Below are 55,197 nucleotides of genomic sequence, written 5' to 3'. Positions count from 1 at the left end.
TGCATGGCAGATGATAGACGAGAACGTGGCTTTTGTTCGGCCTGCAAGCGTCTACAACATCATGAAGGAGTACGACCTGGTTCATAAATGGGCTAAAACTGAAGAAGAAGCAAAGAAAAAAGGATTTGACCAGCCTCTGGCTCCGAATGAACAGTGGCACACCGACATTTCATACATCAAGGTTCTTGGTGTTTTTTATTATTTCATCAGCATAATGGACGGTTACAGTAGAAAGATTCTGGACTGGGAATTATGCGAAACTATGGAGGGAATAAACATAGAGCTTCTGGTTGCAAGAGTAAAGGAAAAATACCCGGAAGCCCACGCAAGAATCATCCACGACAATGGAAAGCAGTTTATATCGAAGGATTTCAAGGATTTGATTTCAGTGCTGGAACTTTACGAAACTTCGGCAAGAATATGTCATCCTCAGTCCAACGGAAAACTTGAAAGATTTCATTCAACGCTGAAAACCGAACATGTCCGTCAGACTGCGTATTTCAGTTATGAATATGCAAAACAAAAAATGGCACAGTGGATAGATTTCTACAACAACGAACGCCTGCACGGCGCGCTTCTTTATCTGACTCCGGAAGATTATTTTGCAGGAAGAAAAGAAGAAAGACTTGCAGACAGGAGAAATAAGCTTCATAATGCAGATATAAAAAGAAGAGCTTATTGGTTAGCTCAACAGGCTTAAACCACCTTATTAGCTTTTATAAAAAAGTCCAAGTTCACTTTGGGCAGAACATACAACTTTGATAATTGACTTATAAACCAAAATTACAGAAGAAACTGTGAAAATCAAGCCAGTTATAAAAAGTAGAATATTCCATACTGTTAAATCTTTTAAGGATAATTCATAATTAGTTGCATATGTAATGAAAATACCTACTGTGATTGTATCGATTAATAATAAGTTACCAATTTTCTGATCGGCAAATTGAATTAACGATTGAACATTATCAAAGCTCGATCTTAAATATTCGATTTTAATTGAATTATCTACAACTTCTTTTTTACTCATTGTCCAGCATACCTTTGTTAATCCAATCATTAAAAGCACTGATAATCAAATCACAATCATAATAATAGTCTAAATCATCATTATATTTTCTAGATGACATTAATCCTTTATTATGGTCATTTAGATTTTTGTAAGTCAATTCAGAAATTATAATTGGTAAGTTGTGATTCTTGTTTCCTTTCCCAGACATATTAGCTGCTTTCGTAACTGCATCACCAATCCATACCTTATTATTTACGCCGGATCCTTTTCTTCCTGCTTTTACAACCAATTCCTGTGCTGAAGAAACTCCGATTCCAACCATTATTTGAGGTATATCTTCCTTTATGAGAAGTTTATTTAACATTTTTATCATTGTATTAACATAACATGCCATATCAAAAACCTCATTTATTTGAGATTTTTTAGGTGTTGTAAAGATTCCATATACACAATCACCACGAATACCAATTTCACGGAGATTATCACCTTGATTAATAATTTCAATAATTTCAGATGTAAAACTTCTTATTAAGCGGGATACATCTTTTTTGTTTTCATTTGTAAATAATTCTGTTGATTTTCTTATATCAACAAAAATCGCAGTAACCCAAGAGTAATATGCATTAGAAAATGTTAATTTTTCATCACATGGAAGCTCATTTAAGTTTTCAACATCCAATTCAGAATTTAGAATATTTAAAATTCTTTTTTTTCCACTTTTATAATCATATTTCATAATAATATTAGAATAATCATAAAAGCAAAAATTTTCAATTATTTTATCTGCAGTTTTGAAATTTTTGCCCTGTCTGCTCTTCAACAGATCCAGTGCCTGTGTTAAACTTAGTTGTTGTCCATTGTCATTTTTCATAGCTCATTTTAGACTAGTTTTTGTTCTTACACATTTTGGAGCATTTCTATAAATTATGACAAAAGCTTTTTTATTTGGCTGAAATTGGCGATTTTCGATTTTCGAAATGGTTGATTTCACCTGGCGCTAACAATCTTTAATTCTTTTTTTATAACCTATAGATATGCTAGATTTCTCACAGAATATTGAGTTCCCAGAAAAACAGAACCGCCGATTATTGTGATTTTGATTCTTTATTAAAACTCAATTCACATGCATCAATTGTTTTATACAGTTGAATTTGTTCAAGAGGAACTTCTACAATGACTTTTGATTTACTGTCGAGTTGCACGGCTTTAATCATTTGAATTCCATTTTCTTCAAACTGAATCAACGCTTCGTAAATGTGTCCATCTTTTGAGAAGACTTGGTTTTTCAGTGATATTATTTTCATAAGATTTTCCTTAAAAAGTTTCTGTCTTTTTTGAGAAAGATATAGTTTTTTATTTAAATTGCGTGGAAAAAAGCGACTTATAAGTCTTACAAAAGGAATTATTTGTAGAACAGAAATTCCATTTAATTTATGAAGATTTTTTGAATAAATCGAAAATTCGTTCAAAGCTTTTTTTGCAGAACGACGATTGAAAGTTCCATTTGTAATTCTAAAATGTAAAACAGGTTCTTGAAGAGTTTTTATTTTTATTCCAGATGCAAGTAGACGAAACCACAAATCAATATCTTCGTTGCACTTTGTAGTTTCAGAATATTTGATTTTTTTCAATATTTCAGTTTTCATCATCAAAGTTGGGTGAGCTATTGGTGTTCCACGATAAAGTGTTTTAGATTTTGCTAAAGTCCATTTTGGATACAACCTAACTTTTCTAAATTCAGTACCATTTTCTTCTATATAAAATTCTTCAATTCCTCCGCCTAAAACTTCAAGCATTGGATTCACTTCAAACTGGGCAATCTGTTTTTCAAATCGCTCTGGAAAGCAAATATCATCACTATCCATACGCGCCACAAGTTCAGTTTCCACAAACTGCAGTCCGTAATTTAGCGCATGGGCAAGTCCCTGATTTTTCTCATAACCAACAACTTTGAGCGGAAGTTTTTTTTGCCATTCAGAAATCACACTTTCAAGCTCAGGCGTCAGGATGCCGTCTTTTACAAGAACAATTGAGGACGGAAGCAAAGTATTTTCAGCGATGCTCTGCAAAGATTCAGAGAGATATTCTGGATTATCTTTTTTGTAAACGGATTGAAGAATTGTAAAGGTCATTTTACTGCTCCTGATTTTTTAAAAATTTCAAAAAAGATTTTGCACCGGAAATATATTTTGAAAAGAAAGGAATTTTTAGCCTTATATGAAACAGAGCCTTCATAAGATCTATGTAAAATTAATGGGTCAGAAATATATAAAACCTTGAAGAATTTCAATGCTATTGTTGAAACCCAATAGTCATGTCCAATAATATTTCTTGGAAATGGAATTGAAAAATCTAAAACTGATTTTTTAAAAGCCATGCAACATCCCCAAAAATTCATCTGTATTAGATTTTTCCACCATAATTTTGGAATTGGATTTGTCTTATACAGAATGAAACTTTTATTTATATCATCAGAAAACAGAGAAAGATTGTGCATAACTAAGTCAACATTTTTTATTTTTTCAATACAAATTTTCACTTTATTAGGCATCCATACATCATCCTGGTCACTTAAGAAAATGTAGTCGCCCCTCGCCTGTTTTAAAGCATTCTCAAAATTGCTGGTTGCATAATAAAAATTTCGGCTATGCTTTATCTTCGCATACTCAGGATTTTTCTGATGATGAAAAATCTTTATCCGCTCATCTTTATACAACGCGATGATTTCAAGCGTTCTGTCCGTGCTTCCGTCATCGCTGATTATAAGCTCGTCGTCTTGTGAAAGCTGAGGAAGAATCGAGTCAATCTGTTCCTTTATGAAACGCTCGCCGTTGTAGGTCGCCATGCACACGCTGATCATATCTCTTCTCCATTGAAAGTTTTTGAAATCGGCTTTACAAGCCTGAAAAGTCTGTCGTGAAGTTTTTTTCCGAGCAGATGAATCACAATGTTATGCACGACAAGCGTCCATTTTCGTTTTTCATTCGGTCTCCAGGCGCTCGCAAAACGGTGAACGCAGACAGTCTCAGGCTTTATTCTGATTTTTCCTGTGAAGTAGTTTTTTGGTGAAAAATAAGAATACGGATAAAGCTTAAGGCCGTCCAAATGCTGGATTTTTCCGTTGTCCTCAATTTTTCTTCCATATTTCTTTTCAAGAACAAGTTTCACAAGACGAGGAACAACATCCCTTTTCATCTCCCCGGCAGAAGTTAAGAATGACTTTCCGTTGTACCAGTCAAGACAGTTTTTTATCCATTCCGTTCCCTTTTCCGCGCCGACAACAGCCGCCTCCGGGATATTCAGATACTCAAATCCTGTAAAACTCCTGCAGCCCAAAAAGTCATCAAAAGACTTCAAGACCTCTACATCTGAGTCAAGATAGATTCCGCCGTAGTTGTAAAGCGACCAGAAACGTATGTAGTCTGCGGCAAAGGCATATTTTTTCGCCTCAAATGCCTGCTTTACCCAAAGAACAGAGTCAATGTCAAAATTTTCTTTAGTCCAGATTTTTATCTCATAGTCCGGCAGCTTTGAACAAATGGACTCGACACATTTTTTTATAAGCGGCGGATATTCGTCTCCGCTCAGCCAGCACAGGTGAATTATCTTGGGAATCAAAATGAAACCTCCACATTATATCCATTTTTTTTATATAACGATTTTCTTTCTGAATCTGACATTGCTCCTGTTAGAAAATTGTCATAGTATGAAGTTGAATGGCTTAACAAACTCAAATTTCTAAGGCTGCCATACAACATCAACAAAAGCAAAAATATATACTTCCAATTTTTTTTAAGTTTTCCAAACACTTTTGTATACAGAACCCAATAAGAGCAAATAAAAAGATTTGAAATCCGTCCAAGCAGAATTGAAAAATCCGATAAAAACAAATATGAGAACTGAAACAGCAGAAACAGATACCAAAATATTTTCATCCGCTCATCTTCTTTTATAATTTGACTTGAAAATTTAAATATGAGGATGAATGAAAATACTCTTTCCAAGAATCCAATTGTAATTCCATAAGAAGCCGAGAATTGCTTGGAATCAAGATATGCAACAACCATCCAGCCATATCTGCCAGGTAAACCCCTTGCAATACTTTTTAAAATAGGCTTGACAATAGGAATTTGAAGAATGTAAATGTAGATTCCAACAAGAAACAGAAACAATTCCAGTTTTTTATTTCTCTTCATCTGAAAGAAAAAATACAAAGGGAAATAAAAAATTGCAGAAGAGTGGAACATCAGCCCTAGCAAATTCAACAACATATATTTTATGATTTTTTTATTCTGGGCATATTTTATGGAAATCAAAAATAGCATTATAGCCTTTGCATTTCTCAATATTATTATTTCAAAAACAAATCCTTGAAAAATCCAGAACAAACACCAGCCAAGAAAATAATATTTTCCGCAATATTCCTTGAAGAAAAAATGAAGCACTATAAAATCAATTAGAAAACATATAAATTGATATGCTAGATAATTATCTGTAAGCGTTTTGCATATTATGCTGAAAATTCCATAGCCAGTTTCCCATGCATTCGTTCTAAAAAAATATCTGATTTTCTCTTCACCGTCAAAAAATGACGGAGTTTTTTCAAAATACGGAAGATAAAAATACCAGTCCGCTTCTACAAAACCTCTGCATCCGATGAAAAAAATAGAAACAATCACAACTGACGCAAGAGAAAAATTCCTTACTGACTTATAAAAAGCATTATTCTTTATAAAAACATTGCCGTCGATTGCAAAGAGAACAAGAAAAAATGTAAAAAGAATATATGGAAGCGCATATTCTACATGCATTTATTTATACTCTCCCAAGTTGTAATTCTGCTTTTCAAGAAAGTCATAGAATTTTCTGCATTGCGAATATCCGTTTTCTGCAAATGATTTCAATACATCTGCACTAAACATCAATGTTTCCAGTTTTTCTGAAATTTCAACTAGATTCCTTGAACAAATAAAACTGTTGTTATATTTTAAAAGCTCATCAGAAAAACCTTCATATCTTGTGACTAAAGGGACATTTTTATAGTTCATTGCCTCGGAAATAACAGTCGGAAATCCTTCAAAAAAAGAGACAAGCATAAAGATTTTACTCTTTTGGAATTCTTTTAGAACTTCGTCATGAGAAAGAACACCTAAGAATTCCACATTGAATATCTGTTCCGTATGGACATAATTTTCTAAAAACTCTTTTTGATTCCCATCGCCGATTATTTTTAATTTCCAGTTATTAGAATTCTTAAGTAATTTCCATGAGTCCAGCATCAAACGGACATCTTTTTCTGGACTTAAACGCCCGGCATAAAGAACTGTATTTTCTTTTTCTGAAAAATCAATTTCTTTTTTATCAAATATATAGGGATTGTACATGACAATAGAATCAAGGTTGTAACAGTCCTTCATTTCCTTCTGGCAACCTTTTGAAAGTGTTACAAAGCGGAAAATATATTTTTTAGATTTTCTGAAAAAAGTTCTGACTCCATGAGCATATCTAATTTTGTGGTAAATTGTTTTCAGAGCAAATTTCAATAAACCGTCATGATCTGTGTTATATCTTTTTAAGTGATACTTCGGACTTTCATGCAAGACATAGTAAATACGGCTGTAGTCAGAAATAATTTTACAAAGTTTTAAATCAGACAATAAGCAACATTTTTTTATGGCTGTTCCGGCTTGTAAAATTACAATATCAAATTGTCTGTTAGAAAAGAAATCGCGTATTTTAATATAGTCATCAGAAGATAATCTCTGAGAATTATTATCCAAATCAAGAAAATCAATTTTTAAACTGTCTGAATTCTCGAATGTATGTCTTTCATCCTTTATGCAGCTTACTATCTCCACCTCATGGAGCTCAGAAAGTTTCTTTGCAAGCCAAATGCTTACTACTTCAACACCTCCTAGAGAAGAAATATTCTGTACCAAAATCGCGATTTTCATGTTTAACCTTTTTTAGCTTTTATAGTTCCATTACTGAGCAATATTGAATTATCAGGAATGTTTCTAAAAACAACACTACCAGCCCCTATAACACAATTGCTTCCAATTGAAACGTCTTTCAGTATTGTCACATTGCTGCCAATCCATACATTTTCACCGATAAAGATTTTTCCGCTTGAAAACCCTTGTTTTCTTATAGGACTGTTTTCGTCCATATAATTGTGATTATGGTCATAGAGGCGGACATTTTCTCCAAAAATGCAATTATCCCCAATCAGAATCCCCCCCCCGACAGAATTCACGGAACAAAAATTATTGAAGAACACATTGTCGCCAATCTCAACATTTCCGTTTTCAATTCTTATATAAAAATAATCTCTTGCAAAAAAACTATTTCCAACTGAAAACCGGCTTTTATCATCCATAACAAGGCTTGCCCCTTTATGAAAACGAACATTTCTGCCAATCAAAAAACGATTTCCATACCGAACTTTTGCGAAAAGCAGAAAAGAGAATTCTTTCAGACGGTTAATGACACGTAAAATAATTAACATTTTGAATGACCTAAAAATCACCTTGAGAAAATTTATCCAGCAAATTCTGAACAACGCTTTACCAATGCTTCTTTATATGGAAGATAGTCTTTCTTTACTGGAGGATTCAAACAATCAATTCCATTTTTATTTTCTAGTTTGTCTTTGTTCAGATTTATAACATTTAACAAATCAATCAGTTTTTCCCATCCGATACTTTGAAATTTCATCTTCATTTTTGTTCTGCACATAGATAACCGGAGTTTCCATTCCTGTACACGGAAGCACACGATGAATTCTTGAAGTAACCACGAGTTTTGCATCCGCATATTTTTTAAGCAGCCTGTCTGCCTCTGAAAAATAATAGTCATCATTTTTCCTGCCTCATACAGATGAGACACATATCCTGAGTTAAGCAAAATTTCTTCAAGGAACAATTTTTTATATTGCATGAAAAAAGCAGATAAAAGATAGAAATTTTTGAGAGAGATATTGCTATACTTCTTTTTTAATATGATGTTTATTTTTCTGAAATTCTTCAATCAAAAGAAAAGCACTTTCAAGTTATAAATCAAATTGTCTTTTCCTGCATAAAAGACTGGGTCAACAAATATTTAAATACTTATAGTTTATTACAGATTTATTTTCTTTTAATTGTTTTTTGCATTATTATAAAGTTAGTAACAATGATATTTTCAAGTTTTAATATACATCGTAGAATTTGATAACCAACAAGATGCACTATATTGGCATTTATCATAAATCCTTCTTTTTTTGCCAATCTATAAAACATATAACTATCTGAAATTGAACAATCATTAAGGTTAAATGGTTCTTTAAAAAAGGCATGCCTTGCTTCTTGAATTACATTTGTTGCTAATTGTTTTTGCTTTTCTTTTTTTTCTGGTGTTGCCATTTCTGGCAACCTATAAATAATCAATTTCTTTGAAAGATTATGAACTTTATAAGATTTCATTATTCTTATCCATAATTCATAATCTTGCGAATATCTAAAATTTGAATTGTATTTATTTAACTTTAATACTTCAGCCTTTAACATAACCGAAGAATGAAAAAAAGGATTAAAAATACAAGCAGAATATTTGATTGCGGTATCATTTATGGGAAATTTATAAAATCCTACGATTTTTCCATTTTCCTTCATATTCCATGCATTCGTACCACACATATCGATTTCAGGATGTTTTTCCAAATATTCAACTTGTTCTTTTATTCTATTTTTTAATGAAATATCATCCGCATCCATTCGAGCAATATATTTGCCAGTGCATAAATCTATCATATTATTTAGAGTCGTTGGTAGTTTTAAGTTTACATCATTTTTATATAATTTTATTCGTGAATCTTTCTCCCTAAAACTACATAGCATTTCATAAGTATTATCAGTAGAACAATCATCGGTTATTATTATTTCAAGATTTTTATATGATTGTTGTATAATAGAGTCTAAAGCTTCTATTAGATATTTTGATGCATTGTAACAGGGAATTATTACACTAACCAAGGGGATATTATCCATATTAATTCCTATCTAAAATTTCTTTTGTAAAAAAAACGTTCAATATCAGGACTTCTGAAAGAATCATCTAACACAAAACCTGCTTTTTGTAGCACTTCTTTTTCTTCTACACAATTTTTAATAACAAAGGCAAAAAGTTCCATCATTCCATAATCATCAATTGCTCTATTAACCATTGATATAACTGCAAATTTTTGGCTCTCACTATTCCACTCAGTATCTTCACTAGGATACATTCCTAATTCACAGATATGTTTTTGAGTATCGATATCTTTAAGATATATTGTTCCTATCGGATACCCCCCCCCCAACTCTTCATCCGAACGTTCTATAATAAATTGTTTCACTCTACCAGTTTCAACATATTCATGATAGAAACGCTCATTAGATTCTTCAGTAATTAATGTTTTATCAATACAATGTGTAATAACATTTCTATTGTTTCGCCAGTTAACAATATTCTTTCCATCCTCTAGTTTTACTTCTCTTAAAAAAAATCTCATCTTCTATTGTTCCTTTATGTTTTCTATCAGGCAAAACACAGATTTCTCAACCATTACCCTCTTAACCAATTCCAATTTGTTTATATATATATATTACACTACTGCAGGTGAGAGAAGACAGAAACTCCATGCATTGATAATTGGTCAAAGACAATTCCTAACATAGCAACTATTCTTAAAATCTCAAAGCTTGAATTTCTGTCTTTCCCATAAGTTCCTCAAATTTTATTTATTTACAAACTCAATAACCAAATCCGCAATGTGATATACATCTTTCTTTGTCAATCCCAAATGACATGGCAAAGAAATTACATGATCACTTGCATAGTCGGCTTTCGGACAAGTTCCCTTACCGTAAGAATACATGCAGTATTCAGTATTAGTAATATAATGAACACCAGGGAAAATTTCATGCTCATTCAAGAACTGCAAAAGTTCATCGCGGTTCTCAACAATAATCTGGAATATATGCTGAGAAGTTTCGCAATTTTCTGGAATACGGACAAAAGAAATCTTGTCTTTATGAGCTGAAAGCTTTTCCATATACCAGGCTGCAACCTGTCTGCGATATTTATTGCTTTCATCAAGATGTGGAAGCTGCGCAATTGCAATAGCAGCCATTACAGCGTTTCCGTTATACTTGTTGCCTACATACTCAACATCATACTTCCATTTATATGAACCAGCCCCAAAACGAGCATAAGTATCTTTATTGATTCCAAGCCATGCACGTTTTCTTGCAATCTCATCATAAGCTTTTTCCTTGAAACAAATCATTCCACTATCACCAGTAGGAAGATTTTTTACAGCCTGATAAGACCAGCATACACAATCCGCTTCTTTGCCAGGAATCACTCCATTTAAGCGGGTTCCTGCCATATGGGCTGCATCAAGAACAAGTGCAAGATTATGTTCTTTACAAATCTTAACGATTTCTTCATAGCGTCCAGTGTTTCCACCAAAAGCAACAAAACAAACGGCGCGAGTTTTCGGTGTAATCTTCTTTACTACATCATCAGGATCAAGACACATTGTATCATCTACATCTGCAAAAACAGCATGAAGATTTGCTTTCAATATTGCGTGATTCGTAGAAACAAATGTGAGTGGTGTAGAAATAACTTCATCTCCATCTGCCCAGCCTTTTTCTGATTTCAAGATATTGAAAGCGAGGTTCAATGCCGCTGTAGCACTATTCAGATAATATGCATTTGGAAGCCCTGTATATTTCTTCCAAAGCTCCTCAAATTCTACTGTCTTAAATCCCATGCCTGTCCAGCCTCGTTCCAAACATTCACGAATCTGGCTCAAACATGCCTCGACATCAAAAACTGGCTTGAAAACTTGTATAGCCATTTGTAATCCTCCAGAGATTTCACTGTGTATTTTTACCAGTGAAACCTTTTGAAGAATCACTGGATTTTATAAGTTTTTAATTTTTCCGAACTCTTTAATTTTGTCACAGATGAAAGATACTTCATCTAAAGACAGCGACTGATGAAGCGGCAGATTCAATGTATGTTCTGCAGCCCAATCAGCATTCGGGCAATCAGCCGTTACTCCATAACCACTTACATGGTGAAGTGGATAATAACGGTAAGTTGTATAAATATCGTTGTCACGCAAATATTTTGCAAGATCATCACGGAATTCATTATTAAGTTGTATGTGATAGAAATAATAAGAAGTCGTACAATAAGAAGGCAGTTCTGGTGGAGTCATAATCCACTCAACTTCAGAAAGTTGCTCTGTATAAGCGTCATTGCAAGCCTTTCGCTTCTCCATAAATTCCGGTAAACGGTCTAACTGAACAAGAGCCATAGAAGCGGTAATATCATTCATAATTGCACGGTGTCCAAAACAAGAAATATCAAAGTTCCACCATTTCTTATCTACCGTATTTGAATAACCGCTCTTGCTTTCCAATCCAAAATAAAGGAGTTTATCAGCCTTATTTTTGATTTCCGGATCCTTAAAATGCAAAATGGAACCATCACCGCAAACAAGAATCTTCATAGCATCAAATGACCACATTCCCATGTCACCGATTGTTCCCAAGTGCTGACCTTTATAGCTTGAACATACACCTGGTGCACAATCCTCAATTACCTTAAGATTGTAGGCTTTTGCCAAGGCCATGATTTCGTCCATTTCGCAAGGAATTCCGCCGTAGTGAAGCAGAAGTAATGCCTTAGTATTTTTTGTTATCTTCTTCTCAATTAACTCCGCTGTAGTATTTAATGTTCTTTTATCAACATCACACAGAACAAGTTTTGCTCCGGCATCACAAACTGCATTACCGGCACCAACAAAACTTACGGTTGGTACAATTACCTCGTCAGATGTACCCCCCCCCCACACATCATTTTATACTTGTCACCGATGCCAAATAAGCTCATTGAAGAAAACAATCCTTCGCTGCAACAGTTTGTTGAGACAACATGAGTCTTATCAGATTTAATGTGAGAAGCAAATTTTTCCTCAAATTCTGCGGTTAATTTACCTTTACCGAGCCAGTTTGAGTCAAATACTTCTTTGATTTTTGCCAATTCTCTTTCGCCAAGAGAAGGCTGATAAACATTTATCATTGTGGATTCCTCCTAATAATGCATATTTATTTTTTTATGTATGAATTAAGTTTGCGTAATACTATGCAAACACTTTTTCGATCAACAACTGTTATAGCAATTCCAGCAAACAATACAGAAGAAATAAATAAAACTATTGCATGTATAAACCAGAACAACAAATTCGAAATATCAGGTGCAATTCTTGTGTAAGTAAAATAAATAAAACCAATCGCAATTACAGAAACAATAATTGTCAGATAATTTCTAAAAAACAAAGATATATCAAGTTCTTTCTTAACAATTAGCAAGAAAATAACATAAAGTAGCAAATAGAACAAAGCGGAACAAAGCGGAATATATTTGTAATCAACGAATTTCGCAGTTAAAACCATCGCAATTGCAGAAATTGCTCCTGAAATAAAAATAGGGATATAAATCTTTTTATACAAACCATGAATATCAATCAACAAATCCGCAATTAACTTATGGCTAGAAAAGAAAAACTCCGTAAGCAAAGTAAACGCCATAATAGGAATGACATAATTCACTTCAGAAATATTATTTGTATATATAGAAATAAAACTCGTACTAAGACAAACAAAACAAGATGAAAAGATAATTACAACAAAGCTGATTCCTGATTGAATTACACGATACATCTTTACAACATCTTCTTTTGAATGTGTAACACGATAATTTCCAAACGGTTCTGTTACAGAACGCATAAAAGAGGAAATTACCATTTTCAAAATGTTTACAAGCGTAAAATTAATAGAATAAACACTTGCAACCTTCAGATCATAAAAGTTTGCAATCAAAAGTAATGGCAAAGAATTGATAATCTGGTATACAACTTGATTACAAAGCAAATAATTTCTATTTTGAATCTTATATGTGTTTTTCCCTTTAATAGGTTTCAACCATTCCTTTGTAAGCTGCTTGTAATAATACCTCAGAATCAGAATTGTGCAGACATTTGCAACCAAAGAACTAGCGTACATCAGAACAAAATGTTTTTTTAAAATGATAATACAGAAAATCAATCCATAATAAACGAATTTATTTACAATTGCCGCAATCGAAAACAAAAATCTTTTTTGATAAGAAGAAATAATAATATCATACCTAGAACTAAACAGAAATGTTAGTGTTGCATTTAGTCCCATTATTATTGTAGTAACAATTATTTCCCACCTAGCAAAACTTGTACTAGATTCTTGGTAAACAATGTATGGAATTGCCAACAATACTAATGAAAAGAAAATTCCAGCGATTTTTCTAAAAAATCTGGAAGAAGAATCAACTATGATATTCATCTGGTCATAGTCTTTTTTTGCAAGCGGCTCATACAGTGCAAAAATTGATGCACCTATCATTCCAGCCTGTAAAAGTGCAAAAACATTAAGAATTTGCGTGATAAAAGCTGTAAGACCGTTTACCTCAGAACCAAAAGTTTTAATAACAAGTCGAGGAACAATCAAACCAAATATCATAGCAATTACTTGCTCAATAATATTCAAACTTGTACTAAGTAATGTATTTTTTATGCGTGAATCAGACATTTTCTTAAAGCGTACTATCGATTGTTTCAATCATTCTATCGGTTGAAAATCTTTCTATAAATTTCTGATTGTCATATTCACAATCTTTCTTAATCCATTTAAAATCTATAGTTTCCATATCCTTATAAACTTGAATATTACCCGTTGCCATAGCATCTGACCATTCCGAATCTAACAGTTCTGTACAATTTGTTAGCAGCTTTCTTTTATAAAGCATACACATAGAAAAACGTGTTGTTGGTGATGAACCATTCTTTTGCAATGCTTCAAATGTACATCTTGCATTTAGTGTATGTTTTATAAAATCTTCAAAAGAAAGATATTCATTATAGTGGATTTCATCCTTATATTTTTGATTTTCTTCTTTGACACCAAAAATCCAAAAATCAAGTTTTAAATTATGAACTTTTAGTTTTTCATAAACAGACAGAATGTCGTCTAATCGATCTTTGGCAGCACCAATAAAAGTCACATCATACTGTGGCACAACATCAAAATCAGAGCCAAAAAGTTTTTCAGTTATTTGATATGAATATGGCTCCAAACAATAAGTGAAACCATATTTTCTACATTCCGATTTATCAAAAGAATAAACTTTATCAAAAGCTCTGTTAAAATCATCTTCTGTCACCAAGAAAGATGATAATACATCCGCCAAATAAGTTACAATTTTACAATCGGGATATTTTTCTCTAACATAGTCAACTATACTAATTCCAAAATATTCAAAAACTCTAGCACAAATTATAATACAATTTAGATTGTTTAATTCTTCCGAATTTTCGAACAACTTATCGAAAGCTTTTATTGATTTTCTATCTGCATATTTTTTTACTTTTGGAACAATTACGTTTTTTAACTTTTTAGGAATCCAAAATGATGTTTTTCTTGACGTAATAAGACGATAACAGAAATTATCTCTATATGAAAATTTAAAATCTATTAAGAAAAGCTTATCTACCCCTCCATAGAGAACATAATTTTCAACTTTGTTATGATTTATCATTAAAAAGTTATTTTTCATATACATACCAAAAACTATCAATAATAATTTTTATACCATTTAGCAAATTCTGACAGCCCACTTTTTATTGTTGTAGTGGGCTTAAATCCAAAATCTTTTTCAAAATCTACCGTATCAGCAAAAGTCTGATATACATCCCCAGGCTGCATTGGTAAGAACTCTTTTTCAACAGGCTTATCTATTACCCCTGCTTCTTTCAAACATTCTTCAAGCGTATTTACAAAATTAAGTAAATCCTCTGGGGTACTATTACCAATGTTGTAGACTTTATAAGGGACACCATCTTCTGTTTTTTCTGGAATTTTCTGCATTACAGCTGTAACACCACGAACTATATCATCTACATAAGTGAAATCGCGTTTCATATCTCCATTGTTGTAAATCTGAATTGGTTCACCTTTTACAATCTTGTTTGTAAACTTGAAATAAGCCATATCAGGACGACCAGCAGGCCCGTAAACAGTGAAGAATCTTAATCCAGTAGAAGGAATACCATAAAGTTTTGAATAGGCATGTGCAAAAAGCTCGTTTGATTTTTTTGTTGCTGCATATAAAGAAACAGGATTGTCAACTTTATCGTCTGTTGAATATGGGACTTTTTTATTTGAACCATAAACGGAAGAACTTGAAGCATAAACAAGATGCCTAACACCAGATTTTCCATCATCATACGAATGACGACATGCTTCAAGGATATTGAAAAAACCGATTACATTGCTCTGAATGTAGGCATCTGGATTAGTAATTGAATATCGGACTCCAGCCTGTGCTGCAAGGTTTACAACAAGAGCTGGTGAATATTTTTCAAAAACATCATCAACAAGTTTTTTATCTGAAATATCACCTTTTATAAAGGTATAATTTGAATAATTCTTTAACTGATTTAAGCGATATTCTTTTAGAGCAACATCGTAATAATCGTTCATATTGTCTATGCCGATTATTTTAATGTCATTATATTGCTCCAGTAGAACACGACAAAGATTTGAACCTATAAATCCACTTGCTCCAGTTATAAGGATTGTTTTCCCATTCAATTCTATCTTACTCATTTTTTCCTTAATCTCTACCCATTAAATCTCGTGTATAAATCTTATCTGAAACATCAGCAAGCTCTTCTGCATTGCGGTTTGCTATAATCACATCACATTCAGTTTTGAACTTCTGAAAATCAGTTTCAACCTTTGAATTAAAAAAAGATTCTTCATGCAAAGTAGGCTCGTAAACCACAACCTCAATTCCTTTCGCCTTAATTCGCTTCATAACACCTTGAATAGCACTGGCACGGAAGTTATCACTGTTTGACTTCATGGTAAGACGGTAGATTCCAACTTTCTTTGGATTTCTATCAATAATCATCTGTGCAATGTGGTCTTTTCTTGTTGTATTTGACTGAACAATCGCACTGATAAGGTTCTGCGGCACATCATTATAGTTTGCCAAAAGCTGTTTTGTATCTTTTGGAAGACAATAACCACCATAACCGAAACTAGGATTGTTATAAAAATCACCAATTCGAGGATCTAAAGAAACTCCCTGAATAATTGACTTTGTATCAAGCCCCTTTACTTCGGCATAAGTATCAAGTTCATTGAAGTAACTAACACGAAGAGCAAGGTATGTGTTTGCAAAAAGTTTTACTGCTTCAGCCTCAGTGAAACCCATAAAAAGAGTTGGCACATTCTGTTTAATTGCTCCTTCCTGCAGAAGTTTTGCAAAAGTTTTTGCAGCATCTACAAGTCGATCATCTTCCAAATCTGTTCCAACTACAATGCGACTTGGATAAAGATTGTCATAAAGAGCTTTTGATTCTCGCAAGAATTCCGGTGCAAAAATTATATTTTTTGTATTGTATTTTTCTCGAACAGATTTTGTGTATCCAACAGGAATTGTCGATTTTATAATCATTATTGCATTTGGATTCACTTCTAGAACTAATTCAACTACCTGTTCAACAAATTTTGTATCAAAAAAGTTGAGTTTCGGATCGTAATTGGTTGGTGTTGCAATGATTATAAGGTCAGCATCTTTGTATGCTGATTTTCCGTCAGTGGTAGCCACCAAATCCAGTTTTTTGTTTGCAAGAAAATCTTCTATTTCGTTATCTTGAATTGGTGATTTATGATTATTGATTAAATCCACCTTTTCCTGCACAACATCAACGGCAACAACTTTGTTATGTTGAGCCAACAATGTCGCTAATGACAAACCAACATACCCTGTACCAGCTACGGCGATTTTATTTACTGTCAAATATTTTTGTCCTTAAATAAATAAAAAATTACTAAGTTTTTCTATTATCTTTTTTTTACAATTTAATAAAACATGGTCTGTATATATCTTTTTAAAGACACCTTCTCCATTGGCAAGCGGTCGTTATTTCAGACCTTGCCCTGCAATGGAACTGTTCACCACCTGACTTACGTGCTTCAACCAAACTCCGCGTCAAACAATGGTTGCCTTTAATTATATTATAATACGATTTATTACTTTAGGTTGTCAATATTCAAATTATGAACAATCGAATTTTACTTTTTCTGGATTTCCTGATACGACAGGCTTAAAATCCGTTTTCCGTCCATAAGCGTAACTGCAAAATTTATGCGCTTATTAGACCTGTTCACATCCGAAATAAAGCCTTCCATTCCTTTGAACAATCCGTCTACAATTACAACCCTGTCGTTTACATCAAACTGGACATTTACAACAGGAATAACGCTTCCATATTTTAAAAATGAAGTCACAAGGTCGGTATCTTTTGCAGAAAGCGGTTTCATTCCATTATCATGAGGAAGAAAATCAATAAAACCTTCTTCATCTTTTATATCCTGGATTCTTGAAATATTATCCGTTTCCCAAAAAACATAACCTGGAAACAACGGATCAATATATTCCTTGCCGCTTTTTAACCTTATCTGCTTTCCAACACAATGTAGTTTGCCATTCTCCTCCTCTGGAAAAGAATCAAAGACAGCTTGTACTTTTTCTATAAATTGTTTTTCAAAACCGGTTCTAACCCAAATGCAGTAAAAATTGCTCATTATCCAACTCTTCGCCTTTTCAATTCAATAAGAATAATAGCATATTTTTTTGATTAAGTCAGTAAAGCGTTCAAGTTTTGAATAAATCACCATCGCCTGTCAGTAAAATCTTTTATGTCGCTCAATACTTTCTTTATCGTCCAAAAACATTTTCAGGAGCGTACATCCGTAAAATACTGAGCGCCCAAAAAGATTATGCGGAACGCCGCAGAACATTTTCTTGTACAGCGCTCAATATTTTGCAAAGCAGTGCATAATACTCTTCAAAAAACAAAAAATATTTTTATTTTCTTATACTTTTATATAATTTCTATTGACATATAATACAATATAACTTATACTTATAATTGTAAGGCGATTAACTGCTCCCGTCTTACACGAAAGGAAACCACAAAAGGTTTCAATTTTAGCCTAATATAGGAGAAGGCTGTTATGGCAGAAGTAAAAGAAAATCTTTTTGCAGGGAGGGTAAAGAAACTTATGAAAGAAAACCGCTATTCACAGAAAGAACTCTGTGAAATCTGCGGTATTACAGAAGCAGCATTCAGCCGCTACATGACACAGGGCAGTTTGCCGCGAACAAAGGTGCTTGCAAATCTTGCGAACGCACTTCACACAACAAGTGACTATTTAATGGGACTTGAAAACCATTATGGTTACGATCAGCTTGAAATTCTTTTGGCTTCAAGTAAGGACAACCTTAGTCTGAACCAGAAAAAAAAGCTTGTGGATATTCTTATGGACGAGTACAAGACGGCTCAGAGTCTGTAAGGATTATAAAGGGTATGTATACATGGAGGTATACTTTTGAAAGACAACAGTGAGACAACAGAAGAAGAATCGTATGTACTTCCCAGCTGGAGAGTGAACCAGATTATTTTGATTGCCGTTCGCTTTTTGACTGATGAAGGTTACTACGAAGACGGGTTTGATTATCAGAAGGCAATTCAGAACAAAGGCATCCTGCTAAAAGCTTATTCTGCCTTTAAGCCTGAAAACCTTCTGGAGCTGCAAAAGATTTCGTTGAGCCTGTGGAAAGAGGGGTTGTGCCTTGTTGCCACAGACAGCGAAACGCAGCAAGTTTGCCGCATGATTGCCTACAATGACAGTAAGACTGCGGCAGAGATTATGCAGATAATCTTTCATGAATATGGTCACATACTTTTTGGACACACGGAACAATGCCCGAACGCAGAAGCAGAAGCAATTCTGTTTTCTGCAATAGCAACGTTCCTTATGATAGCGGAACAGCAGTTCCACATAGGTCAGCTGGTTGCAAAAGATGGCGGCGGAGAACGCTTCTTTGAAGGAATCAAGGCAGGTCTTATGGAAAACTTTGGTACACAGGGGGTGATGTTATGATATGCGCATAAAAAAAGCCTGTTTTAATAAGTGCGCCAACACAAATTAAACAAGGCTTTCCGGTCGGGAGCCAGTACTGATTCCCAATTCTTAAACTGTTAGAATTGATTATATCATTACCGGCTCTCCTTGTCAAAGAAAATCGTTCGGCGGCGATTATTCCGCTGCTCCCCAGGAGGGGTGTAATCATTTTCAAGGAGGGCATTGTATATGCTCAACATCAAAACAATCAAAAATGTCCTTGTAACGGACGAATCAAAAGACGGCTTCTGCTTCAGAAGTTCGTGCTCACAGTCTCTCAGCCAGAAAGAGCTCGCAAGCGAAATGGCTGACTGGAACTCTTCTTTCACAGAGGCAGACTATCTGGGTATGCTTTCCGTAATGGAAAACATTGTCGTAAAATACCTTGCCAAAGGTTACAGCGTTGAACTTCCTTTCGGAACTCTCAGAGCAAATGCCACAGGCACCTGTGCTAACATTCAGGACGGCTTTACGCTGGGAAGTGGGAACCACACACTTGGATTTCTGTTCAACGCAAACGAGGCGACCACCGCAAATGTAAAGGCAAAGCTCGAATACAAGCAGCTTCCGCCAGACATCACCGGTGAAGCAAAGCTCTACCGTGTAACCGCATTGAACGACGACGCAAGCGAAAGCACGAACCTTTCCGTAAGCAAAGGCAAGACACTCCGCCTGCACGGTCGTAACCTCACCTTCGACATCACGGACGAAAACCAGGGCGTATTTCTGGAAAACGAAAGCGGACTCACCCGCCTTTCAGTCTACAACCGCCGTGGTACGAATGTGGTCGATTCGCCAGTTCCGAGCGAACTTGCAGCAGGAAGCTACAACGTGAGCATCGTCACCAAGCCGGGCAACACCTACTTTACCGCAAACATTGATTCTGTTGTAACGGTAGCGTAAAAGCAAAGCCCAATGCGTAATTTTTGATTTTCAATCAGGTACGCATTGGGTTTTCAAATTATGATTAATATGAGGTTAATAATATGTCAGACAACTAATAACTTTTCTTCCATAAAAACCTCAAAAAATATATCTTATATTAAGAAACCGAACATATCTTCATACAGTTCTTTTTAGTTCAGCGGAAAATACAAAAATTTACAATTGTCGTCATAATCAGGAACTGCATATTCAAAAAAGAGTTTATCATCTATATTTTCAATTTCTTGAAAGCCGAGTCTGTTTTTATAATAACTGATTAACTTTGGTGTATTTATTGAAAATACAAATAAATCTTTACAAGCAACTTTTTCTGAAACGTATTTTACGACTGGTAAAATTAAATTCCAGAAAATAAACTCACCAGTTTTTACAGATAAACTATCTTGTAAATCAATTGTTTTATACCGTTCATCAACAGCAAAATGTGTCAATTCAATCGCCGGAATCAAAAAAGAACTTTCTTTGTCATTGTACGGCAAGGTTGCATTTTTTAGAGAAAACCATGCAACTAAATTTCTATTATTTTTATCGCGCACAAGATATGTTTTGTTTAACATCATTCTTTCATGCTTTTTTGCCATGTTTACAAGATATCTTGTTAATTGAGTTTCTTCATATTGAACCCTGAACATCTTTAATTCGTAACTATTTATTTTATCAGAAAGATGCTCAAGATAATAATCTCCAGCTTCTAAATTCATTTTGCCTTGTAATCAAATGCAGGTACGACTGGTGAAATAAAGGACTTGGATCTTTCTGCTATAGTTGTCGTATATTCATTTTTTACAGGCTTGGCATTCAAAATCTGCTTAATTGCTTTCTTTCCTTCTTTGCCTTTAAATATGATAGCCCGGACATTCATAGCATGCATAATTCACCTCCCATAAAAAGTCAAGAAGATTGTTTCAACAATCGATTGACTTTTTACGCTGTTCCGTAATGTAATGAGGAACAGCAGTTCAATACGACCGGTCAAGGCACGCTTCGCTCAAGGCCTTGACTCGCTCGTTTTCAGGGGTTGTATTAACCCCTGAATAATAAGTTTGCAACGCAAACTTTTGGTAAGATAAAGCCGCGCTATTTTAGCGGTTTTATCTTACGCTCCTGTTAGATACAAATATATAGTCAAAACTGCATAAAGTCAATTTATTAATTAAAACACCTGATTTATCTATTTTGCGACTTTTTTATTATCTACAAAACAAGCCTATTTTTCTCTGTCACCTTTGTCAAAAGTAACGGGAACAATCCCGACTGTGCTTCCAAACTGTAGGAGCGTCTTCACAATATCAGAATCGTTCTTTGCAAGCGGATTTACATCGCCTTGCCATATCACCGGCGGAATTTTTCACCGTTCCGGAAAAACAAGACTCAGCAGAAGATAAAATTCTTCCGGCGGTAAAAACAGAACTGTATCAGGTGATGTCAAAACTTACGGAAAAACAAACTGACTCCATTCTTAAAATGATTTTATCCTTGCAAAACCATGCGTAACAGGCAATTAAACGTCAAACTTTTTTATGAATAAGCGAAAACCATATTGGTCCGCAGCCGTTCTGAACATCAGGAAGAATATGAAAGCCGTATTCTGTTTTTTCAGGGTGAAGGTCAAGAGAATCTGTGCAATATGCAGAAATATCTTCGTGCAAAAAAACTTTCTCCTCAAAGGAAACGATTTCTGCATCATCAAATTTTTTTACGAGCCGAGCAATAACGCCGTCATTTTCGGCATAATTAAGGGCGCATGTAGAATAGACAATATATCCTCCGCGCTTTAAAAGGCGGTAGGCACTAGAAAGAAGCGCCCATTGTTCCATCGAAAGCGTCTTTATTCTTGCAGGTGACCATTCTCCTAAATATTTTTCATCCTGAATTACATGCCGTTCCGATGAACAGGGAACATCAAGAAGAATTCTGTCATAACATTCCGTCTGCGTAAGGCACCATTTTGCGCCGTCACTGCACGAAATTTTTACGCGCGTCTGAATATCTTCCGGCAGACAGGAAGCGCATACCGCAGAAAGACGCTGTTTTCGTGCAGAAGAACGTTCGTTGCTTACAAGAACTGCATTTTCCGGCATTCTGCTTGCAAGCACAAGCGTTTTTCCGCCGGGAGCTGCGCACAAGTCAAGGATTGATTCCGCGCCGCAAAGCGGAAGCTGTAATGCGGCAAATACGCTTGCCGGGTCAAGAAAATAGGAGTCCGTACCTCCTGCTTTCCATTCTGCATAGACAGGTTCAGAAAAAAGCGACTTTTTAAGATGTTCCCATCGCGCACCGAACAATGATGAATAATATGTTTCAAAACCGTCTTTTCCACGCAGTTTTACAGAAGTTTCTTTCGGCGAAGATTTCAAACGCTTTCCCATAGCAAGTTTCCTGTTTTCCAGACGAATTAAAAATTTTCGATATAAAGCTCACGGTTTTCGTTCCGTGCATCGTAAAAATGAACAAGCCTATCTTCTGCACTTTCTGACTGTACGCAAGGATTAATTAAATACGCTTTTCCACTCTGTTCACGCTGCCATTCCAGAATACCGTATTTTAATTTAAACAAAATCATTTTTTTTGCAGCATCAGTAATTCGTGCAGAAAAAGCTTCGTCTGCGAGAGCGTGCTCAACAAGTACTTTTGCCGGGTCTGCAATGCGTTTTTCCGAAATCATAATGCAGTCTACACCGGCTTCAATTGCCTGAACACAGGCTTTTTCCGGTGGATAACCGTTTCCGCTCAGCGCACCCATAAAAATATCATCCGAGAAAACAATCCCCTCAAAACCGTACGTATCTTTCAGAGTTTTCGTTACCCATTCGTAAGAAAGGCAGGCAGGCGTTTTTGAATCAATGCAGGAAGTACGCGCGTGTGACATAAGCATTCCAGAAGGGCGTGCAGAAACGATTTTTCTAAACGGTACAAGAAGCGAATAAAGATTTTCTTTGGAAAGGCGGATTTCTGGAAGTCCTGTATGCGGATCAGTATTTGTATTTCCCGGAAAATGCTTTGGAACTGTACCGATTCCGTTATTTTCATACGCATTTACGCACGCACGCGAATACTGCTTAACAGCAGCAGCATCACCAAAACTTCTTCCGTCAAGAAATTTCCTGTTCATATCAGTACAAATTTCAACAACTGGTGCCATATTCACAGAAAATCCAAGGCTTTTCATTTGAACTGCCTGTAGCGAATACAATCTGTATGCCTTTTCCACCGGCAGCCGCGAAGAAACGCGTTCTGCAGAAGGAAGAGGTCCGTTCAAGGTTCTAAGCCGGTTTACATATCCGCCTTCCTGGTCAACTGCAAGAAACGGCGGAATACAATCGTTTTCAATGCAAAATTCGCGGATTGAGTCAGTAAAACCAATGACTTCTTCCGGCGTTTCGGCAAGGTTATATGAAAAAAACAAATATCCGCCCGGAATGACAGGCACACCGTCTTTATAGCCGGAAGAAACGGCTGTCATCTTCTCTACAGGAACAAAAGTCCGGTCTCCCTCAAGATTTACAATAAAAAGCTGGCAGATTTTTTCCTCAAGACTCAGGGAATTCATATACTGTTCAATGGCAGCTTGTTTTTTCTGATGAACAGACGCAATTTCTTCTTTTAGCGGCAGAAGTTTTTTTCGTGCATAAATTTCTTTTTTTGTCTGCACGCGGTCTATTTTTTTTTCTGAGGACAAAGAACATGAAAGAAGGCACAGACAGCACGCGATAAAAAGCATTATTTTTTTCATAGAAGATACTATATACATTTTTACATTTTTTTTACAGTGCAGAGGACACTTCGCACGTCTTTTCTCCCTGCACAATATGATTTTCCCTTAAATATGATGTCATTTTATTATAAACGGATTTTTTGCTGGCAGTCCAAATAGGTGAAATCAAAAGTTTTTTTGCACCGTCGCCGGTAAGTCTGTGAATAACAATTCCGGGAGGAATTATTTGAAGGGCTTTTCCAAGAACATCAAAATATTCCTGCATTTCCATCGTTTTAAATTTTCCTTCGGCATAATCGGCTTCGAGTGCCGTGCCGGAAAGTACGTGCAGAAGCGAAATTTTTATTCCGTCTGTTCCGGCCATTATGCAATAACGCACCGTATCAAGCATATCGCGCTCTGTTTCGCCCGGAAGTCCAAATATTACGTGAGTAACAATGTGTATTTTGGGAGAAGCAGACTTTATTCTCCGAACAGCATCATTATATACGCAGTCAGGATATGCACGATGAATGTATGCGGCGGACAATTCGTTTGCCGTCTGAAAACCTAATTCTATAGAAACAAACGTTTTTTCCGAAAGAGAAGCAAAAAATGAAAGAATACTGTCGCTAAGGCAGTCCGGGCGCGTCGCAACGGAAAGACCTGCTATATCCGGCTGATAAAGCGCTTCCGTATATTTTTTCATTAAAAGATTTTCGTCGCCGTAAGTGCTTGTAAAATTCTGAAAATAAGCGATGAATCGCCCGACGGAGTTTTTTGCACGTACGCGCGATTTTGCCTGCTCCACCTGTAAAGGAATTGAAAGTGTCCTGTCAGCCGCAAATTCACCGGAGCCTGTACCGCTGCAGAAAATACAGCCGCCCGTTCCTTTTGTGCCGTCACGGTTCGGGCAGGTACAGCCAGCATCAAGCGAAATTTTATATACTTTGCATCCGAACTTTTCTTTATAAAAATCAGAGGCTGAATAGAAAAGTCCGTTAGAAAATACGGAAGATTTCATACGCATATAAAAAAAAAGACTTCTGAATATTTCAGAAGTCTTTTTGCCACCGGTTGGAATCGAACCAACGACACGCAGATTTTCAGTCTGCTGCTCTACCAACTGAGCTACAGCGGCGTGTTGATGTTCTATATAATATATAAAAAATAATAACGTGTCAACAGCAGAAGTATATTTTTTTGATTTTTTTTATATTAACAAATTTCATATTTTGAAAAAAAAACACCGTAAAAATCAGAAATTATCCTCTGTTTTTACGGTATTTGATTTAAGGGTTTGTTTTAACCCCTTAATGTATTGTTTTTTTTAGCGGGTAGTTAAAGCTGCAAAGTGATTTACTGCTCCGCACGAATCAGAACTACTGCACTATGTACAGAAAGTTCTGATTACATCAACTGTACTAGCGTTTCAATGAAAGGACAGTTTCAAGCAGGGTATCTGCCGTCTGAATTGTCTTTGCATTTGACTGAAAACCGCGCTGTGTTACAATCATATCAGTCATCTGCTCAGAAAGGTCAACGTTTGACATTTCAAGCGCGCCGGCAAGAAGCGTTCCCTTTCCTGCAACACCAGATTCGCCGATATTTGCCTGTCCTGAGTTGTTTGTTTCTACATACGTATTGTCGCCGGCCTTTTCAAGACCGCGGTCATTCGCAAATGTTGCCATTGCAATCTGCCCGATTACGCGGTTCGTACCGTTACTGTACACGCCTGTAATAGTACCGGTTGAATCAATCTTAAAGTTATCAAGATAACCTAATGTATAGCCATCCTGACTGTAAGCCTTTGTTGTACTTTTTGAAGCAGACTGCGTAATCGTATTCTTCATACTGCCGATTGTTCCAAGATTAATATTGAAAGTATGGCGTGTAGGATTTCCGTTCTCATCTGCTTCCGCCTCCGGTACAGTATATGAAGCCTGAAGAACAATCTCACCTTCAGTATTTGATACATTTCCGCTTGAATCAGTTACGGAGCGCAATGTTCCCATATTGTCAAATTCAACGATAAATGTATTCTGAACGCCGTCTGTTGTACCAAGACCAATACGAGTCTGAGTAAAATCAGCGTTTCCTTCATCAACGTTTACTGTTGCCTGCCAGGCATTAGGATTACCCGGTACGCGGCGGAATGAAACAGAAAGCAGATGTTCATTACCGAAACTGTCGTAAATTTTCTGCTCCGTTCCCCAAGTTCCTTTTGCAATGTCTGCTTCACTTGCACCTTCTATAATTTCAGGAGTATTTTTATTCAGGTTACAGGCAAAAAGAACATTTGAAGTTTCTCTTGCAGGATCTTTAGAACCTACAGGAATTACAAGGTCAGTCGGAGTTGCAGCTGTCTGAACAATCTGTTCGCCATTCAGGTCTCGAGCCATCCATCCCTGAACACGCATACCGTTTGCAGGATTTACAAGCGTACCATCCCTGTCAAGTCCGAATACGCCGTTTCTTGTATAAAAACTTTCTTCACCATCTTTTACAATGAAAAATCCATTTCCCTGAATTGCAACATCTGTGGAAACACCGGTTGACTGAAGATTACCCTGCGTAAAAACCTGCTCGATTGTTGCAATCGTCATACCAAGACCAACATCTTTCGGGTTTACGCCGCCAAGTTCTTCCGTAGGTTTTGCAGCCCCGGCAAGCTGCTGGCTTATCATATCTTGAAAATTAACACGTCCGCGTTTAAAACCGGTAGTATTAACATTGGAAATGTTGTTGCCGATTACATCCATTCGTGTCTGATGATTCTGAAGACCTGAAACACCAGAATAAAGTGATCTCATCATAGTATTTATTCTCCTGCTGACTTATTACCTGATTAATATCCGTATACCGCTTTGATTTTATCCAAATCGTAGTACATTCCGTTTACCATAACCTGCGGCTGAGAGCCCATCGTCGTAGCCTCAACAACTCCCCTTGCTGTTGTATCGCCTACATCAATATCAACAGTTCTTCCTATTGTTGCAGCAGCCTGAGATGAATTAATCATAGCTGCCATTTTATTGAATGACTCATTCATATTAGTCATCTGTTCCAAAGAACTGAACTGGGCCATCTGGGCTATGAACTGTGTATCTTCCATAGGATTTGTAGGGTCCTGATTGGAAAGCTGAGTAATCAGAAGCTTTAAAAAGTCATCTTTACCCAACTGCTGTGATGCTGTACGTCCATTTACAGTGTTAGCTTTGTTGAAATTGTTTACCGCATTGTCAACAGCAAACTTTTCACTTGATGTCATGGTTGTATTCAGTTTATTACTTTCCATCATATACCTCGCTTTGACTGCTTTATGCAACGGCAAAAAGCACGTCTTTTATAACATCGGAATTTATGCCACAATGTTTACAGAATTCAATGCGGAAAACGCATAATTTTCCTCAGTTTCTAAGTCACCGTCATACTGACCGGCTGTATAATCTCCGTACGTATGCATCATTCTAAAATGCGCGTCACTGTTCCGGTGCTGTTCCTGCTGACCGGAAGTATTCTGCCCTGCAAACTGAAGGTCAAAACCGGCTGTTTCAAATCCGCTATTAATAAACGCCTGGCGCAGACTGTCTGCACTTTCCTTAAAGGCGTTGTAAGCCTCTGCGGAAGCGACGATAATCCTGCCTGTGATGTTTTTTTCGGAAATATGAAGGTCTATTTTTACGTTTCCAAGGCTTTCAGGATTAAGGACAAGCTTAATCTGCCCTACATCGTTATCCTTAAGAATTATGTTTCCTGCCTTAACAAGCTCCGGCGCACTCTGCTGAATTTGATTAGTAAGCATTGCCTGAAACTGAGAACCGTTCGCACTGGCAGTCTGACTATTGGACGAAAGGATATTCATCTGAACAGAGTCCGCTTTTGCAAGGTCAAGCGTCATTTCTGCCGTGTTTCTGTCGTATTTTACATCAGTGATTTTTAACTGCGATTTTTTTTCGTCAGCTTTTTCCAGCGCAAAATCTGTTTTTTCTTCACTGCGATAGTCAGTTACTTTTATTTTTCCGTCTTTATCAAGGGAAAAACGTTTCGGTTTTTCCGCCATAACGGCTGGAATTTCGCTATCTTCAAGAGAAAATTCTGCATTATCCTGCGGAACAGATAAAGGCTGAGGTGCTTCTGCTGTCTGCGGAACAGTATTTTTTGCAAAAAGCGCCTGCTGAACGGAAGCATCCGCAGAAATTATTTCAGAAGCAGCATCATACGAACGCTCTGCATTCAGCGCGTCCGAAAGTTCTTCTTTACCGGCGGATGGTAATTTTTTCTGCACAGTTTTTTCTTGTTTTACAGAAAGCGTTTTTGTGTTTTCAAGGCGTCCGCGGTTCTTCCCTTCTTCAGGCGCGGTGCTTTTTACAGATTCCGCGATGCGCTCCTTTACGGAAGAAACGTTTTTCTTTTCGTTGTCTGCGTTTGTGCGGTGAATTTCTGCTGTTTTTTCATGAGATTTAGCATCAACTTTCTCTTCCGTATCAGAAACCGGATTATCACCAGAGTCCGCCTGAACTGTTTTTTCAGTCGGAACATTCTTTTCCTGAACAGAATCCTGTGTACGTGCATCCTTTATCATATCGTCAAAGGATTTTTTTACCGCAAACGAGTCTGCCTGTCCTGCATCCGGCTTAACGGAAACAAGTTCCGTTTTAGGTGCGGCGGCTGCGTAAGAAAGTGCTGCAGTTTGATTTAAAATAGCTGCTTGCATTGCAGTTCCTCCAAAAAACTATCGGACTAACTGCAATGTCAAGGTGAACGGTTAATTAAGGGAGTCTGGTTTACTCAGCATTTTACGCTGAATTTCAGCCGCCCTGTCAGGAGGCATAAGTGAAAGCCAGTACGATCCCATAGAAGAAGAACCGCTGCGCTTTGCAATTTCTTCTACTTTGCGCAGGACATCAATAACTGTCTGATCATCCATCGCAATAAGAATATTAACTGCTGCCAACGGCTGCATACCGTTCAGATTCAATGCAATCTGTTCGATGTTTATATTCTTATCATCGTACTGTTTTACCATTTGGTTGAATGTTTTTTCCCGTTCTTCCTGCGATTTTTCGCGGTTTGCAAGTTCGGCGGCAATCTGCTCGTTAAGTTTTTCTTTTTGGGAAATTTCCGCCTCGCGCCTGTCAAGTTCTTCCTTGTACAAGTCAAGAGACTCTCGCTGGCGGTTAAGCCTTTCCTGGTCTATATCGCCGAAAATCGGTTTTGAACTGGAAGCAGTTTCAGAAGTCTGCGGTGTTTTTCCCATCAGTTTATACAGCGGAGTAAAAACCGTTTTTACGCGGACAACACCTAGATAATCGAACCAGAGAAGTCCTCCAAGTGACATAATTATAATGAGCATAAGAAGGACAATTGACTTTCCTAAAGATTTCACGCTGCTACCTCAACCCGTTTTTTTTTAGATAAGACCTGCAATGGCTGTTCCAAGCGTAATGTCATTATCCTGCCATACAACTTCCCAATGAAGGTCACGCTGAACGGTAAGAACTTCTTCAAGATATCCAAGAACGCGGTCTTTTACTTTATATGTTTTATGGAATGTAGTTCCGTTACACAAAATACACACAGGTGCAGACGAGTCAACTCCGGCGCCGCTTTGAACTACACAGGCAGAAAGAATAGCGGCAGCCCGGCGTGCAGAACGTTCTGCAACTGCATCAAGAAGTTCGAATAGAATTTCACCGTCATCCCCCTGCGCATACTGTTTTACAAGGCTGCCCAACGTAGAATCAGCTTCAGGGGCGTGAAGATACTGGTCAAGCTCGATAAGCGTAAGGGAATTAAGCGCAAGCAGTTTTTCGGAAAGCGCACCGGAAAAAAGCCCGTCCTGAGCGGCGCCTTTTATTACAAGAAGCGCAACAGGTCCGAGATACGCTCCGCTGCACGATTTTTCCATATAAAAAGTTCCCGGAGTAACGGTAGTCTTGTCAAACGCAATATCAAAGTCGCTTCGCGTAACGGCTTTTGTTTTTCCTGATTCGCATACGACAATCTGTTTTGCAATGCCTTCGCGCGCCGGCTGAATGTATGCGGCATTAAGTCCTGTTCCAAGAATAAGTCCTATATAGGAAGAATATTTCTTTCCTACCGGAGCAATCGCGTGACCTGCAAGAAGCGCAGCTACAGTATCATTAAGCATCGTAATTTTATTGATTGTTTTCCAGCCACGGCTTTCAAGCTCTGCCTTAAGGCATTCACCGATTTTTGAGCCTACAACTTCCGGTGCTTTTACTTCTTTTGAAAAACCAAGAAGAATTCCGTCGCCGTCTTCAGTAATGCTCATCGGATATGAAAAGCAGAAGCCTATGCAGTCCGCCTTGTTTTTCAAATGGTCAAGATTTGATGCAAACTGCGCAAAAAATTCTTTTTTGGAAAGTTCTTTTTCTACTCCCGGCATCCTAGTCTTTTCCATTTCTGAAATGGAAGCTTCACCGTTTCCGTCAAACGTAACAAGGCAGGAGCGGAAATTCGTTCCGCCGGCATCGATGACAATTACGCTTTTGTTAACTACTTTCTTTTCAGGAGGAAGGCAGTATGTCTTAATCATATCCTCATCGCTTTTCTTCCCTGCCAGACCATTGTTCATATCGTCAAAAATGGCAGACGCCAGCACATTAACATTTTCGTGGCATACAAAATTATGTCTTGTAAAAAAAGAAGCAACAGCAGCTTTCATAAGAAAAATCCTCGTTTGATAAAATAATTTGGAATAGTATACCACAAAAATTGTGTAAATGCTACATATTTGATAGAATGTACAACTATGGCTATTGATTTGGAAACATTAAAAAACGAACTTAATCCTGAGCAGTTCCGTGCCGTTTCAACAATAAACGGCGCAATCCTTATTATTGCAGGTGCAGGAAGCGGAAAAACGCGCGTCATCACCTACCGCATAGCGCATATGCTTGACTCAGGAATTCCGCAAAGCCAGATTCTTGCGCTAACTTTTACAAACAAAGCGGCAAAAGAAATGCAGGAACGCATAAAAGACCTGACGCAGAAAAAACTCCAGAACCTTACAGTTTCAACGTTCCACGCGTTCGGCGTAAAAATCCTCAGGCAGGACATAGACAAGCTTGGTTGGCGCGACAACTTTTCAATCTATGACGAAACGGACAGAACGGCACTAATAAAGGAATGCGGACGGGAACTTCAGTTTTCTCCTGACGCAATGGACATTTATAAAATCAGCCAGTTATTTTCAAACATAAAAACAGGAAGGAAAAACTGGGATAATGCAAACGATATGTACCGCCAGCTGTACGAATCATATCAGGAAGGACTTAAACTGTACAACGCAGTTGATTTTGACGACCTTATCGTTCTTCCCATAAAGCTGTTCCGCGAACACCCGGATGTTCTTGAACGCTACCGGGAACGGTACAAGTATCTTATGGTAGACGAATTTCAGGACACAAGCCACCAGCAGTATGAACTTATGCACCTGCTTGCAGACAAAAACATCGCCGTAGTCGGTGATGACGACCAGTCAATCTACAGCTGGCGCGGCGCAGACTACCAGAACATCATTAATTTTGAAAAAGATTTTGACGTTACTGAAATCCGCCTTGAACAGAACTACCGATCCACAGAAACAATACTTGAAGCGGCGAACGGCGTCATTTCGCACAACACAAACAGAAAGGATAAAAAACTGTGGAGCGGAAACGGCGGCGGAAAACCGATTGAAATTTTTATGCCGCAGAACGAAACGGAGGAAGCAAGTTTCATTGCAGAATCAATTTTAGGAATTGCAATGGAAGACCATCGAAAATATGATGAATTCGGCGTTCTTATCAGGGCGAACACGCAGAGCCGCTTTATAGAAGAAGCATTTCTTGAGTCAAACATTCCATATACGATGAGCGGAGGAACGAGTTTCTTTGAGCGTATGGAAATAAAAGACGTCATAAGCTATCTGCGCGTAATTTCAAATCACGATGATGACATAAACCTTCTTAGAATTATAAACACTCCGCGAAGGGGTATCGGTCGTGCGGCAATCAGGATGCTGAACGAAGAGGCGGAAAAACTGGGAAGCACGTTATGGCCGGCAATTCAGTCGCTCATAAAGTCAGAGGACAGTCCTGCTTCTGATGCGCTGAAAGAAGACCTTGAAAATTTTGTAAATGTCATAGAATCAAACCGCCAGAAAATGCTGAGCGGGCACGGGCTTGCAAAAAAAGTGCGTGATTTTCTTGAAGAAATCGACTATAAATCTCATCTTGTTACCGAATTTTCCAAAAGCGAAAAAGCCGTACGCTTCAAGCTGCTTAACATCGAAAGCCTTTTAAATTCTATGGAAAACTGGGAAAACGACCCGGACAACTACAACGCAAACCTCTTTACTTATCTTAACCGCATAACGCTTCTGAGCCGTGACGATATGGACGATGAAAACGACAAGGGAAAAGTAAACCTTATGACTATACACGCCTCAAAAGGACTGGAATTTCCGGTAGTATTCATTGCCGGCGCGGAAGAAGGGCTTATTCCCCACCAGCGGAGCGTTGATGAAAACGACGGAAACGTTGAAGAAGAACGACGACTTTTCTACGTAGCAATAACGCGCGCCCGTGACAAGCTGCTCATTTCTGCCTGCCAGAAACGGCGTAAAATGCAGGCGGTCGTAGACTGCGTTCCAAGCCGCTTTCTTGACGAAATTCCGGAAAATCTTGTGGAATACCACAATCCGCAGGAACCCGTGTCCGACGAAAAGGCGCGCGACATTCTTTCCAATATGCTTAAGAACCTTCAGAAATTATAAACCATCATAAAAGACATAAAAAAAGGCGGAAACCAAGTTTCCGCCTTTTCATTTATATCCGGAATTTCAGTTTTTTTCCTGTTCCTTTGTACATTTCTTTTCTAAGTTCCGTTATGGAATCATCAGAAATATAGTCATCAAAAGAAGTCATACGGTCAATAATGCCGTTCGGCGTAATTTCAACAATTCTGTTTGCAACAGACTGAATGAACTCGTGGTCGTGGCTTGTAAACAGAACTACGCCAGGGAATGCAATAAGCGCCTCGTTCAGGCTCTGAATTGCCTCAAGATCAAGATGATTTGTAGGATCATCCATTATAAGGACATTCGCACCGGAAAGCATCAGTTTTGAAAGCATACAGCGCACTTTTTCACCACCGGAAAGAACCTTCACTTTCTTAAGCGATTCGTCACCGGAAAAAAGCATTCTTCCCAAAAATCCGCGTACATACGCATCATCCTGCTCTTTCGAATACTGCTTCAGCCATTCGGTGATATTGTAGTCGTTCTCAAAAAAGTGCGAGTTATCGCGAGGAAGATACGTATGACTTGTAGTCTGTCCCCAGAAATATTCGCCGGACTCAGGCTTTTTTTCCTCGTTGATAATGTCAAAAAGCGCAGAAATTGAATTATGTTCTATTCCGACAAATGCAATTTTATCAGTTCTGTTCACTTTAAGACTGAAATCTTTTAAAAGCTGTACACCATCGCTGTCTTTATAACTGATATTCTTAACTTCAAGAACATTGTTTCCAATTTCCCTGTCTGCCTTGAAATTAACGTACGGAAATTTTCTCGTAGAAACAGGCAGTTCTTCCACAGACTGCGCAAGCTTATCGTAGATTTTTTTACGGCTTGTTGCCTGCTTTGATTTTGCTGCATTCGAACTGAACCGAAGAATAAATTCCTTCAAATCTTTCATTTTGTCTTCAGCTTTTTTCTGCTGTTCTTTTGCCTGTCGCTGAAGAACCTGCGTCATCTGATACCAGAAGTCATAGTTTCCGGCGAACTGCGTAATTTTTCCATAGTCAATGTCGCAGATATAAGTACAAACCGTATTCAGAAAATGGCGGTCGTGGCTTACGACGATAACAGTATTCTCAAATTCAAGCAGAAAATTCTCAAGCCAGGTAATTGACTCAATGTCAAGACCGTTCGTAGGCTCATCAAGAACCAGAATATCAGGATTTCCGAATATTGCCTGCGCAAGAAGCACGCGAACTTTCTGACTTTCGTCAAGTTCGCTCATCATTCTGTCGTGAAATTCTTCTTCAAGTCCAAGCCCGGAAAGCATCTGCTCAATCTGATTTTCCGCCTCGTAACCGCCGAGCTCACCAAATTCAGCCTGCATATCAGCAGCTTTCATTCCGTCTTCGTCGCTGAAATCCGGCTTTGCGTAAATCGCATCAATGGCTTTTGTAAGCTCATACAGTTTTGGAAAACCCATCATAACTGTATCTTTTACAGAATATTCATCATAGGCAAAGTGATCCTGCTTAAGGACAGCCATCCGCTCGCCTGTAGAAATTGAAATTGTTCCGCTATCGTGTTCAAGTTCACCGGAAAGAACTTTCAAAAAGGTGGATTTTCCGGCTCCGTTTGCTCCCGTAATTCCGTAGCAGTTACCGTTGGTAAACTTAAGATTTACGTCTTTAAAAAGCGGTTTCTCACTGAACCGGACACTAACATCACTTACTGTAATCAAGTCTGTACCTCAATAAATAATTATCTTCCAAAGAATGATTTTATACGGGCAAACAATCCCATCTTCTGTTTCTGCTGTGCAGGATTTCCTGCGGATTTTGAATACGGACTGTTCTGCCTGTAATTCTGACTACCCTTTCTGTTTCCGCCGGAATGTTTTGACATATTTTTTGACGAACCTTTGCTATTCGGGAGGTTCTTTTTACCAGAGGCAGAATAAGCACTTTTTGCAGAATTTCCGCCGGAATATTTATCCTTATAAATCTTCATACGCTCTTCAAATGAAAGACTTTCCATTTTTTCAAGATCCTGCTTAGAAGCGTATGACTTTTTATATTCTTTTCCGCTCTTTTTATACGAATTTTTCTTAGAGGCGTCCTTTTTCTCATAAGAACTGTCTTTCTTATATCCGCTGCGCTTTGAATCACTGCCAGAGCCGTAACGGGAAGAACGACCTGAGTCAGAATTCTTACGTCCGCCGGAACTGTCTTTTCTGTGACTGCCGTCGCGACGACCGGAACGGTATCCTCCGTGAGTCAGCTCATCGTCATCGTGCCAGTTTTCTGTCCTGATGTACATACCGGCAGACACATCTTCAAGCATCTGTTCAGGATAAGCGACTTTTGCAGGAATCTGCATTTCTATATACCGCTCAATGGCAGGAAGATTGTAAACGTCCTGTTCCGAGCAGAATGTATACGCCTTGCCGGATTTTCCGGCACGCGCAGTCCGTCCTATGCGGTGAACGTAATTTTCTGCTTCGTTAGGCAAATCGTAGTTTATTACCATCGCAAGGTCATCAACGTCAATTCCGCGCGCTGCAACATCTGTTGCAACAAGCATAGTTAGACTTCCTGCCTTAAAATCATTCAAAATCTGAAGACGTTTTTTCTGCGGCAAGTCGCCAATAAGAAAACCGGCTTTTAGTCCGTTGATTTCAAGGCGTTTTGCAACAACCTCGCACGTTCGCTTCGTATTGCAGAAAATAATGACGCTTGCAGGGTTTTCATTTTTTAAAATTCCTACAAGCAGTTTCATCTTCTCATCGCTTGAAACGTGCAGAAGTTCCTGATCAATTTCAGAAACAGTAATATTCTGACAGGCAATTTCAATTTCCTTAGGATCGCGCGTATATTCCCATGCAAGATTTTTTACGTAGCTGTTCAATGTCGCACTGAAAAGCATTGTCTGCCGTTCCTCTGACTTCGGAATGAATTTCAAAATTTTCCGCAAATCAGGATAAAATCCCATATCAAACATACGGTCTGCCTCATCGCAGACAAGGAACGCAACGTCTTTAAGAGAAATATTTCCGCCTTCCTGCAAATCAATCAGACGACCAGGAGTTGAAACAATAATATCAATTCCTGCTTTTACAGCAGCAATCTGCTTTTCATAGCCAACTCCACCGTAAAAACTGAATGCCTTTAGTCCTGCAGGACCTGCAAGTGTCTTTGCCTCTTCCTCTACCTGCACGGCAAGTTCCCTTGTAGGAACTAAAATCAAAGCTTTCTTTCCTTTATTTTCTTCTTTTGAAAGCATTTCTTGTATTATAGCAACAAGGTAAGCTGCAGTTTTTCCAGTTCCTGTCTGAGACTGAACATACAAGTCGGAACCGTCCTGCGATGTCTTCAAAACCTGCTCCTGAACTTCAGTGCAGGTTGAATAACCGGCTGCCGAAAGACCTTCCATCAGCCGCCCGTCCAAATTAAATTCTGTAAAATCCATATTAAACACTATATACTTTTTTTTACATCATAGCAACAAAGGAAAGGCAATACACACTGCCGGTCAGTCCGGAACGGATATTCTATTCATTTGAAAAATGTGATAGACTCCTGCGTATGGAACACAAAGACGAATATCAGGCGGAACTGTTCGTAAACCGCCTGAAAAAAAAATATAAGGAACTGCGCAAATGGGCGCGCAAAAACAGAATAAGCTGCTTCCGCCTGTACGACAGAGACATTCCGGAAATCCCGGTTTCCCTTGACGTATATGAATTTCTGCCGGAAGACATTACGAATACGCTTGAATGCGCCCGCTTTCTTTCCGAGCAGAATGCACGCATAGCGGAAAATGATGTTTCCGTTGAAAAGGAACTGTCTGCAAGACGGTATGCCGTTTTGTACCTGTATGAACGTCCGTATAAAAAACCGCAGGAAGAAGAAGAAAACTGGCTTTCGCTTATGGCAGAAAAAGCGGCGGAAGTTCTGCACACAGACTGTTCGCACATCATCAAGAAAGAACGCCGGATGCAGAAAGGACTGAGTCAATACACCAAAAACGAGAACATTCCGGCAGCCGTAAAAGGCATCGTGCAGGAACAGGGACAGCTTTTTAAAATCGACCTTTCAACTTATCTTGATACGGGTCTTTTCTTTGACCACCGTCCGCTCCGAGCCCATATCCGCGATACAGCAAGCGGCAAATCAGTACTTAACCTGTTCTGCTATACATCAAGTTTTTCCGTGTACGCGGCGCAGGGAAATGCACGGCGCATAGAATCTGCTGACCTTTCAAACACATATCTTTCCTGGTCAAAAGAGAATATGACCCTGAATGGTTTTACAGACAAAAACAAATATATTTTTACAAAAGGTGACTGCGTACAGCTATTGAACGAAAAAAAATCTTCGGCAAACCCGGACGACAGGTTCGACATCATAATCCTTGATCCGCCTACATTCAGTAACTCAAAATCAACGCAGACAATTCTTGACATAAACAGGCAATGGCAGGATTTGGTAAACGACAGCATCGCACTTCTTAACCCCGGCGGACTCCTGTACTTTTCTACAAACAGTACGCGCCTTTCGTTCAGCCAGGAACTTATTACCGGCGCAGGAACTTCCCTTACCGTAACGGACATTACCGCACAGAGTATTCCAAAAGATTTTGAAGGCTCAAAATGCCACCGCGCCTGGAAAATTGCGCTTAAAAAATAAAAAAAAGGCTGTCCGTCAAGGGCAGCCTTTCTCGTATCACAATTACAGTTATTTCTCGTTTTTGATACCGTAGCGCTTGTTGAAACGGTCAATACGACCTGCTGTATCAACAAGTTTCTGCTTACCCGTATAGAACGGATGGCAGGCAGAACAGATTTCAACGTTAATATTTTCAACTGTTGAACGTGTTTCAATTACATTACCGCAAACGCATGTAATTTTTGTCATTTTGTATTCAGGATGAATTCCCTTTTTCATTTTTCCCCCACTGCACTTGCCCGGTAACGCGGAGTAAACTCAAAACGTTACCACAATATGCAATATTAGTTATTAGTGTTGAAATTATATAGAATAGTCCTCTTCTCGTCAATACAGGAAGAACGACCACACAAAGACAAATTGCCGCAATTATTAATTAACAGCCGCAGTTCCTGCATTCATAGATGCAAGGAAGGCTTCGTTTGTCTTACTCTTCTTCATTCTGTCAAGAATCAGTTCAAGAATTTCTGCATCTTCCATAGGATTAAGAACCTTTCTCAGCACCCAAAGTTTCTGAAGTTCATTCTCCGTAAGCAGCAGTTCTTCCCGACGCGTTCCAGATTTTTTTATGCTGACAGCAGGAAACAGACGGCGTTCAGCAAGCTTTCTGTCAAGGTCAATTTCGCTGTTTCCGGTTCCCTTGAATTCTTCAAAAATAACTTCGTCCATACGGCTGCCGGTTTCAACAAGCGCCGTAGAAATAATCGTAAGAGAGCCGCCTTCTTCGATATTGCGTGCTGCACCAAAAAAGCGCTTCGGCTTATGCAGACAGTTAGAGTCAACACCACCAGAAAGAACTTTTCCGGACGTAGGAACAGTCTGGTTATAAGCGCGCGCAAGACGCGTAATGGAATCAAGGAAGATAACAACATCGCGCTTATGTTCTACAAGACGCTTAGCCTTTTCAAGAACCATCTCTGCAACCTGAACATGGCGCGTTGCCTGTTCGTCAAACGTTGACGAAATCACCTCTGCCTTAATCGTACGCTCCATTTCGGTAACTTCTTCAGGACGCTCGTCAATAAGAAGGACAATAAGGTAGACTTCAGGATGATTTGTCGTTATGGCATTTGCAATTTTCTGCATCAATGTCGTTTTTCCGGCTTTAGGAGGCGCAACAATCAGAAGGCGCTGACCTTTTCCAATCGGGCTGAACAAATCAACAATCCGCGTTGAAACTTCAGTGGAAACAGTTTCAAGATGTAATTTTTCTTTTGGATATAAAGGCGTAAGATTTTCAAAAGGAATTCTAGTCTGAGCAACACGCGGCTCGTCAAAGTTTACTGTTTCTATGCGAAGTAGTGCAAAAAAGCGCTCGCCTTCTTTCGGGGAACGCGTCTGTCCGTACACAGTATCACCGGTCTTCAAGTTGAACAGCCTTATCTGGCTCGGCGAAATGTAAATGTCATCCGGTCCTGGAAGATAACTGTTCTGCGGACTTCTCAAAAATCCGTAGCCGTCAGGAAGAATCTCAAGGCTTCCGGAAGCAAAAATAATTCCGCCGTGTTCCGTATGTGCCTTAAGAATAACAAAGATAAGTTCCTGTTTCTTCATCGGCGCAAGATCATCGGAATTAAAGCCGTACCGGATTGCAAGGTCACGAAGTTCGTGCATTCCCATTGCCGTTAAATCATTGATAAGAAGACGCGGTTTTGAAGCATTCTCATCAGTTCCGTCACCGGATGCCTGTAACACCGTAGGATCAACTGCACCCGTAGGAACAGGCATATCTGAATGATGCTCGTTTCGGCTGAAAGACTGGCGCATCTGCGGACGGCGGCTGTTAGCGAACCGTGCAGTTCCGCTTCCCAATCTTTGATTTGGCTGAGTATGGAACGGTTCTGCACTGCGGTACTGCCCTGCCGGATTTCCGTCAGCATCTCCCTGAACTTCTGCTGTTTTTTCCACTGCAGAAACCTTTACAACCCGCTTTCGCGGTCTTACAGTTACTTTCACAGGATTTTCGTGATCAGTTTCCGCAGTCATATCTGAGCCGCTTCTTTCCAGCTCGTAAGAAGATTCTGATTCCTGTGAATAATTTTCCTGTGCGGATGAAAAATCATCATCTTCTTTTGAAATTGAATCAGAGGCTTCATAGGAAACCGGCTGTGATTCAAACTCAAGCTGTGACTGTCCGCTTTCTACAGACTCTTTCTCTGCTGCAGCTTCTTCTGAGCGCCGTCTACGTAAGGCCATTCAAAAACTCCATAAAACATATCGATTGGTTTATAAAACATAAAATATCGGGATTAATATAAGAAATCGAAAAATATGATGAATATTATTGCCTGTAAATAAAAAAAAGTCAACTGTAGTTTACTCAATTACGTCAGAGCGCAAAACCATTGCCTGCTTGTACTCCGCAGAAGCAGCCGAAAAAAGATTTTCTTCAGGCAGCTTGTCAAGCATAGTAATCTGACCTTCAAAATTTACATTATTTTCAATACGAAGTCTGGCTGTAACTATATCTCCTGTTACAGAACCGCCGTTGCAGATTTCAACGCGCTCTGATGCCTCTACAGCACCGGTAACAGAACCTGAAATAACAATCGACTTTGCAGTCATTTTTTCGACCGTACATACAGCACCTTTTGCAATTTCCAGATTGCCGGTAGCCTTAATGCGTCCGTTGAATTTTCCGGTAATTATCAAATCATCACTGAATTCCAGAACACCGTCAAATTCTGTTTCCGGTCCGAAAATCGTCAGAGTGCGTTTTTCGTCATCAAGTTTTTCAGTTACATTTTCTTCTGCCATATTGTCATTCTATCCTATTTTTTTTTCTGTTGCAATGGTCTGTCAATTACAGGAATCGTGCCGAATGCGTATCCTGTACAAAATTCGCCGCATTCAGCCGTAATCCGTCCGCAGGAATCTATTATGCACGTTACGCCACTTGCCGTACTCCTCACCGTCGGAATATGATTTTCTACAGAACGGAATACGGCATTCTGAAGATGCTGTTTCTGCGCACGAGAACTTTTTGCCCAGGCATCATTACTCATATTTATAAACGCACGCGCACCGTTCTGCACAAAAATACGGCAGTCCGCGCCGAAGGAATCTTCAAAACAAATTGGAGAAGCAAAGGCAAGACCGTTCAGAAAGAACACAGAGCGTTCCGTTCCCGGCGTCCACAAGTGAGAATCGCCGTCAAGCAGAAATCTGTAAATATGCGGAAACGTTTTTTCATACGGAAAATACTCGCTGAAAGGAACAAGATGCACTTTTGAATAAACTTCGGGAGCCGGAGGAAGGACATTTTCCCCCGGACGGAACAGAAATGCACTGTTATAATCATTTCCGTCCTGAACATTAAAATTTCCCACCAGAAAAGCGGCATTCTGTCCGTCTATAAATTCCAGAAGTTCAGTAACAAGTTTCTTGCGTTCAGTTTCTTCCGATGCATAATAATGCTTCATAACCGAGGGAACAACAGCTGTTTCCGGCCACACGACAAGTTCTGTTTCAGGGTGGTCCGCAAGCGCCTGTTCTGAGAGCAAAATTAAAGAGTTAACGTCTTTCCTGTAGAAATCAATTCCGCCTTTCCACGGATCAGTATTGTGCTGTATTGCCGCAACTGGCATTCTGCGAAAACCAGCCTGCGCTTTATCAACGGCAGAAACTTTATAGAAACCGTAAACATAGGAAAAAATTACGCCTGCAAAAAGAACTGCAAACTGCGTCAGCACAGGAAAAAAAGCTTTCAGGCAAAATCTGTTTTTCCTGTTATCATAAAAAAAACGGCTCATCTGATACAAAACTACAGAACTAAAATCAAGCAGGGCGGTCACTCCAAAAACACCGGAAAAATCTGCCGTCTGGATAAAATAAATATTCTTATACTGCGTGTATCCGTTAATGCCGTAACTGAAACCTAAAAAACCGACTGTCTTGAAATATTCGTACAAAACAAGAACTGCAAGCTGTACAAAAGGCGCTGCTTTTCCGCAGAACTGCTCTGCCCCTTTCAACACAAGGAACAGAAGTGCGCAGTATACGGCATATACAAAACATACGCCGAAAAGAGCAGATGCACTGTACGTAAAAAGCCAGGTAACATAAAAAAGATAGGAAAAACAACCGTATAAAGCGCCCCAGAGCCATACTGTTTTTGGACGGACAGAATGAACAAGAAAAAGGACAGGAACAAAACAAAACCACGCGGTAACGCTGTTTGAAATTCCAAAAAGAATGGATGCCGCAAGCAGGAAAAAGACAGATTTATACCGTTTCAGAAACAGACTCATCTACTCGTCTTTTATCTCCAGACTGTACAAAGCCTGCTTCAAATCTTTTCCGGCGCGGAACGCAGCTACGTAATGAGGTGCCATAGAAACAATTTCGCCGGTTTTAGGATTTCTGGCCTTTTCACGCCCCTTTCTGAGACGCGGCTCAAAAGTTCCGAAACCGCGCAATTCTATTGTAGAACCACAGGACAAAGATGACTTAATTCCTTCCAGAAATTTATCAACAACAAAAAGAATGTCGGCTCTGTCACAATGAGATTCTCTATAAATCGAATCAACAAGTTCATACTTTGTAACTTTCTTTGATGCCATACCTGCCTCTTGAGCATAAAAAATCCAGTTGGGAATAATCTCAACTGGATTTTCTACTCATCTAAAATAACGTATTCAGTTATTTTGCTGCTTCAGCGGCAAATGAAACATTATACAGTTTCATCATTCTTGACTTTTTGCGAGAAACAGCGTTTCTTGTAAGAACACCCTTGCTGCGTGCACTGTCAAGCTGACTTACAAGCGTGTTAAGAGTCTTTTCAGCAAGAGCCTTATCTTTAGCGTGAACAGCCTCTACAAACTGTCTTGCATATGTTTTGCACGTGCTTTTGATAGCCTTGTTATGAAGCCGTCTGACTTCACTCTGAGCATAACGTTTCTCTGCAGATGTTTTTTTAGTTGCCAAAGGGAACCCCCAAAAATGTTAACTTATTTAGTTATAATATCGAACGGCATTATTTTAGTCAATACTTTATAAGGAAATCAAAACGATTACGCATTGACTAACACACTCATAATCGGTATCATAGAGCCTAATACGTATTAAACTCAAATGGAGGAACACCATGGCTGGAGCAAGTAAAAACTCTCGTTCTGCAGTTGCAACACATAAATTCTTCTGCCCGGATTGCGGCGGAGAAATAGTTATGAAGACTATGTATGAAAGCGGCAGACTTAAGAACATTGCTGAATGCTCAAAATGCAAACGCGTTGAAAGACGTCCAAAGGATTTCAAATAATTTTCCTTTGCATAAAAAAAGGACTGTTCACAAGAACAGTCCTTTTTATTTTACACCCGGTCAAAAACTAGCGGCAGCTGCTTCCGAGCTTACGCCAGTCATCAAGTTGATTCTGTATAAGACGCCTGCTTTCTTCAAGAACGAAAGACTCGTCTTCTTTTGTCTTAGGAGCATCGAATACCTTTAATACTTTTACCCGATAGCAGCCGTTTTTAAGGCTGCGCATAATATGATCCAAATCACGGATTTTTGAACCGCCGTCAACGGCACACGCCACGACAGGAAGTCCGGCCGCTTCGTTCAGTTTCCTGAATCCTGCAGAATAGAATTTTCCTACGTTTCCGTCCCTTGAGCGGGTTCCCTCCGGAAAAAGAACAGGAATCTGATTGTTTTCAAGAACCTGCTTTCCGAATGATTCCATTATTTTCATTGCAACCATAGGACTTCCCTTACGCGGAATCATACAATGCCGGTGCGCACGAAGCATCTCCGACACAAGCGGAATATGCCTTGAAAGATTATCCTTTGCAACAAAACGAAGCTCTTTTTCCCTAAAAAAATTCATAAATGCAGGAATGTCAAAAAGACTCTGATGATTGGAAATTATCATAAACTGTTCCGGCAGCATTTTCTTTGAATCTGAATAGCCGAAAAAAGAAAAATGCCTGTAACAGTTAAGAATTGCAAAAACACGCGGAGCCAGAACTTTTACGATATATTGTGATATAGCACAACTCCATCTCCTGCTTATAGGATACGCAATAATATTCAGCACGGCAGGCGGAATCACAGCACCAAAAAGACAACACAAGGTTATGAAACTATACAATCCATTGCTCCATATTTTTAATTTCAATAATTTTATAAGCAAACACAAACGATGTCAATTAAATATGAACGAAGAAACAGCATCCGCAATTTTTTCCACAGGCTCATAAATACGCCTGCATTCAGGAATACAACTCATAAAAATAGAGCCATACCTTTTTTCGTAAAGGCGGCGGTCAAAAACTACAACGCAACCGCGGTCAGAACCGCGCCGCATAAGACGACCTGCACCCTGCCGAAATTTTATTACGGCTTCAGGAAGACTAAGTTCCATAAAGGAAGAACCGCCCCGGCTCTCAATAGACTCTGCACGGGCTGTAAAAACAGGGTCATTAGGTACTGCAAAAGGAAGCTTTACGATTATCACCTGCGACAAAGATTCTCCAGGTACATCAACGCCCTGCCAGAATGAATCGGTTGCAAACAAAACGCTTGGAACATCTTTCCGAAACAGTTCAAGAAGCCGGGCGTTATCGTCACTTCCCTGACACAGAAGCGGATAGTCAGAATTTTTCAATGCGCGGGAGGCAGCCGCATACGAACTTTTCAGAGAATCATACGAAGTAAAAAGGACGAGCGTTCTTCCGCACGCAGCCTCAATAAGCTTTACAACAGCCGCTTCTATCCACGCCTGAAAGCCGGCAGAATCCGGAAGAGGCGCATCATTCGGAACTGCAAAAAGCATATTCTTCTTATACGGAAAAGGCGAAACAAATTCTCCGCACTGCACGCGTTCCGTATCAGCATACGAAATGCCGGTTCTTTTCATCCAGTATGAAAAATCACGTCCGGTTTTCAACGTAGCCGACGTACACACGACAGATTCCATCGGTTCAAACACGCCGGAATTCATAAGAGGGGCAATATCAAGCGGAGTTTCCGTAAAAGTCACAAAAAACGGACTGCCAGACTCACGGACGGACTCAGACGACATCATTTTCTTCTGAATCCAGAATACCAAATCACGTTTTTCATCCCATACAGAAAAATCCCGCAGGACTACAGAAACATCTTCCAGACGGCGCAGCAGCACCTTTGATTCCCAGAACGCAGGAATTTCCTTATCTTCATCCGCAATGCCTTCCATAATTTCACGGGAAAGCGCAATGAATTTTCCAAGACTCCCTGCCAGTGTAGTAGAAAGCGTAATTACAGGTCCGAATGCACGCGCCGTTTTATCGCATAGCCGCATCGTATATTCCGCCTGAAGCAAATCAAGCGCGGCAACTTCCAGATTTGCTATATCTGATTTTATGCGTGAAACCATCTCATACGCCTCTGCGGCAATTTCTTCATTTGAAGAAAGGATTGCAAGCGTACACAAATAGCCGGTTTCTGAATTCCTGCGCTTCCGATACAGCTGGTTCATCTGCTTCAGAACCTTGAATTTATTAAACGTTTCGCTGAAAAAACTTGTTGCAGCGCTTTCAATTCCATGCGCCTCATCAAAAATCACCCTTCTGTACGGCGGAAGGACGGCGGCATCATCATACGAGCCAGAATGAAGCCTTGACTCAATATCCGCAAACAAAAGATGGTGATTTACGACAATTAAATTCGCACCGAGAGCCTCTTTCCGCACCTTCATTACAAAACAGTCAGTATGATACGGACATCGCATTCCCATACAGGCATCACTTTCAGAATTTATGCGCGACCACACAGAATCCGGCGGCATAAAACTTAAATCACTGCGGCTTCCGGATGGCGTTGTTTGCAGCCATTCCCTAAGCTTGTCAAAAATTTCAGTATCTTCACCGAAAAGTTCACGTTGTGCGCCTGCATCCTCAAAACGTCGGCGGCAGACATAATTCTGCCGTCCTTTCATCAAAAGAAATTTTACGTTTGTTCCGACAATTTTTTCAGCCGCCGGAATATCTTTTTCACAAAGCTGCTGCTGCAAATTGATAGTTCCGGTAGAAATTATGACCCTCTGCTGATTTTGCGATGCCCAAATCAATGCCGGAATTAAATAGGCGTAAGATTTTCCTACGCCGGTACCGGCTTCAAAAACACCAATACCGTTCCGGTTAAAAGCAGCAGCTATTTTCTGCAGCAGCTCAATCTGAACTCCCCTCTCCTCAAAATTCTCCGACATAACAGAAAGAGGTCCTCCGTCCGCCAGATATTCGCCGGCACTCTGCACATCTATCTGTTTTAAGTTTTTTCTCTTAACAGGCTCAACAACAACATATACTTGCGAAACATCGTTATTTACGATAAAAAAACCCTGTGCATTTTCAGATGCATTCTCCGCAACCGCAATATCAGCCTGCGAAGGAGCAAGATTTCCGCCAGGATGATTATGAATGAGTACATCGCACTTTCGGGATTCGTCCATTTGAACCGGCACGGAACGGTCATTTCCGTGAGCAGCATCAGACACGGAGCATACAATTCCATCATCATTCAGCATTCCGGCAAAAAAAACTTCATTTCCATCAAAATCAGCAATAATCTGCCTCATTTCCGAAATAACATCCGGAAAAAAATAAGTTCTGGTATCGGCACTCATAGGAAACCCTCTTATAAAAAAAAAGTCCTTGCAATTTTCATTACAAGGACAGACATCTCCCACGGGAATTGAACCCATGTTGTCGGGATGAAAACCCGATGTCCTGACCACTAGACGAGGGAGACATACTTTTACTCTGCATAACGGTGCGAAATAATATCATACAGAAAAATATAAATCAATAGAAAAGCAAAGACAAAGAAAATCGTACAAACTACACTTTCATATCAAATTTTTCTACAAGTTTTGAATGAAGTGACTCCAGCCCCTCATCCTCAAGTCCAAGTCTTTGTGCAGAAACAACATCGCTCATCGCATTCTCATACTGCTTAAGTTCATAATACGCAATGGCACGGCGGAAAAACGTATGAGACTGATATTCATTTATTTCAAGCGATTTTGTAAAGCACTCCACAGCCTGCTCATATTTATTCTGAATTGAATAGACAATTCCCTCGTAATAAATTGACCGGAAACTGTTTTTGTCAAAAGCAAAAGAACTTTTGAAATCAGCCAGCGCATTCTCATAATCATTCTTCGTAAAATAAGCCATACCACGATGCTTATATATAACGGAAAGAACAATATCGTTCGGAGCAGGTTTTGAATTAATTATCTCTGAATAAATTGAAATCGCAGAATCCAAATCGCCGGTATTGTGAAAATGAATTGCCTGAAGCAGAAGATCGTCTATCGTTCCCTGAACATACGGATTTACACGCTCAATAGGTTTGTTAAAATGCGCGGAAGACGATGACTTTTCGATATTCGTAAGGTCATCTGCGATTTTATAGAAAGAACGGCGGCGTTCATTCATTTCAGTCTGAAGTTTTTTCTGATAATCACGGATTTCCTGAAAAATAATATCAGCAAGACTTAACGAAGCATTCATAGACGCAAGTTTTCTTCTAAGCGGCATATCAAACGGAGTAAATTCAGTTTTGTAAATAAGTTCGTGCTCAACCTCAGCCCAGGCATCCTGCAAAATCGTGCGGATTTGAATTTCACAAACCAGCTCCGGCGGAATTATTACACCGTCAGGAAGATTTTTCGGCATACAACTTTCAGGAATTCCCACAAGCACGTGAACAGACTCGTAGCCGAATTCCTTAAAACTTTGAGAAGCCCCCTTGACTTCAACTTCCTTTACATCAAACAGCCCTTCTATCTGCTCCCGGACAACAGATATGTCCTCAAGAAAAGCGCAGATAATACGTATTCCCATCATATCAGTAAGACAGACTAAAGAATCTGAGCCGGCTGCTTCAACAGGTTTCTGCCGAAGCAGCTTTTTGTAGTAACTCTGAAAACTTTTTATTCTAGTTTTATAAGTGGGCTGTGACGATAACTTTATATTATCCATAAGAACCGAATGAATATTCGACAGTATTGTCCTCAAATACGGCTCATAGCTCTCATATCGCTGTCTGATAGAAACTTTTGCAGGAATGGTTGATTGCATTTTATATTTCCGCCAACAAATAGTATTTGTAAATATTGTAATTCAAAATACTGATATTTACAAACTTAAACAACACAAAAATAAATATGTTACGGCAGATACCGTTAAAAAAAAGCAGGGCATCTTGCAATCATTTAATCACAAGATGCCCTATCTTATAGATACAGAAAACTAACTGTTATTTTGCATCAGCAGCACCATTTCCAGTTGTCTGTGCACTTGGTGCAAGATTTTCTGTAAATGATTCTTCTGTAGCCTGCTTAGCCTTCTCAAGGTAACGATTTACCTGTTTGTTGCCGAATTTAGCCATTTCAGCAGCCTGACGCTCAGACTCTTTCTTGCCGATAATTCCCCAAAGGTCTTCGTCAGCAATGTCGCGGTCTGATGTAAGCAGAGCTTTGTCATAAATAATTCTTACGTCTTTGAAATAACCGATGAAATCACCGCCGATATGGCTCGCATCACGTGTAATCTGGAAACCAGTGAACTTAACAAAAGGAAGTCCTCTTGGATAAATAGGATATACGCGGATTTCACGGTTACGGATTTCAGAAATATACTGCGGGTTGTTCCATGTAAGTGTTTTCCAGCCGTCAAAGCCAAGATAGCCCATAAAATAGCGGCGTTCTACACCGTCTGTATCCTTAAGAAGAACATACAGTCCTTCCGGATAGTTCATACCCATTGTCGTAACGGCGATAGATTTGATTGTACCTACGTTCTTTACAACACCATAACCATCTTCAAAAAGCGTTTTTCCGCTTGCTTTTTCTTCATCAGTAGGTTCCTGGCGGACACCGTTCTCATCAGCTGATGCAAGCGGCTCATAAGCAGGAATCTCAAACGGAGGCTTAATATAAGCATACGCATTTGCATTCCATTCAGGGAATACTACACGGACACCCATAACGCTCTCACCTGCAAACGGCTGTGTTGATTCGCTCTTAACAGGGGCAGCGACAACTGTCGAAAGTCCTAAACTCCTTACCGTGCGAGCAGAAGAATTAAGACTTACTTCCCACCGTGGAAGAGCAAGAGATGTTTTCATAAGATCTTTCTGATCTTCTGTGAATGTGGCACCTGCAGCAGTAGAGAAATCCATAACGGTATGACCGTTTTCTGTCGGGTTTCCGTTTTCATCAGCAACGCAATCTGGTTTTAGCAATGTAAAATCAATAACAGTTGCTTCGTCTGCAAAAGCACAGATACCAGCAAGCAGCATAGAAGCTGCTACAAATAAAAAAGTCCTCTTCATTAGAAGCTCCTTTAAACTATTTCGATGTAGCCTTGTATATTGTTTATTATCTCTTAAGACATTTGTTTTGTCAACGCTTTTATTTCAGAAAAAAGAGACAAAACACATCATTTGTCATCGGCAAAAAGTTCATTTCCTCCGGCAAAAACAACAACCTGTTTTATTCCCGGAAAATTGCGGATTATGTTTTTTTTGAAAAGTCCGCATTTCTTCCTGAAATCAGTTTTTTCTGCATCATCAAGCAGAAAATCATCTGAAATTTCTACGTACAGTACGGAATTCCGCCTGAAGCACGAAAGAACGCACGTTCCGTCAGCAAATATCGGGCGGCAATGCTCTGAAATCGGACCGAGCAGAAGTTCGTCAATATAGTTGCGGATTTTTCCCTGCTCCGGATCGGAAACTAGATACCGGGATTCTATTGAATAAGAACCGGAAGCTGCAGACTCGTAGACAAAAGTCCTTCTGACTCCGGGAAAATGCACTGCCCAAACAATAAAAGAAACTGCCGCAGAAAGGGCAATAACGGCGAGCAGAATATAGGAATGTATGCGTAAACGCGGTATTTTTATTTTCATCGTGCCTGTGTAAATCCTCTTGAGCGCTCAAAATGAGTTACGAACGCCTGTATTCCATTATATATACCGAGCGCCGTCTTTTGCAAGTATGTATCGGAATTCAAATTCAGCGCTTCTTTTTCGTTCGTTACAAATCCGACTTCTATAAGGACGCTCGGCATATTTGCATTACGGACGACAAACCATTCTTCCGCCTTTATGCCGCGTGCCTTAGTCTGGTCACCAATCTGTGCCTGAAGTCCGTCCATAATGAATTTTGACATCAAAATGCTTTCGGTCGTATATTCTTCTTCCATCATAGAGTTCAGTATAGGGAAAAGGCTTTTATCGTCGTCTGCAGCGGAACTGTCTATTACTGTACGGCGGTAGCCCGGAGAAAGATACCAGACTTCGTAGCCGCTTGCTTTTTTATCAAGAGAGGCATTTGCGTGAATGGACACGTACAGTACCGCCTCGCGTTCACCGAGCTTTACATTGTTTGCAATATCAGTGCGTTCGCCGAGCGTAAGAAAAACATCCGTGGAGCGAGTCATAATAATCTGCTTGTCGGGATATGACTGCCTTAAGCGGGAATACAAATTTTTTCCGACGGAAAGAACTACGTCTTTTTCCTGAACTTTTACCTGCTTTCCGTTTACTTTAAAAGTTCCCACAGCACCCGGGTCTTTTCCGCCGTGTCCGGGATCAATTAAAATTGCACCGATTTTAAATCCTTCGCCGTCATTTGAAGGCTTGAGGTAATCGTCTGCAAGTTCAAGGAATTTTTTTGTAACGGTAACCGTTCCGTCCTGAACTGACGGTGCATCGGTGAGCATAATAAGTTCGCTGTCCAAAAGCACAAGCTGTTCGCCTGCACGGAACGAAAGCTGATGTCCGCTGCGCTCCAAAACGCCTGTCTGCGAAAGCGAATCCCAGAAAAATACAATTCCTTCATTTTTAACAGCATCCAAAAGCGGAATGCGCCCTGATGATTGCGGAATACTGTCCTGTGCATTCAGGGCAGCCGTCTGAAAAAAGAAAAAAGCGGCTGCAATAAAAAATATCTGTTCAATCTGTTTTTTCATAACATTCCCATAAAAAGTCAGTTAAATTTATAATGCAAATTTGTATTACACTTCCCTGCTATTTATTTTCGGAAAGTGAGTCTGAAACATAAACGGCAGCTTGAATTCCGCCTTTTAAAAGCGCCTTCCAGAAGCGTTCCTGCGGAATTGCAGGGTGTTTCCGGCACAGTCTGTCAAAACGTTCTGCGGACTTTCGGAGCGTAAGATAGTTCCAGTCAGTTTCCGCACTGTCAAGAAGCGGCTGTATTTCAGGAGGAACAGAGCGAAGGACGGAAGAATTTTCCGGAATAATCCCGGAAAGCGGCGTATGCTCCAGTTGCAGGAACGAACGATAAGCCGGCGGCGGAAAACCGCGCTCGTCAGCAGACGTTTCGCCCTTCAGGAAACGTTCCGTCCGCTCGTTATGCGGCTCAAGGCGTATGAACGCGCGACTGCATGCACGGCAGCTTGCGTTTACGGCTTTATCACGGTTTTTAGAAAGGGAAATTGCGTTTCCGCACTTCTGCACGTTGTTCCGGGGAAAAACGGCTTCTTCGCCGGAATGTACAGGACGCGGAAACACGTTTTTTACAAAGCGCGTTCTTTCGGAATGCCTTATACCGGAGATAGACGCAATTGTTCCCGGAATAGAAATCCAGGCGCGTTCGGCGCTTGTTTTTTTTGAAACTACTTCGTACAGTTCAAACGGCGGTTGGCACGGTGAAGCGGACGCACCGGAAGAAACGTATGGTCTGAACTCAACAGGTTTTCGCATACGGAGCAGTTTTTCCGGTACTCTGCCAGCTGCAATCAGAAGCGCCTGCTCCGTAAGGTTAAGCCCTGAGGAATACGGAAATGTCCATCCTGACATATATCCGCCGGAAAGACGCGCCGCAATCTCCCCTATTTCAGGTCCGTTCGGCGTATATTTTATGTCAGCTTTTGCCGTACCGCAGGTAAGTCCCAAAGCCTTCACCCCGGCGGCAAAAGCCGCGATAAGTTCTGCCTTTTCTTTTTCACCGGCGGAAGTCGGCATTGTATGTCCTGTTTCGATAAAGTACGGCGGATAATAAATATGACGGTCTGCAAAGCCAGTAACCGTCAGCGTTCCGTTATACACAACAGCATCTATTGAATATTCAGGACCTTCCATATATCGTTCAAGAATAATAGTTCCTGTCCGGGAACTTTCTACGGCATTTTCCACGGCGCATACAATTTCTTCCCTGGAGCGAATCATACGGCAGCCGCGCGCGCCCATATTGTCGGCAGGTTTTACAACGCACGGAAAACCAAGCTTTTCCACAGCCTGCTGAATATTCTCAATGCAATACAGTTCGTCCTGCAAATCAGATTCGCGTGAAAAAGAAAAATACTCTGGTGAAGGGACGCCTGCACGTTCAAAACAGGCGCGCATTCTAGGTTTTATGCTTGCATTCAGCGCAGCTTCATAACTGTGGGCGCACAAGCCGAGTTTTTCGCACACATACGACACTGAAGCTGAAAAATCTGTTCCTGCCGTAAATACAGCCTTCAGATTTTCCTTTTTCTGCAATTCCGATGCAAATTCAAAAATTCGCTCCTTGTCCTTTAAGTCAATCTGCCTGAATTCGTCTGCAAGAAAAACAGACTCTGCATTTGGATTTGCATCAATGACGAATGTTTTAAATCTGTTCCGCTTTGCCGCATTTATCGCAGGAGACTGCATAAGTCCTGCGCCCAATATCAATACGCTTTCTTTTTTCATTCTATTTTACCTTGCGGCAGTATACTTCAAAAGTGTCGCCCATTCTACACAGTCTGCTTGCCGTCTGATACATTTTGAACGGAAGGCTTGTTTTTTCCCAGCCGTGAGCCTTTACTTGCGGAAAACGCTCTGCGTGATGACCGGTAGACACAGTTTTTACAATCTGAAAACCGAACTGCTGAAGAATTTTTCCTGCACGCGACGGTTCCCATATCGTGTAATGATCCGCCGGACTTTCTTCAAAAAAATGCTGCCTGTTCAGTTTTGCGGAAACTCCCTGCCCTGAAGGCGTTGAAAATGCAAATATTCCGCCCTTTTTTAAAAGCGACGAAACTTTTTTCAAGACAGGCGCAAGATCCGAAAAATGTTCGATGACGTACCACATAGTAACTGCGTCGAACTGATTTATTCCGAACGAAACGGCTGAATCAAACTCCGGGAATGGAGCACATACGGCAGGGAAAAGCAGCGTATTCTGTACATACGACACTGCATCTTCCGCAATATCCGTGCCAAACACCTGCCAGCCTTTGTCATTCGCCGCAGAAAGAAACGGTCCGTAGGCGCAGCCGATGTCAAGAACAGCCGGTTTTGCATAATGCGCAATTCTGAGAGTTGAATTCAGTTCCATTACGCGCCGTCCGCACGATTTTTTTATAAATTCAAAATCTTCAAGATATGTTTTTCCGTACTGATTTTTGTACTGCTCAGAAAAATAAGATTTTCCGTAATCAGCAGCCTCGCTTTTTATTGACCACGACATATAGATAATTCCGCAGGAACGGCAGCGTCTGAACGTCCGGAATTCAGTGCGCGCGACAATTTCATCCGGTTCTTCAGGAGATTTTTCTTTTTCTGCTGGTTTTCCACTGTTTTTGCAGACTGGACATTCAAAGCGCGCGCCGTGCGCAAGATTTTTTATATAATCGCCAAGAGAGCGGCTTTCTACGCCAGAGGCTGTGCCCGGAGGGAACAACTTTGAAACGTCGGAGAAAAGCGCGGCGTCAAACGGCAATTCAAGTTGTTTTCTGGAAAGCGTACAAAATCCGTAAGACTTTGAAAGTTTTTCGTGAAGCATGCTTGTAGCGGCAAGAATTACTGCACAACCTGCGCTGTTCGCTTCAAAAGCCGTAAGTCCGTAGTGAGTTACGACCAGATCGTATCTGTAAAGCGTTTCCTTAAGGTTCACTACAGGTTCTATGAACGTTATGTTTTCCAGCGGTTCAGAAGGACGTTTTTTTTCAGGAAGAATTGCCGTAACGGAATATCCTGCTCCGGCAAAATAACGCGCGGCAGGAACAGTAAGGTTTGCAGGATCTTCTCCTCCGAAAGTAACAAGAACTTTTGATACAGTAAAAGTTCCGACAGTCCGCCTGTTCACCGGTTTTTCGATGAATGCAGGGAGAGAAAGATTTGCCGCCCTGTTTTCATTGTCAGACGGAATGATATCAAGAAGATAATCACACCACGGAGTAAATGCAGAACCTTCGTCAATGGCGGCAACTACGGAAACTTCATGGAGTTTTTCTGCCAGAGGTTTATCCATTGAAAATAAATCTGTTACTATAAGGGAAAATTCATTTGGTTCGGGGAACGTCCGCACAATCTGGTAGTCTTTAAGTCCGTCCTCAAGCGAAAGATACTCGCTTACAACCAGTTCCGTTTCCTCAAGACCGGCGTCTTTCGGAACATAGACAAATCCGCCGGAATCAACCGCCGCTTTCAGGCAACGGCGCAGATGTCCTGTACCGCATCCTTTTTTTACAGACGGAACAAATAAAACAGTATCGTGGACGAACGGGTCTTTGACAGCAGAAACAATCTGTTCTGTGGTGTACGGTTCTGAAGGCATTTTTCCGTCGGAAAGCCTGTTTACAACAGCAAGCGCGCGCCGGAAATCAGACGGAGTATCGATTGTTGTGCGGTATTCAGGAAAATAAAAACGCGACGGAGCTTTAAAAAAAAGCGATGTAAATTTGTTTTTATGGTTATACAGCGCAGGTCCTACATGTTCGCGGTCATACGGGTCTGTCGTTGCAGCGGCGGCCTCAAGCAATGAGTCCGCGCGGAAAATCTCAACACCAGAACCGTGCGGAAGCCCAGTCCAGGTCATATAATCGCATTTTGAAATCTCAGACTGTTTTTCAAATTCAGTACACAGAAGTTCTGCCGCCTCGTAAAATAAAAACGGATTGTCGGCAGTAGCGCGAAGGACAGTCCTGCATTTTATGGAACGAATTACTATGCAATAACGTTCAAGAACGTCCTCAAGCGGTCCTGCAAAAAGTTCCCAGCCGCATCTCTGAACGACAGGCAGAAGTTCGTCATAAGAAGCTTCGTCCGTTGCAACAATATATCTGTCTGCGCACACTTTGCGCATTGAATTCAGCGTCCATTCAAGAACAGGCTTTCCTCCAAGGAGCTTCAACGCTTTTCCCGGAAGTCTTGTTGAGGAAGTCCTGCACTGAATTATAACTGCCAGTCCGGCATTTGTTTTTTTCATTTTCCGCTCACCCAATTTTCTATTAACTGCTGAACATCCATTTTAAAACGATATTTATTCATTTCAACCCATTTTTGCGCACTTTTAAAAAGTGACAAAGATTCAAAAAATCCGCAGGAAGAATGAACCTTAAAATTAAAGAAAGTCATCGGTTTAATTACGCCGTGGTCATCCTTGAACGAAGGAAGAATGTTTTTAAGATAAAAACGGATATACGAATAGTTACGCGTTGTATCTTCTACAGTTTTTTCCTGCTCGTAGGAAATTAAAAATGAAGTGGAAAGCGCAATTTTTTCGCCCCAAAGCCACGCACGGAGCGAAAGGTCTGCATTCTGCCAGTACGGAGCGGTAATCGTGTAGTCATAGCCGCCAAGCTGGATAAATTTTTCACGGTTGTACAAACCGATAAAATCCGGGGGATAAAGCGTAGGGAGTCCGTCTGAAACAAACTGCGAAGGAGTAAGAAGAAAACGACCTTTTTTTGCTTCTGGAAGAACAGTAACCGAAATACCCTGTCCGTCTGCGTTTATAAGGCGAGGAACAATGCAGTATTTTTTGTCTTTCGTAAGGTTTTCTGCAAGATTTTGAAGAAGGATTCCCTGCGGAATGCGGAGTGTATCGCGAAGGACAAGAAAATACTCGGAGTCAATTTCGCTTACGCAGGCGTTAATAAGTTCGCCGTCAGTCGCCTTTTCCAATGGAATTACGAATTTTACGGACGGATAGCGCCGAGAGATGTCTTCTATATTAAAACTGTCCGGGGTCGGCTCAA

Annotated in this window: 54 protein-coding genes and 2 tRNA genes (1 of these 56 cut by a window edge); 8 read left to right on the top strand and 48 right to left on the bottom strand. The window is 39.5% G+C overall.

Annotated elements, in window-relative coordinates:
- Window positions 1-10 precede the first annotated feature (10 nt).
- Complete coding sequence (locus tag B5D55_RS08225; protein WP_078933525.1) at window positions 11-700, top strand: integrase core domain-containing protein; 690 nt, start codon at window positions 11-13, stop codon at window positions 698-700.
- A gap of 9 nt (window positions 701-709) precedes the next feature.
- Here the strand turns inward: B5D55_RS08225 and B5D55_RS08220 are convergent, their stop codons facing one another.
- The 19 genes from B5D55_RS08220 to nusG all read right to left on the bottom strand — a co-directional run bounded on the left by B5D55_RS08220 (window position 710) and on the right by nusG (window position 17,736).
- Entirely contained in the window at window positions 710-1,027 is a 318-nt protein-coding gene (locus B5D55_RS08220; RefSeq protein WP_078933524.1) for a hypothetical protein, read from the bottom strand.
- On the bottom strand, window positions 1,020-1,880 hold the full coding sequence (locus B5D55_RS08215) for an adenylate/guanylate cyclase domain-containing protein (RefSeq protein ID WP_200805309.1): 861 nt from the start codon (window positions 1,878-1,880) through the stop codon (window positions 1,020-1,022). Before B5D55_RS08215 ends, B5D55_RS08220 begins: the two co-directional genes overlap by 8 nt.
- A gap of 214 nt (window positions 1,881-2,094) precedes the next feature.
- Complete coding sequence (locus B5D55_RS08210; RefSeq protein WP_078933523.1) at window positions 2,095-3,141, bottom strand: glycosyltransferase; 1,047 nt, start codon at window positions 3,139-3,141, stop codon at window positions 2,095-2,097.
- Window positions 3,138-3,869, bottom strand: coding sequence for a glycosyltransferase (locus tag B5D55_RS08205; RefSeq protein WP_078933522.1), 732 nt, complete (start codon window positions 3,867-3,869; stop codon window positions 3,138-3,140). Before B5D55_RS08205 ends, B5D55_RS08210 begins: the two co-directional genes overlap by 4 nt.
- On the bottom strand, window positions 3,866-4,627 hold the full coding sequence (locus B5D55_RS08200) for a glycosyltransferase family 32 protein (protein WP_078933521.1): 762 nt from the start codon (window positions 4,625-4,627) through the stop codon (window positions 3,866-3,868). The genes B5D55_RS08205 and B5D55_RS08200 overlap by 4 nt, the downstream gene beginning before the upstream one ends.
- Window positions 4,624-5,820, bottom strand: coding sequence for an EpsG family protein (locus B5D55_RS08195; protein WP_078933520.1), 1,197 nt, complete (start codon window positions 5,818-5,820; stop codon window positions 4,624-4,626). Before B5D55_RS08195 ends, B5D55_RS08200 begins: the two co-directional genes overlap by 4 nt.
- A complete protein-coding gene (locus B5D55_RS08190) occupies window positions 5,821-6,963 on the bottom strand; it encodes a glycosyltransferase (protein ID WP_078933519.1) in 1,143 nt (380 codons plus the stop codon). It abuts the gene before it with no gap.
- Window positions 6,964-6,965: 2 nt separating this feature from the next.
- Window positions 6,966-7,517: an acyltransferase gene (locus tag B5D55_RS08185; protein WP_078933518.1), complete on the bottom strand. Its 552-nt coding sequence runs from the start codon at window positions 7,515-7,517 to the stop codon at window positions 6,966-6,968.
- Window positions 7,518-7,549: 32 nt separating this feature from the next.
- Window positions 7,550-7,870, bottom strand: a complete 321-nt coding sequence (locus tag B5D55_RS11610; RefSeq protein WP_159446190.1) for a hypothetical protein — start codon at window positions 7,868-7,870, stop codon at window positions 7,550-7,552.
- Window positions 7,871-8,136: 266 nt separating this feature from the next.
- Window positions 8,137-9,036 (bottom strand): glycosyltransferase family 2 protein, encoded by a 900-nt coding sequence (locus B5D55_RS08175; protein WP_078933516.1) that lies wholly within the window; start codon window positions 9,034-9,036, stop codon window positions 8,137-8,139.
- A gap of 8 nt (window positions 9,037-9,044) precedes the next feature.
- Window positions 9,045-9,539: a GNAT family N-acetyltransferase gene (locus B5D55_RS08170; protein WP_078933515.1), complete on the bottom strand. Its 495-nt coding sequence runs from the start codon at window positions 9,537-9,539 to the stop codon at window positions 9,045-9,047.
- A gap of 225 nt (window positions 9,540-9,764) precedes the next feature.
- On the bottom strand, window positions 9,765-10,895 hold the full coding sequence (locus tag B5D55_RS08165; RefSeq protein WP_078933514.1) for a DegT/DnrJ/EryC1/StrS family aminotransferase: 1,131 nt from the start codon (window positions 10,893-10,895) through the stop codon (window positions 9,765-9,767).
- Window positions 10,896-10,961: 66 nt separating this feature from the next.
- A complete protein-coding gene (locus B5D55_RS08160) occupies window positions 10,962-11,900 on the bottom strand; it encodes a DegT/DnrJ/EryC1/StrS aminotransferase family protein (RefSeq protein ID WP_200805308.1) in 939 nt (312 codons plus the stop codon).
- The gene (locus tag B5D55_RS11980) at window positions 11,870-12,127 is read right to left on the bottom strand and encodes a DegT/DnrJ/EryC1/StrS family aminotransferase (RefSeq protein ID WP_200805307.1); all 258 of its coding nucleotides are present in this window, start codon (window positions 12,125-12,127) and stop codon (window positions 11,870-11,872) included. The genes B5D55_RS08160 and B5D55_RS11980 overlap by 31 nt, the downstream gene beginning before the upstream one ends.
- Before the next feature lie 26 nt (window positions 12,128-12,153).
- Complete coding sequence (locus B5D55_RS08155) at window positions 12,154-13,671, bottom strand: lipopolysaccharide biosynthesis protein (protein WP_143593283.1); 1,518 nt, start codon at window positions 13,669-13,671, stop codon at window positions 12,154-12,156.
- Window positions 13,672-13,675: 4 nt separating this feature from the next.
- Window positions 13,676-14,716: a WaaS/CpsH family glycosyltransferase gene (locus B5D55_RS08150; RefSeq protein WP_078933512.1), complete on the bottom strand. Its 1,041-nt coding sequence runs from the start codon at window positions 14,714-14,716 to the stop codon at window positions 13,676-13,678.
- Window positions 14,713-15,747 carry an SDR family NAD(P)-dependent oxidoreductase gene (locus B5D55_RS08145; protein WP_078933511.1) on the bottom strand — a complete coding sequence of 345 codons (1,035 nt, stop codon included), beginning with the start codon at window positions 15,745-15,747 and terminating at the stop codon, window positions 14,713-14,715. Before B5D55_RS08145 ends, B5D55_RS08150 begins: the two co-directional genes overlap by 4 nt.
- Before the next feature lie 7 nt (window positions 15,748-15,754).
- A complete protein-coding gene (locus B5D55_RS08140) occupies window positions 15,755-16,948 on the bottom strand; it encodes a nucleotide sugar dehydrogenase (protein WP_078933510.1) in 1,194 nt (397 codons plus the stop codon).
- A 275-nt stretch (window positions 16,949-17,223) separates the two neighbouring features.
- The gene (gene nusG / locus B5D55_RS08135) at window positions 17,224-17,736 is read right to left on the bottom strand and encodes a transcription termination/antitermination protein NusG (protein WP_078933509.1); all 513 of its coding nucleotides are present in this window, start codon (window positions 17,734-17,736) and stop codon (window positions 17,224-17,226) included.
- 432 nt (window positions 17,737-18,168) lie between these two features.
- On the opposite strand from nusG, the gene B5D55_RS08130 reads away from it, so the two are divergent.
- The 3 genes from B5D55_RS08130 (at window position 18,169) to B5D55_RS08120 (ending at window position 20,022) form a co-directional block, all read left to right on the top strand.
- Window positions 18,169-18,507, top strand: coding sequence for a helix-turn-helix domain-containing protein (locus tag B5D55_RS08130; protein WP_078933508.1), 339 nt, complete (start codon window positions 18,169-18,171; stop codon window positions 18,505-18,507).
- A 36-nt stretch (window positions 18,508-18,543) separates the two neighbouring features.
- Entirely contained in the window at window positions 18,544-19,098 is a 555-nt protein-coding gene (locus B5D55_RS08125; protein WP_078933507.1) for a hypothetical protein, read from the top strand.
- Between the two features lie 210 nt (window positions 19,099-19,308).
- Window positions 19,309-20,022 (top strand): DNA-binding domain-containing protein, encoded by a 714-nt coding sequence (locus tag B5D55_RS08120; RefSeq protein WP_078933506.1) that lies wholly within the window; start codon window positions 19,309-19,311, stop codon window positions 20,020-20,022.
- Between the two features lie 173 nt (window positions 20,023-20,195).
- Here the strand turns inward: B5D55_RS08120 and B5D55_RS08115 are convergent, their stop codons facing one another.
- The gene (locus tag B5D55_RS08115; protein WP_078933505.1) at window positions 20,196-20,765 is read right to left on the bottom strand and encodes a hypothetical protein; all 570 of its coding nucleotides are present in this window, start codon (window positions 20,763-20,765) and stop codon (window positions 20,196-20,198) included.
- Entirely contained in the window at window positions 20,762-20,935 is a 174-nt protein-coding gene (locus B5D55_RS11605; RefSeq protein WP_159446189.1) for a hypothetical protein, read from the bottom strand. Before B5D55_RS11605 ends, B5D55_RS08115 begins: the two co-directional genes overlap by 4 nt.
- A gap of 431 nt (window positions 20,936-21,366) precedes the next feature.
- Between B5D55_RS11605 and B5D55_RS11600 the strand changes: the two genes are divergently transcribed.
- Window positions 21,367-21,558, top strand: coding sequence for a hypothetical protein (locus B5D55_RS11600; protein WP_078933504.1), 192 nt, complete (start codon window positions 21,367-21,369; stop codon window positions 21,556-21,558).
- Window positions 21,559-21,572: 14 nt separating this feature from the next.
- Here B5D55_RS11600 and B5D55_RS08105 read toward each other — a convergent pair whose 3' ends face one another.
- From B5D55_RS08105 to B5D55_RS08065, 9 genes are all read right to left on the bottom strand, one after another.
- The gene (locus tag B5D55_RS08105; protein ID WP_078933503.1) at window positions 21,573-22,433 is read right to left on the bottom strand and encodes an RsmB/NOP family class I SAM-dependent RNA methyltransferase; all 861 of its coding nucleotides are present in this window, start codon (window positions 22,431-22,433) and stop codon (window positions 21,573-21,575) included.
- Window positions 22,434-22,459: 26 nt separating this feature from the next.
- A complete protein-coding gene (locus tag B5D55_RS08100; protein WP_078933530.1) occupies window positions 22,460-23,797 on the bottom strand; it encodes a glycoside hydrolase family 3 N-terminal domain-containing protein in 1,338 nt (445 codons plus the stop codon).
- A 31-nt stretch (window positions 23,798-23,828) separates the two neighbouring features.
- Complete coding sequence (locus B5D55_RS08095; protein ID WP_159446188.1) at window positions 23,829-24,782, bottom strand: tRNA modification radical SAM protein MnmL/YtqA; 954 nt, start codon at window positions 24,780-24,782, stop codon at window positions 23,829-23,831.
- Between the two features lie 44 nt (window positions 24,783-24,826).
- Window positions 24,827-24,899, bottom strand: a tRNA-Phe gene (locus B5D55_RS08090).
- 283 nt (window positions 24,900-25,182) lie between these two features.
- Window positions 25,183-26,574, bottom strand: coding sequence for a flagellar hook protein FlgE (gene flgE / locus B5D55_RS08085; RefSeq protein ID WP_078933501.1), 1,392 nt, complete (start codon window positions 26,572-26,574; stop codon window positions 25,183-25,185).
- Between the two features lie 32 nt (window positions 26,575-26,606).
- Window positions 26,607-27,059 carry a flagellar hook assembly protein FlgD gene (flgD, locus tag B5D55_RS08080; protein ID WP_407701171.1) on the bottom strand — a complete coding sequence of 151 codons (453 nt, stop codon included), beginning with the start codon at window positions 27,057-27,059 and terminating at the stop codon, window positions 26,607-26,609.
- Window positions 27,060-27,119: 60 nt separating this feature from the next.
- Window positions 27,120-28,475, bottom strand: coding sequence for a flagellar hook-length control protein FliK (locus tag B5D55_RS08075; protein WP_078933500.1), 1,356 nt, complete (start codon window positions 28,473-28,475; stop codon window positions 27,120-27,122).
- 51 nt (window positions 28,476-28,526) lie between these two features.
- A complete protein-coding gene (locus B5D55_RS08070) occupies window positions 28,527-29,147 on the bottom strand; it encodes a periplasmic-type flagellar collar protein FlbB (protein ID WP_234975407.1) in 621 nt (206 codons plus the stop codon).
- Window positions 29,148-29,171: 24 nt separating this feature from the next.
- Window positions 29,172-30,449 (bottom strand): hexokinase family protein, encoded by a 1,278-nt coding sequence (locus B5D55_RS08065; protein WP_078933499.1) that lies wholly within the window; start codon window positions 30,447-30,449, stop codon window positions 29,172-29,174.
- A gap of 87 nt (window positions 30,450-30,536) precedes the next feature.
- Between B5D55_RS08065 and B5D55_RS08060 the strand changes: the two genes are divergently transcribed.
- On the top strand, window positions 30,537-32,543 hold the full coding sequence (locus B5D55_RS08060; RefSeq protein ID WP_078933498.1) for an ATP-dependent helicase: 2,007 nt from the start codon (window positions 30,537-30,539) through the stop codon (window positions 32,541-32,543).
- A gap of 52 nt (window positions 32,544-32,595) precedes the next feature.
- Here the strand turns inward: B5D55_RS08060 and B5D55_RS08055 are convergent, their stop codons facing one another.
- Both B5D55_RS08055 and B5D55_RS08050 read right to left on the bottom strand, forming a co-directional pair.
- Window positions 32,596-34,248: an ABC-F family ATP-binding cassette domain-containing protein gene (locus tag B5D55_RS08055; protein ID WP_078933497.1), complete on the bottom strand. Its 1,653-nt coding sequence runs from the start codon at window positions 34,246-34,248 to the stop codon at window positions 32,596-32,598.
- Between the two features lie 20 nt (window positions 34,249-34,268).
- Entirely contained in the window at window positions 34,269-35,975 is a 1,707-nt protein-coding gene (locus tag B5D55_RS08050; RefSeq protein ID WP_078933496.1) for a DEAD/DEAH box helicase, read from the bottom strand.
- A 116-nt stretch (window positions 35,976-36,091) separates the two neighbouring features.
- Between B5D55_RS08050 and B5D55_RS08045 the strand changes: the two genes are divergently transcribed.
- Window positions 36,092-37,195, top strand: coding sequence for a class I SAM-dependent methyltransferase (locus B5D55_RS08045; RefSeq protein ID WP_078933495.1), 1,104 nt, complete (start codon window positions 36,092-36,094; stop codon window positions 37,193-37,195).
- A gap of 48 nt (window positions 37,196-37,243) precedes the next feature.
- Here B5D55_RS08045 and rpmE read toward each other — a convergent pair whose 3' ends face one another.
- From rpmE to rpsT, 6 genes are all read right to left on the bottom strand, one after another.
- Window positions 37,244-37,453 (bottom strand): 50S ribosomal protein L31, encoded by a 210-nt coding sequence (rpmE, locus tag B5D55_RS08040; RefSeq protein WP_078933494.1) that lies wholly within the window; start codon window positions 37,451-37,453, stop codon window positions 37,244-37,246.
- Window positions 37,454-37,606: 153 nt separating this feature from the next.
- Window positions 37,607-39,430: a transcription termination factor Rho gene (rho, locus tag B5D55_RS08035; protein ID WP_078933493.1), complete on the bottom strand. Its 1,824-nt coding sequence runs from the start codon at window positions 39,428-39,430 to the stop codon at window positions 37,607-37,609.
- Window positions 39,431-39,550: 120 nt separating this feature from the next.
- The gene (locus tag B5D55_RS08030) at window positions 39,551-39,991 is read right to left on the bottom strand and encodes a bactofilin family protein (protein ID WP_078933492.1); all 441 of its coding nucleotides are present in this window, start codon (window positions 39,989-39,991) and stop codon (window positions 39,551-39,553) included.
- Window positions 39,992-40,005: 14 nt separating this feature from the next.
- Window positions 40,006-41,484 (bottom strand): apolipoprotein N-acyltransferase, encoded by a 1,479-nt coding sequence (lnt, locus tag B5D55_RS08025; protein WP_078933491.1) that lies wholly within the window; start codon window positions 41,482-41,484, stop codon window positions 40,006-40,008.
- Window positions 41,485-41,796 (bottom strand): HU family DNA-binding protein, encoded by a 312-nt coding sequence (locus B5D55_RS08020; RefSeq protein WP_078933490.1) that lies wholly within the window; start codon window positions 41,794-41,796, stop codon window positions 41,485-41,487.
- 79 nt (window positions 41,797-41,875) lie between these two features.
- A complete protein-coding gene (gene rpsT, locus B5D55_RS08015; RefSeq protein ID WP_078933489.1) occupies window positions 41,876-42,160 on the bottom strand; it encodes a 30S ribosomal protein S20 in 285 nt (94 codons plus the stop codon).
- Window positions 42,161-42,320: 160 nt separating this feature from the next.
- Between rpsT and B5D55_RS11485 the strand changes: the two genes are divergently transcribed.
- Window positions 42,321-42,494 carry a hypothetical protein gene (locus B5D55_RS11485; RefSeq protein ID WP_143593279.1) on the top strand — a complete coding sequence of 58 codons (174 nt, stop codon included), beginning with the start codon at window positions 42,321-42,323 and terminating at the stop codon, window positions 42,492-42,494.
- Between the two features lie 67 nt (window positions 42,495-42,561).
- Here B5D55_RS11485 and B5D55_RS08010 read toward each other — a convergent pair whose 3' ends face one another.
- The 10 genes from B5D55_RS08010 to B5D55_RS07960 all read right to left on the bottom strand — a co-directional run.
- A complete protein-coding gene (locus tag B5D55_RS08010; protein WP_078933488.1) occupies window positions 42,562-43,323 on the bottom strand; it encodes a lysophospholipid acyltransferase family protein in 762 nt (253 codons plus the stop codon).
- Between the two features lie 54 nt (window positions 43,324-43,377).
- Window positions 43,378-45,837, bottom strand: coding sequence for a helicase C-terminal domain-containing protein (locus B5D55_RS08005; protein ID WP_078933487.1), 2,460 nt, complete (start codon window positions 45,835-45,837; stop codon window positions 43,378-43,380).
- Window positions 45,838-45,890: 53 nt separating this feature from the next.
- Window positions 45,891-45,962 (bottom strand) — tRNA-Glu (locus B5D55_RS08000).
- Between the two features lie 89 nt (window positions 45,963-46,051).
- Entirely contained in the window at window positions 46,052-47,299 is a 1,248-nt protein-coding gene (locus B5D55_RS07995; RefSeq protein ID WP_078933486.1) for a hypothetical protein, read from the bottom strand.
- A gap of 178 nt (window positions 47,300-47,477) precedes the next feature.
- Window positions 47,478-48,554 (bottom strand): flagellar filament outer layer protein FlaA, encoded by a 1,077-nt coding sequence (locus tag B5D55_RS07985; protein ID WP_078933484.1) that lies wholly within the window; start codon window positions 48,552-48,554, stop codon window positions 47,478-47,480.
- 107 nt (window positions 48,555-48,661) lie between these two features.
- Complete coding sequence (locus B5D55_RS07980; protein WP_078933483.1) at window positions 48,662-49,132, bottom strand: GerMN domain-containing protein; 471 nt, start codon at window positions 49,130-49,132, stop codon at window positions 48,662-48,664.
- The gene (locus B5D55_RS07975; protein ID WP_078933482.1) at window positions 49,129-50,196 is read right to left on the bottom strand and encodes an N-acetylmuramoyl-L-alanine amidase family protein; all 1,068 of its coding nucleotides are present in this window, start codon (window positions 50,194-50,196) and stop codon (window positions 49,129-49,131) included. Before B5D55_RS07975 ends, B5D55_RS07980 begins: the two co-directional genes overlap by 4 nt.
- 58 nt (window positions 50,197-50,254) lie before the next feature.
- The gene (locus tag B5D55_RS07970) at window positions 50,255-51,922 is read right to left on the bottom strand and encodes an ATP-grasp domain-containing protein (protein ID WP_078933481.1); all 1,668 of its coding nucleotides are present in this window, start codon (window positions 51,920-51,922) and stop codon (window positions 50,255-50,257) included.
- A 1-nt stretch (window position 51,923) separates the two neighbouring features.
- Window positions 51,924-54,425 carry a cytidylyltransferase domain-containing protein gene (locus B5D55_RS07965; protein ID WP_078933480.1) on the bottom strand — a complete coding sequence of 834 codons (2,502 nt, stop codon included), beginning with the start codon at window positions 54,423-54,425 and terminating at the stop codon, window positions 51,924-51,926.
- Window positions 54,422-55,197, bottom strand: the 3' portion of a protein-coding gene (locus B5D55_RS07960) for a glycosyltransferase family protein (RefSeq protein WP_078933479.1). It continues 184 nt past the right edge of the window; only the last 776 of its 960 coding nucleotides appear in the window; the start codon falls outside the window, past its right edge — the gene reads right to left on this strand; the stop codon is at window positions 54,422-54,424. The genes B5D55_RS07965 and B5D55_RS07960 overlap by 4 nt, the downstream gene beginning before the upstream one ends.

The sequence above is a fragment of the Treponema porcinum genome, assembly GCF_900167145.1.
Classification (GTDB): Bacteria; Spirochaetota; Spirochaetia; order Treponematales; family Treponemataceae; genus Treponema_D; species Treponema_D porcinum.
This window is presented reverse-complemented; position numbering and strand designations above follow the sequence as displayed.

Excerpts from the sequence above, each read along its gene's own strand:
- B5D55_RS08225 (WP_078933525.1), top strand. The coding sequence starts at position 11 with ATGATAGACGAGAACGTGGCTTTTGTTCGGCCTGCAAGCGTCTACAAC.
- B5D55_RS08220 (WP_078933524.1), bottom strand. The coding sequence starts at position 1,027 with ATGAGTAAAAAAGAAGTTGTAGATAATTCAATTAAAATCGAATATTTA.
- B5D55_RS08215 (WP_200805309.1), bottom strand. The coding sequence starts at position 1,880 with ATGAAAAATGACAATGGACAACAACTAAGTTTAACACAGGCACTGGAT.
- B5D55_RS08210 (WP_078933523.1), bottom strand. The coding sequence starts at position 3,141 with ATGACCTTTACAATTCTTCAATCCGTTTACAAAAAAGATAATCCAGAA.
- B5D55_RS08205 (WP_078933522.1), bottom strand. The coding sequence starts at position 3,869 with ATGATCAGCGTGTGCATGGCGACCTACAACGGCGAGCGTTTCATAAAG.
- B5D55_RS08195 (WP_078933520.1), bottom strand. The coding sequence starts at position 5,820 with ATGCATGTAGAATATGCGCTTCCATATATTCTTTTTACATTTTTTCTT.
- B5D55_RS08190 (WP_078933519.1), bottom strand. The coding sequence starts at position 6,963 with ATGAAAATCGCGATTTTGGTACAGAATATTTCTTCTCTAGGAGGTGTT.
- B5D55_RS08185 (WP_078933518.1), bottom strand. The coding sequence starts at position 7,517 with ATGTTAATTATTTTACGTGTCATTAACCGTCTGAAAGAATTCTCTTTT.
- B5D55_RS11610 (WP_159446190.1), bottom strand. The coding sequence starts at position 7,870 with ATGATGACTATTATTTTTCAGAGGCAGACAGGCTGCTTAAAAAATATG.
- B5D55_RS08175 (WP_078933516.1), bottom strand. The coding sequence starts at position 9,036 with ATGGATAATATCCCCTTGGTTAGTGTAATAATTCCCTGTTACAATGCA.
- B5D55_RS08170 (WP_078933515.1), bottom strand. The coding sequence starts at position 9,539 with ATGAGATTTTTTTTAAGAGAAGTAAAACTAGAGGATGGAAAGAATATT.
- B5D55_RS08165 (WP_078933514.1), bottom strand. The coding sequence starts at position 10,895 with ATGGCTATACAAGTTTTCAAGCCAGTTTTTGATGTCGAGGCATGTTTG.
- B5D55_RS11980 (WP_200805307.1), bottom strand. The coding sequence starts at position 12,127 with ATGATAAATGTTTATCAGCCTTCTCTTGGCGAAAGAGAATTGGCAAAA.
- B5D55_RS08155 (WP_143593283.1), bottom strand. The coding sequence starts at position 13,671 with ATGTCTGATTCACGCATAAAAAATACATTACTTAGTACAAGTTTGAAT.
- B5D55_RS08145 (WP_078933511.1), bottom strand. The coding sequence starts at position 15,747 with ATGAGTAAGATAGAATTGAATGGGAAAACAATCCTTATAACTGGAGCA.
- nusG (WP_078933509.1), bottom strand. The coding sequence starts at position 17,736 with ATGAGCAATTTTTACTGCATTTGGGTTAGAACCGGTTTTGAAAAACAA.
- B5D55_RS08130 (WP_078933508.1), top strand. The coding sequence starts at position 18,169 with ATGGCAGAAGTAAAAGAAAATCTTTTTGCAGGGAGGGTAAAGAAACTT.
- B5D55_RS08120 (WP_078933506.1), top strand. The coding sequence starts at position 19,309 with ATGCTCAACATCAAAACAATCAAAAATGTCCTTGTAACGGACGAATCA.
- B5D55_RS08115 (WP_078933505.1), bottom strand. The coding sequence starts at position 20,765 with ATGAATTTAGAAGCTGGAGATTATTATCTTGAGCATCTTTCTGATAAA.
- B5D55_RS11605 (WP_159446189.1), bottom strand. The coding sequence starts at position 20,935 with ATGCATGCTATGAATGTCCGGGCTATCATATTTAAAGGCAAAGAAGGA.
- B5D55_RS08105 (WP_078933503.1), bottom strand. The coding sequence starts at position 22,433 with ATGGGAAAGCGTTTGAAATCTTCGCCGAAAGAAACTTCTGTAAAACTG.
- B5D55_RS08100 (WP_078933530.1), bottom strand. The coding sequence starts at position 23,797 with ATGAAAAAAATAATGCTTTTTATCGCGTGCTGTCTGTGCCTTCTTTCA.
- B5D55_RS08095 (WP_159446188.1), bottom strand. The coding sequence starts at position 24,782 with ATGAAATCTTCCGTATTTTCTAACGGACTTTTCTATTCAGCCTCTGAT.
- flgE (WP_078933501.1), bottom strand. The coding sequence starts at position 26,574 with ATGATGAGATCACTTTATTCTGGTGTTTCAGGTCTTCAGAATCATCAG.
- flgD (WP_407701171.1), bottom strand. The coding sequence starts at position 27,059 with ATGATGGAAAGTAATAAACTGAATACAACCATGACATCAAGTGAAAAG.
- B5D55_RS08075 (WP_078933500.1), bottom strand. The coding sequence starts at position 28,475 with ATGCAAGCAGCTATTTTAAATCAAACTGCAGCACTTTCTTACGCAGCC.
- B5D55_RS08065 (WP_078933499.1), bottom strand. The coding sequence starts at position 30,449 with ATGAAAGCTGCTGTTGCTTCTTTTTTTACAAGACATAATTTTGTATGC.
- B5D55_RS08060 (WP_078933498.1), top strand. The coding sequence starts at position 30,537 with ATGGCTATTGATTTGGAAACATTAAAAAACGAACTTAATCCTGAGCAG.
- B5D55_RS08050 (WP_078933496.1), bottom strand. The coding sequence starts at position 35,975 with ATGGATTTTACAGAATTTAATTTGGACGGGCGGCTGATGGAAGGTCTT.
- B5D55_RS08045 (WP_078933495.1), top strand. The coding sequence starts at position 36,092 with ATGGAACACAAAGACGAATATCAGGCGGAACTGTTCGTAAACCGCCTG.
- rpmE (WP_078933494.1), bottom strand. The coding sequence starts at position 37,453 with ATGAAAAAGGGAATTCATCCTGAATACAAAATGACAAAAATTACATGC.
- rho (WP_078933493.1), bottom strand. The coding sequence starts at position 39,430 with ATGGCCTTACGTAGACGGCGCTCAGAAGAAGCTGCAGCAGAGAAAGAG.
- B5D55_RS08030 (WP_078933492.1), bottom strand. The coding sequence starts at position 39,991 with ATGGCAGAAGAAAATGTAACTGAAAAACTTGATGACGAAAAACGCACT.
- lnt (WP_078933491.1), bottom strand. The coding sequence starts at position 41,484 with ATGAGTCTGTTTCTGAAACGGTATAAATCTGTCTTTTTCCTGCTTGCG.
- B5D55_RS08020 (WP_078933490.1), bottom strand. The coding sequence starts at position 41,796 with ATGGCATCAAAGAAAGTTACAAAGTATGAACTTGTTGATTCGATTTAT.
- B5D55_RS11485 (WP_143593279.1), top strand. The coding sequence starts at position 42,321 with ATGGCTGGAGCAAGTAAAAACTCTCGTTCTGCAGTTGCAACACATAAA.
- B5D55_RS08005 (WP_078933487.1), bottom strand. The coding sequence starts at position 45,837 with ATGAGTGCCGATACCAGAACTTATTTTTTTCCGGATGTTATTTCGGAA.
- B5D55_RS07995 (WP_078933486.1), bottom strand. The coding sequence starts at position 47,299 with ATGCAATCAACCATTCCTGCAAAAGTTTCTATCAGACAGCGATATGAG.
- B5D55_RS07985 (WP_078933484.1), bottom strand. The coding sequence starts at position 48,554 with ATGAAGAGGACTTTTTTATTTGTAGCAGCTTCTATGCTGCTTGCTGGT.
- B5D55_RS07980 (WP_078933483.1), bottom strand. The coding sequence starts at position 49,132 with ATGAAAATAAAAATACCGCGTTTACGCATACATTCCTATATTCTGCTC.
- B5D55_RS07975 (WP_078933482.1), bottom strand. The coding sequence starts at position 50,196 with ATGAAAAAACAGATTGAACAGATATTTTTTATTGCAGCCGCTTTTTTC.
- B5D55_RS07970 (WP_078933481.1), bottom strand. The coding sequence starts at position 51,922 with ATGAAAAAAGAAAGCGTATTGATATTGGGCGCAGGACTTATGCAGTCT.
- B5D55_RS07965 (WP_078933480.1), bottom strand. The coding sequence starts at position 54,425 with ATGAAAAAAACAAATGCCGGACTGGCAGTTATAATTCAGTGCAGGACT.